The sequence below is a fragment of the Streptomyces sp. NPDC051907 genome (assembly GCF_040681075.1).
Lineage (GTDB): Bacteria > Actinomycetota > Actinomycetes > Streptomycetales > Streptomycetaceae > Streptomyces.
On sequence record NZ_JBFAYB010000073.1, the window covers coordinates 1 to 46,709 of the forward strand.

At 71.6% G+C, this 46,709-nt stretch carries 35 protein-coding genes, 1 tRNA gene and 3 pseudogenes; 17 read left to right on the forward strand and 22 right to left on the reverse strand.

Annotation, left to right across the window (positions count from 1 at the left end; all coding sequences use genetic code 11):
- Positions 1-93 (forward strand): annotated as a pseudogene (locus AB0M39_RS29820) (hypothetical protein); the annotation flags it as partial.
- 347 nt (positions 94-440) lie between these two features.
- Here the strand turns inward: AB0M39_RS29820 and AB0M39_RS29825 are convergent.
- The 3 genes and pseudogenes from AB0M39_RS29825 to AB0M39_RS29835 all read right to left on the reverse strand — a co-directional run bounded on the left by AB0M39_RS29825 (position 441) and on the right by AB0M39_RS29835 (position 4,417).
- Positions 441-1,898: a carboxylesterase family protein gene (locus tag AB0M39_RS29825; RefSeq protein WP_365369065.1), complete on the reverse strand. Its 1,458-nt coding sequence runs from the start codon at positions 1,896-1,898 to the stop codon at positions 441-443.
- 92 nt (positions 1,899-1,990) lie between these two features.
- On the reverse strand, positions 1,991-2,980 hold the full coding sequence (locus AB0M39_RS29830; RefSeq protein ID WP_365369066.1) for a slipin family protein: 990 nt from the start codon (positions 2,978-2,980) through the stop codon (positions 1,991-1,993).
- Between the two features lie 520 nt (positions 2,981-3,500).
- Positions 3,501-4,417 (reverse strand): annotated as a pseudogene (locus AB0M39_RS29835) (acyltransferase domain-containing protein).
- A gap of 116 nt (positions 4,418-4,533) precedes the next feature.
- Between AB0M39_RS29835 and AB0M39_RS29840 the strand changes: the two are divergent.
- The gene (locus AB0M39_RS29840) at positions 4,534-4,881 is read left to right on the forward strand and encodes a DUF6343 family protein (protein ID WP_365369067.1); all 348 of its coding nucleotides are present in this window, start codon (positions 4,534-4,536) and stop codon (positions 4,879-4,881) included.
- An 18-nt stretch (positions 4,882-4,899) separates the two neighbouring features.
- Here AB0M39_RS29840 and AB0M39_RS29845 read toward each other — a convergent pair whose 3' ends face one another.
- From AB0M39_RS29845 to rpsA, 4 genes are all read right to left on the reverse strand, one after another.
- The gene (locus tag AB0M39_RS29845) at positions 4,900-5,268 is read right to left on the reverse strand and encodes a tetratricopeptide repeat protein (RefSeq protein ID WP_365369068.1); all 369 of its coding nucleotides are present in this window, start codon (positions 5,266-5,268) and stop codon (positions 4,900-4,902) included.
- Positions 5,269-5,389: 121 nt separating this feature from the next.
- A complete protein-coding gene (gene coaE, locus AB0M39_RS29850) occupies positions 5,390-6,004 on the reverse strand; it encodes a dephospho-CoA kinase (RefSeq protein WP_365369069.1) in 615 nt (204 codons plus the stop codon).
- Positions 6,005-6,139: 135 nt separating this feature from the next.
- Positions 6,140-7,078 (reverse strand): PAC2 family protein, encoded by a 939-nt coding sequence (locus tag AB0M39_RS29855; protein ID WP_365369070.1) that lies wholly within the window; start codon positions 7,076-7,078, stop codon positions 6,140-6,142.
- Between the two features lie 209 nt (positions 7,079-7,287).
- Positions 7,288-8,796 carry a 30S ribosomal protein S1 gene (gene rpsA / locus AB0M39_RS29860; RefSeq protein ID WP_365369071.1) on the reverse strand — a complete coding sequence of 503 codons (1,509 nt, stop codon included), beginning with the start codon at positions 8,794-8,796 and terminating at the stop codon, positions 7,288-7,290.
- Positions 8,797-9,146: 350 nt separating this feature from the next.
- Here rpsA and AB0M39_RS29865 point away from each other — a divergent pair, with 350 nt between their 5' ends.
- The gene (locus AB0M39_RS29865; protein ID WP_365369072.1) at positions 9,147-9,959 is read left to right on the forward strand and encodes a class I SAM-dependent methyltransferase; all 813 of its coding nucleotides are present in this window, start codon (positions 9,147-9,149) and stop codon (positions 9,957-9,959) included.
- 4 nt (positions 9,960-9,963) lie between these two features.
- Positions 9,964-12,495: an ATP-dependent helicase HrpB gene (gene hrpB, locus AB0M39_RS29870; protein WP_365369073.1), complete on the forward strand. Its 2,532-nt coding sequence runs from the start codon at positions 9,964-9,966 to the stop codon at positions 12,493-12,495.
- Between the two features lie 282 nt (positions 12,496-12,777).
- Here hrpB and AB0M39_RS29875 read toward each other — a convergent pair whose 3' ends face one another.
- The 3 genes from AB0M39_RS29875 to AB0M39_RS29885 form a co-directional block, all read right to left on the reverse strand.
- Positions 12,778-13,767 (reverse strand): DUF3068 domain-containing protein, encoded by a 990-nt coding sequence (locus AB0M39_RS29875; RefSeq protein WP_365369074.1) that lies wholly within the window; start codon positions 13,765-13,767, stop codon positions 12,778-12,780.
- A gap of 30 nt (positions 13,768-13,797) precedes the next feature.
- A complete protein-coding gene (locus AB0M39_RS29880) occupies positions 13,798-13,935 on the reverse strand; it encodes an SPW_0924 family protein (RefSeq protein ID WP_365369075.1) in 138 nt (45 codons plus the stop codon).
- 297 nt (positions 13,936-14,232) lie between these two features.
- Positions 14,233-15,927, reverse strand: a complete 1,695-nt coding sequence (locus tag AB0M39_RS29885) for a lytic transglycosylase domain-containing protein (protein WP_365369076.1) — start codon at positions 15,925-15,927, stop codon at positions 14,233-14,235.
- 211 nt (positions 15,928-16,138) lie between these two features.
- Between AB0M39_RS29885 and AB0M39_RS29890 the strand changes: the two genes are divergently transcribed.
- Positions 16,139-17,131 (forward strand): DUF4184 family protein, encoded by a 993-nt coding sequence (locus tag AB0M39_RS29890; protein ID WP_365369077.1) that lies wholly within the window; start codon positions 16,139-16,141, stop codon positions 17,129-17,131.
- A 99-nt stretch (positions 17,132-17,230) separates the two neighbouring features.
- On the opposite strand, the gene polA is transcribed toward AB0M39_RS29890, so the two are convergent.
- Positions 17,231-19,942, reverse strand: a complete 2,712-nt coding sequence (gene polA, locus AB0M39_RS29895; protein WP_365369078.1) for a DNA polymerase I — start codon at positions 19,940-19,942, stop codon at positions 17,231-17,233.
- 87 nt (positions 19,943-20,029) lie between these two features.
- Between polA and AB0M39_RS29900 the strand changes: the two genes are divergently transcribed.
- From AB0M39_RS29900 to AB0M39_RS29915, 4 genes are all read left to right on the forward strand, one after another.
- Positions 20,030-22,309: an FdhF/YdeP family oxidoreductase gene (locus AB0M39_RS29900; RefSeq protein WP_365369079.1), complete on the forward strand. Its 2,280-nt coding sequence runs from the start codon at positions 20,030-20,032 to the stop codon at positions 22,307-22,309.
- Between the two features lie 50 nt (positions 22,310-22,359).
- Positions 22,360-22,833 carry a hotdog fold thioesterase gene (locus AB0M39_RS29905; RefSeq protein ID WP_365369080.1) on the forward strand — a complete coding sequence of 158 codons (474 nt, stop codon included), beginning with the start codon at positions 22,360-22,362 and terminating at the stop codon, positions 22,831-22,833.
- A 216-nt stretch (positions 22,834-23,049) separates the two neighbouring features.
- A complete protein-coding gene (locus AB0M39_RS29910) occupies positions 23,050-23,496 on the forward strand; it encodes a S26 family signal peptidase (protein WP_365369081.1) in 447 nt (148 codons plus the stop codon).
- Between the two features lie 59 nt (positions 23,497-23,555).
- Positions 23,556-25,406: a BTAD domain-containing putative transcriptional regulator gene (locus tag AB0M39_RS29915; RefSeq protein WP_365369082.1), complete on the forward strand. Its 1,851-nt coding sequence runs from the start codon at positions 23,556-23,558 to the stop codon at positions 25,404-25,406.
- On the opposite strand, the gene AB0M39_RS29920 is transcribed toward AB0M39_RS29915, so the two are convergent.
- Genes AB0M39_RS29920 through AB0M39_RS29935 form a run of 4 tightly spaced genes read right to left on the reverse strand, consistent with a single transcriptional unit; the run spans position 25,387 to position 28,681 of the window.
- Entirely contained in the window at positions 25,387-27,312 is a 1,926-nt protein-coding gene (locus AB0M39_RS29920) for an ABC transporter ATP-binding protein (RefSeq protein WP_365369083.1), read from the reverse strand. The two genes, AB0M39_RS29915 and AB0M39_RS29920, sit on opposite strands and share 20 nt — an antisense overlap.
- Positions 27,309-27,899: a hypothetical protein gene (locus AB0M39_RS29925; protein ID WP_365369084.1), complete on the reverse strand. Its 591-nt coding sequence runs from the start codon at positions 27,897-27,899 to the stop codon at positions 27,309-27,311. The genes AB0M39_RS29920 and AB0M39_RS29925 overlap by 4 nt, the downstream gene beginning before the upstream one ends.
- A 30-nt stretch (positions 27,900-27,929) precedes the next feature.
- On the reverse strand, positions 27,930-28,478 hold the full coding sequence (locus AB0M39_RS29930) for a MauE/DoxX family redox-associated membrane protein (protein WP_365369085.1): 549 nt from the start codon (positions 28,476-28,478) through the stop codon (positions 27,930-27,932).
- Positions 28,479-28,480: 2 nt separating this feature from the next.
- On the reverse strand, positions 28,481-28,681 hold the full coding sequence (locus AB0M39_RS29935) for a hypothetical protein (protein ID WP_365369086.1): 201 nt from the start codon (positions 28,679-28,681) through the stop codon (positions 28,481-28,483).
- Positions 28,682-28,843: 162 nt separating this feature from the next.
- Between AB0M39_RS29935 and AB0M39_RS29940 the strand changes: the two genes are divergently transcribed.
- The 6 genes from AB0M39_RS29940 to AB0M39_RS29965 all read left to right on the forward strand — a co-directional run bounded on the left by AB0M39_RS29940 (position 28,844) and on the right by AB0M39_RS29965 (position 35,563).
- A complete protein-coding gene (locus tag AB0M39_RS29940) occupies positions 28,844-29,230 on the forward strand; it encodes a hypothetical protein (protein WP_365369087.1) in 387 nt (128 codons plus the stop codon).
- Between the two features lie 433 nt (positions 29,231-29,663).
- On the forward strand, positions 29,664-30,890 hold the full coding sequence (locus tag AB0M39_RS29945) for a branched-chain amino acid ABC transporter substrate-binding protein (RefSeq protein WP_365369088.1): 1,227 nt from the start codon (positions 29,664-29,666) through the stop codon (positions 30,888-30,890).
- A 110-nt stretch (positions 30,891-31,000) separates the two neighbouring features.
- Positions 31,001-31,930, forward strand: a complete 930-nt coding sequence (locus tag AB0M39_RS29950) for a branched-chain amino acid ABC transporter permease (RefSeq protein WP_365369089.1) — start codon at positions 31,001-31,003, stop codon at positions 31,928-31,930.
- Positions 31,931-31,935: 5 nt separating this feature from the next.
- On the forward strand, positions 31,936-33,735 hold the full coding sequence (locus AB0M39_RS29955) for a branched-chain amino acid ABC transporter permease (RefSeq protein ID WP_365369090.1): 1,800 nt from the start codon (positions 31,936-31,938) through the stop codon (positions 33,733-33,735).
- 5 nt (positions 33,736-33,740) lie between these two features.
- Positions 33,741-34,850, forward strand: a complete 1,110-nt coding sequence (locus tag AB0M39_RS29960; RefSeq protein ID WP_365369091.1) for an ABC transporter ATP-binding protein — start codon at positions 33,741-33,743, stop codon at positions 34,848-34,850.
- Complete coding sequence (locus AB0M39_RS29965; RefSeq protein WP_365369092.1) at positions 34,847-35,563, forward strand: ABC transporter ATP-binding protein; 717 nt, start codon at positions 34,847-34,849, stop codon at positions 35,561-35,563. The genes AB0M39_RS29960 and AB0M39_RS29965 overlap by 4 nt, the downstream gene beginning before the upstream one ends.
- Before the next feature lie 157 nt (positions 35,564-35,720).
- Here AB0M39_RS29965 and AB0M39_RS29970 read toward each other — a convergent pair whose 3' ends face one another.
- On the reverse strand, positions 35,721-36,377 hold the full coding sequence (locus AB0M39_RS29970; RefSeq protein ID WP_365369093.1) for a response regulator: 657 nt from the start codon (positions 36,375-36,377) through the stop codon (positions 35,721-35,723).
- Positions 36,378-36,476: 99 nt separating this feature from the next.
- On the opposite strand from AB0M39_RS29970, the gene AB0M39_RS29975 reads away from it, so the two are divergent.
- Positions 36,477-36,549 (forward strand) — tRNA-Leu (locus AB0M39_RS29975).
- Positions 36,550-36,620: 71 nt separating this feature from the next.
- On the opposite strand, the gene pyk is transcribed toward AB0M39_RS29975, so the two are convergent.
- Together pyk and AB0M39_RS29985 are read right to left on the reverse strand one after the other, a co-directional pair.
- Positions 36,621-38,054 carry a pyruvate kinase gene (gene pyk / locus AB0M39_RS29980; protein WP_365369094.1) on the reverse strand — a complete coding sequence of 478 codons (1,434 nt, stop codon included), beginning with the start codon at positions 38,052-38,054 and terminating at the stop codon, positions 36,621-36,623.
- Between the two features lie 179 nt (positions 38,055-38,233).
- Entirely contained in the window at positions 38,234-38,950 is a 717-nt protein-coding gene (locus tag AB0M39_RS29985) for an SIMPL domain-containing protein (protein ID WP_365369095.1), read from the reverse strand.
- A 183-nt stretch (positions 38,951-39,133) separates the two neighbouring features.
- Here AB0M39_RS29985 and AB0M39_RS29990 point away from each other — a divergent pair, with 183 nt between their 5' ends.
- Positions 39,134-40,936, forward strand: a complete 1,803-nt coding sequence (locus AB0M39_RS29990; protein WP_365369096.1) for a 5'-nucleotidase C-terminal domain-containing protein — start codon at positions 39,134-39,136, stop codon at positions 40,934-40,936.
- A gap of 34 nt (positions 40,937-40,970) precedes the next feature.
- Here AB0M39_RS29990 and AB0M39_RS29995 read toward each other — a convergent pair whose 3' ends face one another.
- The 4 genes and pseudogenes from AB0M39_RS29995 to pepN form a co-directional block, all read right to left on the reverse strand.
- The gene (locus AB0M39_RS29995) at positions 40,971-42,389 is read right to left on the reverse strand and encodes a SidA/IucD/PvdA family monooxygenase (RefSeq protein WP_365369097.1); all 1,419 of its coding nucleotides are present in this window, start codon (positions 42,387-42,389) and stop codon (positions 40,971-40,973) included.
- Positions 42,386-43,771, reverse strand: a complete 1,386-nt coding sequence (locus AB0M39_RS30000; RefSeq protein WP_365369098.1) for an aminotransferase class V-fold PLP-dependent enzyme — start codon at positions 43,769-43,771, stop codon at positions 42,386-42,388. The genes AB0M39_RS29995 and AB0M39_RS30000 overlap by 4 nt, the downstream gene beginning before the upstream one ends.
- A 161-nt stretch (positions 43,772-43,932) precedes the next feature.
- Positions 43,933-44,118 (reverse strand): annotated as a pseudogene (locus AB0M39_RS30005) (hypothetical protein); the annotation flags it as partial.
- 25 nt (positions 44,119-44,143) lie between these two features.
- Complete coding sequence (gene pepN / locus AB0M39_RS30010) at positions 44,144-46,633, reverse strand: aminopeptidase N (protein ID WP_365369099.1); 2,490 nt, start codon at positions 46,631-46,633, stop codon at positions 44,144-44,146.
- Between the last annotated feature and the right edge of the window lie 76 nt (positions 46,634-46,709).

Genomic DNA, 46,709 nt, shown 5'->3' on the forward strand with positions numbered 1-46,709 from the left:
GGGGTCGACCCGCGCGATGTGTTCTTCGAGCTCGGCAGGCGGCAGGCCATCGCCGGCCAGGAGGACTTGATCGTCGACGTCGTGGCCGAGCTGAGAGCAGCGGCACGGCCTCGGCGACGGGCAGCAGCACGGCGGGCACGGTGCGGGCGCGGACGCCGTCGCCGTCGCCGTCGCCGTCGGGGCAGACCACTTCGAGCTGGCCGTCGGCGCCCTCGAGCCGGTCGCCGCCGTCGGGGTCCCAGAACGCGACCCGCCCCTGACGCGGCAGCTCCGCCGGAACGAAGACCGCGGCGCAGCTGTGCAGGGTCTCCCAGGTCACCGGGTCACCTCCGTCCCGTCGATCGCGTCCGATGTGCTGGATCTCCGACCTTACGGGTGGGGTCTGACAACGACCGCCGAGCGCCTGCGCCGCCTGCCCCAGCGCGCCTTCGGCACTGGTCTCAGCGCACCCCGTCCCAGAGCTCCCGCTCCCGCCCGCGCGGGTCCGGCGCCGCCCCGGACTCCTCGTCGAAGATCATCGTCGTGCGCGCTCCGGCCGGGTCGTACGCCTCCCATCCGGGGTCCCCCGTCGTCGCGAACGCCGCCCACGCCCCGTGCATCGCATCGGCCACGCCCTGCGGCGGCCGCTCGCCGATCACCGGGGCGTACGAAGGCTCGCTCAGGTTGTCGAAGACGAACGCGAGCTCGCAGGCGTGGCACGCGCCCAGCCGGCCGTCGAAGCGGGGCGAGCGCCAGGCGAACTCGTACATGTACGAACCGGGGACGGCCTCGGCGAGCCGGATCGCGGGTATCCGGTAGAACCAGTCCGTGGCCACCGCGTCGAAGATCTCCCCGGGCACGGCCCCCGGCCTGCTGTCGCGGTAGACCGGAAGCGCGACGTCCGGATCGAGGCCGTACGCCTGCGCGGTCGCCCGCAGCTTCCGCTCGGGCAGCACCTCCAGCCGCTCGGTGGGGACCAGGAACAGCCGGTACTCCTCGCGGTTGCTGCCCACCAGCAGCTGCACTCCGCACTCGGGGCCGGGCAGCGCGAGCCCTGGCGCGACCGGCTCGAACTGCATCATGTTGAGCGCCGCCTCGCCCCATCGGGCGGGGTCGGGCCGCGCGCCGATCTCCGCGCGGAGCTCCGCCTGGGCGGGGAGCAGCTTCTCCATCGGAACCCCGGCGAAGGCCTCGGACGTCGGCTCGGCGAGGCCCAGCTTCTCCGCGAGCCGTGCCGTGATCAGCCGCGCGGACGCGGGCCGCAGGAAGTGGTGCGCCGCGCCGCTCTGGAGGATCGCCCGCCCGAACAGCCCGCCCGCCCGCTCGGTGCTCAGCAGGACGCCGATGCTCATCGCGCCCGCCGACTCGCCGCACACGGTCACCCGGTCCGGATCGCCGCCGAACGCGGCGATGTTGTCCCGCACCCACTCCAGCGCCGCGATCTGGTCGAGCAGCCCGCGGTTGTCGGGCGCGCCGTCGAGATGGAGGAAGCCCTCCGCTCCCAGGCGGTAGTTGAGCGTCACGCAGACGACTCCGTCGCGCGCGAAGGCGCTGCCGTCGTACGCGGGGGCGGAGCCGGAGCCGTTCGCGAACGACCCGCCGTGCAGCCACACCAGCACCGGCAGCCGCGCGCCGGGGCCGGGCGACGGCGTCCATACGTTGAGGTTGAGGAAGCCGTCGCCGGGGATCGAGTCCTCCGGTATCAGCGCGTCGAAGGGCGGTGCGTACGGGGCTTTCGGCGCGGTCGGCCCGTACGCGGTCGCATCGCGTACGCCGGTCCACGGCTCGGGCGGGCCCGGCGGCGCGAACCGGTGCGCTCTCGCGTACTCGATGCCCAGGAAGGCAGCCGCCCCCGACGGGGTGAGACGGCCGCGGACCGCGCCTTGGCGGGTGGTGCACACGGGTTCGCTCTGCGTCATGGCTCCCAGCCTGCCCCGGACGGGTGCTCCTCGCACAGAGCGCGTCGGGCGGCGGGCCGCCGCGTCCGGGCGGCGCGGGGGCCTGCGCGGTCTCATGCGGCGGGCGGCATGGCCTGGGGCGGCGACGGCGGCTGGATCTGCGGCGGAGCCTCGGCCGGGGGCGCGGCCTCGATCCCGGGGGCCTCGGGCGCGTCCGCGGGGCGTTCCTCCAGGGCCTCCGGCTGCGGCTGCGACTGCCCGAGCTGCGACGGGCCCGGCTGCGGCTCGCCCGCCTGCTGCTGGCCCGCCTGCTGCTGGCCCGGCTCCGGCTGTCCGGGCTGCTGCGGGGCGGCGCGCTCGAGGAAGCGCAGGAGCTCGACCGGGAAGGGCAGGACCAGCGTCGAGTTCTTCTCGGCGGCGACGGCGACCACGGTCTGCAGGAGCCTCAGCTGGAGGGCCGCCGGCTGCTCGGACATCACGCCCGCCGCCTCGGCCAGCTTCTTCGACGCCTGGAGCTCCGCGTCGGCGTTGATGACACGCGCCCGCCGCTCGCGGTCCGCCTCCGCCTGACGCGCCATAGAGCGCTTCATGGCCTCGGGCAGCGACACGTCCTTGATCTCCACCCGGTCGATCTGGACGCCCCATCCCATGGCCGGGCTGTCGATCATCAACTCCAGGCCCTGGTTCAGCTTCTCGCGGTTCGACAGCAGATCGTCCAGGTCGCTCTTGCCGATGATCGACCGCAGCGAGGTCTGCGCCATCTGGGACACCGCGAAGCGGTAGTCCTCCACCTGCACGACCGCGTCCGCCGCGTCGATGACCTTGAAGTAGATCACCGCGTCCACGCGGACCGTCACGTTGTCCCGCGTGATCCCGTCCTGGGCCGGCACCGGCATGGTCACGATCTGCATGTTGACCTTACGGAGCCGGTCGAACCCGGGGACGATCATGGTGAAGCCCGGTCCTCGGATCTCGTGGCGCAGCCGGCCGAGACGGAAGACCACGCCCCGTTCGTACTGCTTGACCACTTTGGCCGCGGCCAGCACGTACACCACACAGCCTGCGGCGGCCGCTACTCCCGCAGCCACCAGCTCCTCGACCATCAGGGCACCCCCAACCGTGCGAGCTGCTGTCGAGCCGGATGCTCTCTACCACGGTATGCCCGAGTTGCCCGAAGGGTCGAGTCTCACGGGGGCCCTGTGGGGGCGGCGGAGCGGAGTGTGCGGGTCGCCCCCGCTGGAGGCTTCGTCCTCAAGCGCCGGACGGGCTGGATGTGCGGGTCGCCCCGGCCCAAGGCCTCGTCCTCAAACGCCGGACCGGCTGAAGGTGCGGGTCGCCCCGGCCGAGGGCTTCGTCCTCAAACGCCGGACGGGCTGGATTGGTCGCCCCGGCCGAGGGCTCGTCCTCAAGCGGCGGACGGGCTGGGTGTGCGGGTCGCCCCCGCCGAGGTCTCGTCCTCAAGCGCCGGACGGGCTGGATTGGTCGCCCTGGCCGAGGGCTCGTCCTCAAACGCCGGACGGGCTGAAAGTGCGGGACACCCCCAGCCAAGGCTTCGTCCTCGAGCGCCGGACGGGCTGGGTGTGCGTGGGGCGGCGGGCTGGATGTGCCCCGGGCCCTGGCCGCTCACAACTCGAACCAGCCGTGGCCGCCGTACCAGTGGCGGCCCGATCGTAGGTGGTCGCCGATTGCGCGTTGGAGCGAGGTGTGGCGTGGCAGGGCGGCGGGTGGGAGGTCGGGGTCGCCGAAGACGAAGCCGACCGGGGCGTCGTCCTCCGGCTCCTTCGTCTCGTACGCCGTCCGAAAGCGCTGCTGGAAGCGGACGATGTTGGAGTCCGGCGGCAGATACTCGGCGAGCTGGCGGTCGAGCAGCCAGGAGTGGCAGACGGCGGCCCGGTAGGGCTCCTCCGGGAAGCACCGTGCGAAGAACTCCTCGCCCGGGCGATCGAGCGGTCGCAGGCGGCCGGCGTGATCGGCCCCAGACAGTCGGGGATGTGCACGCTCAGACACGGGTCCTCGGGCCCGAGGGGCAGGCCGGCCGCGCGCACCGCCTCCCCGGTGCGTCCGCCGAGCCGCGCCCGCTCGAACTGCAGCCGCCCCAACTGGTAGATCTCGCCCCGGAAGTGGAGTCCGATCCATCCCGGGATCAGGAGCCCGCCCGTGCCGCGCCGGCGCCTATGGACGGCCATCTGGCGGCCGAGGTCGGCGAGCGTGCGGCGCGACACCTCGTCCGGCACGGAGCGCTCGCGGTGGTACGCCCGTACGGCGGGCAGCGCGGCGACGAACACGAACACCGGGAAGTACCGCCCGACCGGCCCCGGCTCGCCCTGCAGCCAGGTGAGCCTGCCGCCTCGGTCGACCTCTCCGATGTCCTGGACCAGCGCCCCCACGTCCGACTCCAGCAGCCGGCGCAGCCCCGGGTCGGACGTCATCCGCTCGCGCAGCGCGAGGAGTTCGTTGACGTCCTCGTGCGGCACGGCCAGGTCCAGCAGCGCCTCGGCGAGCTCCTCCTCCTGCGGCAGTTCGATCGCTGCACGGGTCACGTGGGCTCCTCGCCTGCGGGGTCGGGGCGTCCTGTCGAGGGCGTCGGATCGCGGCCCGCCGAGCGCGCCGCGGCGGTGCCCGGCGGGTGCATCCTGGACTGGAGGACGCGATTGCCATGCGCACTGGGAGTGAGCCGACGACCGCACGCAGTCCTCTGCGACTGCGGCTGTGGCTGAGTATCTGGGGCCTGATCTGGGCCGCCGCGGGCACGGCGGCCTTCGCGCTGGTCGGCCGCCCCGGCTGGGCGGCGGCCTGCGGGGTGCTGTTCGTGATCGTCGCGGTCGATCTGGTCATGGTGGCGCGCCATATCCGCCAGGGCCCGCACTACCAGCCGGGCCGGGACATCCCGCCGTACGAGCCGGATCACGGCGGCACAGGACAACGGCCGGCCACAGGACAACGGCGCGACGCCGGCCGTGGCGGTCTAGGTCGTGGCGGTCCGCAGCCGGGGCACGGGAGGTAGCTCCAGGCTGGCCGACCGTCAGGCCTGCGAGTCGAAGCGCGCGGCCTTCAGATACTCCGGATTCGGATCGAGCGCCGCGGCCAGCCGGAAGTGGCGCTGGGCCTGCTCGGCCCGGCCGGACCGCTCGAAGGTGCGGGCCAGCGCGAAGTGGGCGAAGGCGTTGTCGGGCTCGCGCTCCAGGACCAGCTCGAACTCAAGCTCGGCCGGGCGCAGTTGGGCGGCGGCGAAGAAGGCGCGGGCGCGCAGCAGCCGGGCCGCCGTGTTCTCGGGGTGGGCCGCGATCACCGAGTCCAGTAGCTTCACGGCGCCACGTGGATCCCTCGCGGCGAGCAACTGCTCGGCCGCGCGGAAGTCGATGACGTGCGTCTGCGGGTTCCTCTTGGGCACGGTGGCATCCTTCCCCTCGCTGAACGGTTCCAACACGGGCCCTGTCAGGGGTATTCCGATGAGCTGCCCGGAGGCGTGATGGCACTCCCGGGTCGGCTCGCCCACGCACGCGCAGATCGGCTCAGGAGCCGGCGCCCGCCTCCGCCGCCCTGCGGTTCAGCTCCTCCCAGACCTTCCGCACCTGCGGCTCCAGGCTCTCCAGCGGGCCGTCGTTGTCGACGACGAGGTCGGCGACCGCGCGGCGCTGCTCCCGGGTGGCCTGCGCCGCCATCCGCGCCCGGGCCTCGGACTCGGCCATCTTGCGCAGCCGTACCAGCCGGTCGAGCTGCGTCTCGGTCGACGCGTCCACCACGACCACCACGTCGTACAGTCCGGCCAGGCCGTTCTCCGTCAGCAGCGGCACATCGTGGACGACGACCGCGTCGGGCCCGGCCGCGGCCTCGAGCTCCTTGGAGCGCGCGCCGACCAGCGGATGGACGATCTGGTTGAGCACGGCCAGCCGCTCGGGGTCGGCGAAGACGATCGAGCCGAGCTTGGGGCGGTCCAGGGCGCCGTCGGCGGTGAGGATCTCGGGGCCGAAGGCGTCGACGACGGCCGCGAGCCCGGGCGTTCCGGGCTCGACGACCTCGCGGGCGATCTTGTCGGCGTCGACCAGGACGGCGCCGTACGAGGCGAGAAGACGGGAGACTTCGCTCTTGCCGGCGCCGATTCCACCGGTCAGGCCCACGGTCAGCATGAGCCGCAGCCTACGCGAGCGCTATAGCCGTCCCCAGACCCCCTCCGCTCCCCTGGACCCGCACATCCCCTATAGCGGCCGCGCCCCCGCGCGCCCTATAGCGGCCGCCCCACAACGCCCCGCCGGATCCGGATCTCAGCCCTCGCCCTCGCGCTCCGCGAGGAAGCGCTCGAACTCCCGGCCGAGCTCGTCGGCGGAGGGCAGGTCCACCGGCTCCGCGACCAGGCTGCCTCGCGTCTCCGCGCCGGCCATCGCGTCGTACTGGTGCTCAAGTCCCTGCACCAGCGCGACCAGTTCCTCGTCGCCCTCGCCGATCTGGCGCTCGATCTCGGTCTGGGTGCGGTGCGCCTCGGTGCGCAGCGAGTGCGCGACCGTCGGCAGCACCAGCCCGGTCGCTGCCGTGATCGCCTCCAGGGCGGTCAGCGCGGCGTCCGGGTAGGAGGAGCGGGCGACGTAGTGCGGCACATGCGCGGCCACGCCGAGGACGTCGTGCCCGGACTCCATCAGGCGGTACTCGACCAGCGACTCCGCGCTGCCGGGGACCTGCGCCTCGTCGAAGGGGCTGCGGTGGCCCGGCATCAGGTCCGTGCGGTTGCCGTGCGGGGTGAGTCCCACCGGGCGGGTGTGCGGGACGCCCATGGGGATGCCGTGGAAGTTGACCGCGAGCCGCACTCCGAGCCGCTCGATGATCTGCCGCACGGCGGCGGCGAAGCGCTCCCACTCCACGTCCGGCTCGGGTCCGGACAGCAGCAGGAACGGCGCGCCCGTCGCGTCCTGCACCAAGCGGACCTCGATCGCCGGGGTCTCGTACCCGGCCCAGCGGTCGCGGCGGAAGGTGAGCAGCGGGCGGCGGGCGCGGTAGTCCACGAGTCTGTCGTGGTCGAAGCGGGCCACTACTTGGTGGGGAAGGGTCTCCAGCAGGTTGTCGACGATCTGCTCACCCGTCTCGCCCGCGTCGATGTATCCGTCGAAGTGGTACAGCATGACCAGGCCGGCCGATTCCTGCGCGAGCGCCATGTCGACGACCGCGAGGCCCTTCGGCTCCCATTCGTACAATCCCTGCGGATCAAGCACGATTACCGCTCCTCCTCGTGTCCACACAGGAGAACGTGCGCTGGGGCAACGGCATTCCCGCGAGGGCGCGATCTCGAGGAGTTCGATCAAGGATTTCGATCAAGAAACGGGGAGCGCGCACCCGCAGGCGCGCGGAACGCGAGTAGGGCCCGCTCCCCAGGGGGAGCGGGCCCTACTCTCAGCTAGTCGCAGGCTGACGTGTCAGAGCTTCAGCTCTGGCCGCCCGCCAGCTTCTCGCGCAGGGCGGCCAGCGCCTCGTCCGACGCCAGGGCGCCGGAGTTGTCGTCCGACTCCGAGGAGTACGAACCACCCGAGACGCCCGCACCGGCGTTGCCACCGGCGGCCGGGGCGGCAGCGCCCTCGGCGGCAGCGGCCTCGTCGGCCTCGCGGGACTTGATGACCTGGGCCTGGTGCTGCTCGAAGCGCTGCTGCGCCTCGGCGTACTGGCCCTCCCAAGCCTCGCGCTGGGTCTCGAAGCCCTCGAGCCAGTCGTTGGTCTCGGGGTCGAAGCCCTCGGGGTAGATGTAGTTGCCCTGGTCGTCGTACGACGCGGCCATGCCGTACAGGGTCGGGTCGAACTCGACCGAGGCCGGGTCGGCGCCGAAGGACTCGTTGGCCTGCTTCAGCGACAGCGAGATCCGGCGACGCTCGAGGTCGATGTCGATGACCTTGACGAAGATCTCGTCGTTGACCTGGACGACCTGCTCCGGGATCTCCACGTGGCGCTCGGCCAGCTCGGAGATGTGGACCAGACCCTCGATGCCCTCGTCCACGCGGACGAACGCACCGAACGGAACCAGCTTGGTGACCTTGCCCGGGACGACCTGGCCGATCTGGTGGGTCCGGGCGAACTGCTGCCACGGGTCTTCCTGCGTCGCCTTGAGCGACAGGGAGACGCGCTCGCGGTCCATGTCGACGTCGAGAACCTCGACGGTGACTTCCTGGCCGACCTCGACAACCTCGGAGGGGTGGTCGATGTGCTTCCAGGAGAGCTCGGAGACGTGGACGAGGCCGTCGACGCCGCCGAGGTCCACGAAGGCGCCGAAGTTGACGATCGAGGAGACGACGCCGGAGCGGACCTGACCCTTCTGCAGGGTGGTGAGGAACGTCTGGCGAACCTCGGACTGGGTCTGCTCGAGCCAGGCGCGGCGGGACAGGACCACGTTGTTGCGGTTCTTGTCCAGCTCGATGATCTTCGCCTCGAGCTCCTTGCCCACGTAGGGCTGGAGGTCGCGGACACGGCGCATCTCGACGAGAGATGCCGGCAGGAAGCCACGGAGGCCGATGTCGAGGATGAGACCACCCTTGACGACCTCGATGACGGTGCCGGTGACGATGCCGTCCTCTTCCTTGATCTTCTCGATGGTGCCCCAGGCACGCTCGTACTGAGCGCGCTTCTTCGAGAGGATCAGGCGGCCTTCCTTGTCCTCCTTCTGGAGAACCAGGGCCTCGATCTCGTCGCCGACCTTGACGACCTCGTTCGGGTCGACGTCGTGCTTGATCGAGAGCTCGCGGCTCGGGATGACACCTTCGGTCTTGTAACCGATGTCGAGCAGGACCTCGTCCCGGTCGACCTTCACGATGACGCCGTCGACGATGTCGCCGTCGTTGAAGTACTTGATCGTCTCGTCGATCGCGGCGAGGAAGGCTTCCTCGTTACCGATGTCGTTGACCGCTACCTGCGGGGTGGTGGCGGTGGTCTCGGTGCTGCTCGTCATGTGGGAAAGGGCTCCGGTACGGACAGTGAGTCGTAGGTACTGCTACGCCGAGAGCCCGTATCGCAGCTGTAGAAGCCGGACAGCTTTGGAAGCGCCTCCCCAGCCAGCGGGGGACGCCTCGTGAACCGAGGGGACATACATACAGATGCGAGCGCGGCCTGCTCTGTCTGAAGCGCGCAGGCCCGCAGCGCAACTTGTAGCATACGGGGGCAGCCGGAGGCGGTCAATGCGCGAAGGCGCACACCCGGGGCGGAACGCCCTATACCCGGCACAACTAATGTTTGCCGAGGCCACCATGGGCCCTCCGGTCGCCATCGGCGCGCTGGACGCAAACTACAACGACGGTGACGATGATCCAAGATTTCGAGCCGGAGGCGACTCGCCGTGACACCGGCGACGCGGAGAGCAGCCACGCCAGTCGCGGCTGGTGGGACCGGAACGCCGACGAGTACCAGAGCGAGCACGGCGCGTTCCTGGGGGACGACCGCTTCGTCTGGGGACCCGAGGGCCTCGACGAGGCCGAGGCGCGTCTCCTGGGCCCCGCCGGGTCGCTGAAGGGCCTGGACGTGCTGGAGATCGGCGCGGGCGCGGCGCAGTGCTCGCGCTGGCTGGCCGCGCAGGGCGCGCGCCCGGTCGCCCTGGACCTCTCGCACCGCCAGCTCCAGCACGCGCTGCGGATCGGCGGCGACGCCGGCCGCGTACCGCTGGTGGAGGCGGACGCGGGGGCGCTGCCCTTCGCGGACGGCGCCTTCGACCTGGTGTGCTCGGCGTACGGCGCGGTGCCCTTCGTGGCCGACCCGGCGGCGGTGTTCCGCGAGGTCAGACGGGTCCTGCGGCCGGGCGGGCGGTGGGTCTTCTCCGTCACGCACCCGATCCGGTGGGCCTTCCCCGACGAGCCCGGGCCCGAGGGGCTCACCGTGGCCGCCTCCTACTTCGACCGCACCCCGTACGTCGAGCAGGACGAGCAGGGGCGCGCCGTCTATGTGGAGCACCACCGCACGATCGGCGACCGGGTGCGGGACGTGGTGGCCGGAGGCTTCCGGCTGGCGGACCTGGTCGAGCCGGAGTGGCCGGCCTGGAACAGCCAGGAGTGGGGCGGCTGGTCCCCGCTGCGCGGAAACCTGATCCCGGGGACGGCGATCTTCGTCTGCGTACGAGACTGAGCGTGTGATCCGCGAAGACGCCCTGGCCCAGCTGCCCGTACGCACCGCCCTGCCCGCCCTGCGCCACGCGCTGGAGGAGCACGGGTGCGCCGTGCTGTGCGCGCCGCCGGGAACCGGCAAGACCACGCTGGTTCCGCTGGCTCTGGCCGAGCGCGGCGCGCGGGTCGTGGTCGCCGAGCCCCGGCGGATCGCGGCGCGGGCGGCGGCCCGCCGGATGGCGTGGCTGCTCGGGGAGGAGGTCGGCCGGCGCGTCGGCTTCACCGTGCGCGGGGAGCGCGCGGTGGGGCGCGAGACGGTGGTCGAGGTGGTGACCACCGGCGTGCTGCTTCAGCGGCTCCAGCGGGACCAGGAGCTCGCGGGCGTCGACGTGGTGATGATCGACGAGTGCCATGAGCGGCATCTGGACGCCGACACGACGGCCGCGTTCCTGCTGGACGTGCGGGCCGCGCTCCGGCCCGAGCTGCGGCTGGTGGCCGCCTCGGCGACCACGGACGCGCAGGGCTGGGCGCGGCTGCTCGGGGACGCGCCGGTCGTCGAGGCGCAGGGCGTGTCCCATCCGGTTCAGACGGTGTGGGCGCCGCCGGCGAGGCCGGTCAGACCGCCGCACGGGATGCGGGTGGATCCGGCGCTGCTGACGCATGTGGCGTCCGTGGTGCGGCGGGCGCTGGCCGAGCGCACCGGGGACGTGCTGTGTTTTCTGCCCGGGGTCGGGGAGATCGGGCGGGTCGCGGGAATGCTGGGCGGCGTGGACGCCGAGGTGCTCCAGGTCCATGGGCGGGCGCCGGCGGCCGTGCAGGACGCGGTGCTGGCGCCGGGGCGGGGGCGCCGGGTGGTGCTGGCGACCTCGGTGGCGGAGTCCTCGCTGACCGTGCCCGGCGTGCGGGTCGTGGTCGACTCGGGGCTCGCCCGCGAGCCGCGCACCGATCACGCCCGCGGGCTGAGCGCGCTGACGACGGTCCGGGCGTCGCAGGCGGCGTCCCGGCAGCGAGCGGGGCGTGCGGGGCGCGAGGCGCCGGGCGCGGTGTACCGGTGCTGGACCGAGGCGGAGGACGGGCGCCTCGCCCGCTTCCCCTCGCCCGAGATCAAGGTCGCTGACCTCGCGGCGTTCGCGCTGCAGGCCGCGTGCTGGGGCGATCCGTCGGCCTCGGGTCTGGCGCTGCTCGACGCTCCCCCGGCGGGCGCGCTGGCCGCGGCGCGTGCGGTGCTGACCGCCGTCGGCGCGGTGGACGCGAGCGGGCGGGCGACCGAGCGGGGCGCCCGGATGTCGCGGCTGGGCGTCCATCCCCGTCTCGCGCGTGCGCTCCTCGACGGCGCCGCGGAGGTGGGCGCGCGGCGGGCGGCCGAGGTGGTGGCGCTGCTGAGCGAGGAGCCGCCGAGGGAGTACGGGGACGATCTGGCGGCCGCCTGGCGCCGGGCCCGCCGCGGCGGCGACGCGTATTCCGCGCGCTGGCGGACGGAGGCGGGGCGGCTGGCGTCCGCGCTGTCGGACGTCCGGCGGTCGGCCGCCGGGCCGGGCGGGGCGGATTCCTCCCGTGCGGCGGACTCCTCCCGCGCGGCGGCCGACGACGCGGTCGCCGGGCTGGTCGTCGCGCTCGCCTTCCCCGAGCGTGTGGCGCGCGCCCGGGGCGCGGGGGCGTATCTCATGGCCTCGGGGACCGGGGGCGAGCTCGGCGACGGGTCGGCGCTGCGCAGTGCGCCGTGGCTGGCGGTCGCCGTCGCGGACCGGCCCGCGCACTCCGCCTCCGCCCGCATCCGCCTCGCCGCGGTCGTCGACGAGGAGACCGCGCGCAAGGCCGCCGCGCATCTGCTGGAGAGCGGCGAGGAGGTGCGCTGGGAGGGCGGGGACGTCGTGGCCAGGGAGGCCGAGCGGCTGGGGGCCGTCGAGCTCTCCGCACGCGCCCTGAAGAGCCCCGACTCCTCTCTTGTGCGCGCGGCGCTGCTGGACGGGCTGCGGCGCGAGGGGCTCGGGCTGCTGCGCTGGACGCGGGAGGCGGAGGGGCTGCGCGAGCGGCTCGCCTTCGTGCACCGGGTCAAGGGCGCGCCCTGGCCGGACGTCGGCGACGCGGCGCTGCTCGACCGGGCGGAAGAATGGCTGGAACCAGAGCTCTCCCGGGCCCGCCGGCGGGCCGATCTCGGGCGGATCCAGGCCGGGCAGGCGCTGCAGCGGCTGCTGCCGTGGGCGTCCGGCGAGGCGGCGCGGCTCGACGAGCTGGCGCCGGAGCGGATCGAGGTGCCGAGCGGCTCGCGGATCCGGGTGGAGTACGGCGGCCCGCAGCCCGTCCTCGCGGTCAAGCTCCAGGAGCTGTTCGGCCTGGCCGAGACGCCCACGGTGGCGGGGACGCCCGTGCTGGTGCATCTGCTCTCCCCGGCCGGGCGGCCGGCGGCGGTCACGGCGGATCTGGCGTCGTTCTGGAAGGACGGCTACCAGTCCGTGCGGGCGGAGCTGCGCGGCCGCTATCCCAAGCACCCCTGGCCGCAGGACCCGTCGACGGCGGAGGCCACCCGGCACACGAAGGCGCGTCTCGACCGGGGGTGAGGCGGCGCGGGCACGGGCGGCAGGCTCGTGCGTGCGAGCGACGGGCTGGTGTGCGCGGTCCGACAGGCGCATGCGCCCCGGGCGACGGGCGGGGCGGGCTCGTGCGCGCGAGCGACGAGCGGGGCAGGCTCATGCGCCTGGGCGAGCGGCGGGACAGGCTCGTACGCCCGGGCGGCAGACGGCATGCTCGTGCGCGCGGTCGGCAGGCTTGTGCCCGCGGGCGGCAGGCTCGTGCGACCAGGCGACAGGCGGGCGGGGGTCATGTGCGGGCGGCGGGTCCGCTCAGGCGTCGACCGGCTCCGGCTCGCGCTCGGCGGCGGGCTTCTGGGGCCGGCGGCCGCGGGCCTCCAGGACCAGCGAGAGCGTCAACAGTCCGCCGCCGAGCAGCAGGAAGCTCCAGGGCAGGTACGAGGTCATCAGCAGCACCAGCGTGCGCTGGGAGGAGACCAGGTCGACCGTGTAGTCCACGTAGTCCGGGCGCATCTTCACATGTCCGGCGAAGGCGGTGACCTTGTCCCGGCCGCCCAGCAGGGTGCCGCCGCGCAGCTCCTCCCGGTGGATCTCCTCGCCGTTGACCGGCGCCCCGGTGACCGGGTCGACCCAGAACATGCGCTTGGTGGTGTACCAGCGGGTGGTCCCCGTCTGCTTCTCCAGCGTGGCGGCGTCCACGCCCGGGATGGGCATCTCCTTGGGGTACGGGACCTTCGTCCACGGGATGGTCTGCTCGAAGTAGTAGACCGTGAGCCCGCGGAACTTCTGGGTGCCCTTGTAGTGGATGGGCGCGGACGTACGGGTCTGGGCGTCGAAGTACTCGTACGACCGCTTCTCGGTCAGGAACGGCCACTTGAACTCGATGCCCTCGCGCCGGACCGCCTCGCCGTCGACGCTCTCGCCGGTCGCGTGGACCGGGGCCTGGCTGTGCGCGTCGAAGATGTAGCGCTCGGGGAGCTTGGAGACCATCTTGCCGTCGGGGCCCTGGACGTAGGCGAGCGAGTCCCATACGACGACGTCGCGGCCGGCGCTGCGCTCGATCTTCTCGGACTCCTCCACATTGCCCTTGAGGGTCTGCACGATGGTGACCTTCTCGACCTGCTTGGCGGTGAGGGTGCCGTAGTCGAGGAGGGTCGCGGGCTTCGCCTCCAGCACCGTCTCCTGGTACTGGCCGGGCGGGATCTTCGCGAGCCGCGGGAAGGCGTACCAGCGCAGCAGCGGGGCGAGCGCGGCGAAGAAGACGGCGAAGGCGAGGAGTACGAGGCTCGCTCTGCGGCGCATGGTCTGGCCCTCCTGCTTCTCTGGGGCCGGCTACTTCTTGGGGCCGGGGACGGTGGTCAGCAGCGGCTTGGGCGAGGTCTCGCCGGCGGGCGCGCCGATCGCCGTGACGGTGAGGACGAGGGCCAGGGCGGCGGCCAGTCCGACGGCTGCGGCGACGAGGGCGCGCATGCGGGCCTCCCGGGGAGCGAGATCTGATACAGCGTCAGGTCGTCAGGGCTGGGGCACCGTAGCAATCGAGCCGCGAGATGAGAACAGATCGCGCCGACAACCGTCGTCGCACCGGCGGCACGACGGGCGCGGGGCGCGACGGACGCGGGGTGCGACGGGCGCGGGGGGCGCAACGCACTCGGGGGCGCGACAGGCCCAGAGGCGCGCCAGACCCAGGGGCGCCGCGGAACAGCGCACCGCCCCGCTGCCGGAGTCCGGCGGCGGGGCGGTGCGTCGCTGTGCGCTGTGTGCTGCCGGTCAGGCGGCGGGCGGCGCCTCGACCTTGAGCTCGACGGTCACGCTCACGCCGCCCTCGGCGGTGAGGCGGAGCAGGAACGTGCCCGTGGCCGTGTCCGCGTAGATCTTCGGGAGCTTCAGCAGGCCGTCGGCGTCGGTCTTCAGCTCGGCGAGCGTGCGGACCGGCTTGCCCTCGGCGTCCTTGAAGTAGGGGCCCTTGTCGTTGACGGCCGGGTCGTCGGCGGAGGTGATCATGGTGGCGGTCACCGCGACGCCGGACGCGACAGCGCCCTTGTACGTGGCCTTGACCTCGACGTCGTCCGCGAACTCCGCGCCGGGCGCGGCCGTCAGGGGCTTGTCGCCGGTCCTGGCGACGGCGTCGGCCGCGCGGGCCGTGACGGTCGCGGCGAAGTCGACCGCGGGCAGGCTGCGGCCCACGACGGTGGCCCGGACGGTGAACGCGCCGGCCTTCTCGCCCGCCGAGAGGGCGGGAGTCGTGGTGGTGCCGTCGGCGCGCGTGGCGAGGACGACGCTCTTCTTGGCGCCGGCGAACCGGGCCTCGGTGTCGCCGACGATCTCGAAGCGCACGGACTGTCCGGAGACCGTCTTGCCCGCGGCGTTCTTCACCCGGACCGTGGCACGCTCCGCGAACTCGCCTCCCGCCATGGCCGTCAGCTCGACCGCGCCCGCCTTCTCGATGCGGGTCACGGGAGACGGGGTCGGCTTGGGGTCGGGAGTCGGCTTCGGCGTGGGCTTCGGGTCGGGCGTGCCGGGCGTCGGCTTGGGGCCGGGCGCGTCAGGCGTGGGCTTCGGGTCCGGCGCGTCAGGCCTGGGCTTGGGCTGGGGCCGCGAGGGGCTGGGCGTGGGGTTGGGGGTCGGCGTGGGGCCCGAGCTGTCGGGGCCGTCGTCGACCGGCAGGACGCCGTCGCCGTCCGGGACCTCGTGGGTGCCGCGCTTGTAGTAGTCGAACCAGGACAGCACCGTGCGCAGGTATTCGCGCGAGTGGTTGTAGCCGAGGATCGCCCGGTCGAGCTGGTCCTTGACCGCCAGATCCCGGCCGTCGGCGCAGAGGTAGAGCCCTGCGGCGAGCGAGGCGTCGTAGATGTTGTTGGGGTCCTTGCGGCCGTCGTCGTTGGCGTCCTGGCCCCAGCGGGCCCAGGTCGACGGGATGAACTGCATCGGGCCGACCGCGCGGTCGTGCCGCGCGTCGCCGTCGTACTCGCCCTTGTCGGTGTCCTTGATATCGGCGAATCCGACGCCGTTGAGGACGGGGCCGAGGATCGGGGAGAGCGTGGTGCCGTTCGCGTCCACCCGGCCGCCGCGCGCCTGGCCGGACTCCACCTTGCCGATCGCGGCGAGCAGTTGCCAGGGCACATGGCAGCCCGGGTCCGTGCCGGCGATCTTCTGCTGGGCCTGCTTGTACGCCGCGAGGACGGTGGCCGGTATGCCCGACTCCGCCGCGCCCGTCGCGGGCAGATCTATGGAAGTGCCCGGTTTGTCGGGCGTCTTCAGCGGCGGAAGATCCGTGTAGTACGGGGAGTTGCCGGTGACGGGGACACCGGGCGGCGGGGTGGCGTCGACTGCCTCCTGGGAGCCGCCCGAGTGGGCGGACGAGACTCCTGGGGCCTGGGAGGCGGAGAGTGCGGCCACGGCGGCCGCGGCCACGGTGGCGGTGGTCGCCCCCCTGCGAAGTCGGCGGCCGAATTGCGCTGCCATACGTCTGTTTCCTCCCCGTCGACGGCCGTTCGCGCTCCCCTGCGCGGACCCACGTGACCCTACGGCAACATCGAGCCCCGGAACACAGCCCCCTGACCGGTTTTCACCGCTTCGACACTCCCCCGCCGCCCAGAGTCCGAAGACCGTTCCCCCCTCGGAGGGTCACGCATACTGGGGTCAAACGATCAACGCTGTCACAGGGGGCACGTCCATGCCGTTCACGCTGAGCCACGTGGCAGCGGTGCTGCCGGGCATCCGGTCAGACGGCTCCGGGCGGGGGCCGTTGCTCGCCTCGGCGCTGGTGATGGGCTCCCTCGCGCCCGATATGACGTACTTCGCGGCCACCGCCGTGCCGGGGGCCATGGAGTTCGGCGCCTTCACCCACGCTCTGCCGGGGCTCCTCACGGTAGACGCGGCGATCACGGCGGCGATGGTGGCCCTGTGGCTGATCCTGCGCGATCCGCTGGCGGCCCTGCTGCCGGTGCGGATGCAGGGCCGAGTCCTGGCTTGCGTTCAGGGGCGCGGCCGGGGAGCGGACGGGCCGGCGGCGTTCGCGCTGCGCTTCTATCTCTCGGCGGTCGTCGGCTCGGCCACCCATCTGGTCTGGGACGCCTTCACCCATCACGACCGCTGGGGCACCCGGCTGCTGCCGGTGCTCAACGAGTGGGTGGGCGGCCTGCCGGTGTATTCGTACGCCCAGTACGGCAGTTCGGCGCTGGCTATGGCGGTCCTCGGATGGTTCCTGGTCTCCGCGCTGCGGCGCCAGCCCGAGGTCGCGCCGCCCGCCTCGGTGCCCCTTCTCGACCGGCGCCGTCGCCGGCTCGCGTGGGCGCTGCTGGGGGTGTGCGTCCTGCTCGGCGTCGCCCACCGGTGCGCGCGCTTCTACGCGGTCTTCGGGAAGGCGGAGTCGCCGCTCGACCTCGTCCCGACCGCGTGCTTCGGCGCGGGCGCGGGGCTCGCGGTGGGGTTGGTGGTGTACGCGGTGTGGATGCGGCTCAGGGGGCGTACGGGTACGGACGCTGGCGCGCCTGCGGACGCGGGTCCGGGCGACAGCACGGGCCCAGGTGCGCGTACGGGTGCTGCCGGGGGCGCCGGTGCGGACAGGGGCACGGCCGCGGGTCCGGGCATCGGCACGGCCGCGGGTGCGCGCGGCGGTCAGGAGCGGGCCGCCGGGTCGGAGCCCGTCCGGCAGGACTCCCGCTGACCACTGGGCCGCCGCCCTAGGCCACTGCTCCCTATCTGTTCCTCTACGTGCCGAGTCCCCGCGCCGTTCGCTCGGCGCGGGGACTCGGTCGCGAGCGGGTCAGTGGGCCGCGGACTCCCAGTCCGGGCCCACGCCCACCGAGACGTCCAGCGGCGCCCGCAGCGACACCGCCGAGGCCATCTCTCGACGTACCAGCTCCTCCAGCTTCTTGCGCTCGCCCGGCGACACCTCCACCACGATTTCGTCGTGGACCTGGAGGAGCAGCCGCGAGGAGAGCCCGGCCTCCCGCAGCGCCCGGTCGACGTTCACCATGGCGACCTTGACGATGTCCGCCGCGGTGCCCTGGATCGGGGCGTTGAGCGCCATCCGCTCGGCGGCCTCGCGGCGCTGGCGGTTGTCGCTGTTGAGGTCGGGCAGATAGCGGCGCCGGCCGAGCATCGTCTCGGTGTAGCCCGTCGCGCGGGCCTCCACGACGACGCGCTGCAGATAGTCGCGCACCCCGCCGAACCGCTCGAAGTAGGTGTCCATCAGGCCCCGCGCCTCGGCGGGCTCGATGTTCAGCTGCTGGGAGAGGCCGAACGCCGAGAGCCCGTACGCCAGGCCGTACGACATCGCCTTGATCTTGCGGCGCATCTCGGCGTCGACGGCGGACTTGTCGACGGAGAACACCTGGGAGGCGACGGTGGTGTGCAGGTCCTCGCCGGAGGCGAACGCCTCCAGCAGGCCCTCGTCCTCCGACAGATGGGCCATCACCCGCAGCTCGATCTGGCTGTAGTCGGCGGTCATCAGCGACTCGAAGCCCTCGCCGACGACGAAGCCGCGGCGGATCGCCCGGCCCTCGTCGGTGCGGACCGGCACATTCTGCAGGTTGGGGTCCGTCGAGGAGAGACGGCCGGTCGCCGCCACGATCTGGCTGAAGCTGGTGTGGACGCGCTCGTCCGGGGCGATCGTCTTGACCAGGCCCTCGACGGTGACCCGCAGCTTCGCCTGCTCGCGGTGGCGCAGCATGATGACCGGCAGCTCGTGCTCGGTCTGGGCGGCGAGCCAGGCCAACGCGTCCGCGTCCGTGGTGTAACCGGTCTTGGTCTTCTTGGTCTTGGGGAGGTTCAGCTCGCCGAAGAGGACTTCCTGGAGCTGCTTGGGCGAGCCGAGGTTGAACTCGTGGCCGACGGCGGCGTGCGCCTCCTTGACGGCCTGCTGCACCGCGCCCGCGAACTGCTGCTCCATGGCCTCCAGATGCGGCCGGTCGGCCGCGATGCCGTGCCGCTCCATGCGGGCGAGCAGGGCGGAGGTGGGCAGCTCCACGTCATGGAGCAGATCGGCCGCGCCGACCTCGATCAGCCGGGCGGTGAAGGCCTCTCCGAGGTCGAGGACCGCGCGGGCCTGCGCCATCAGGGCGTCGGCCTCGGCCTGCTCGTCCTCCGCGCCGAAGGCGAGCTGGCCGTCGGCGGCGGCCGGGGCGAGCTCGCGGTGGAGGTACTCGATGGCGAGCGCGTCCAGGGCGAAGGAGCGGCGGCCCGGCTTGACCAGATAGGCGGCGAGCGCGGTGTCCATGGCGACGCCGTCGACGCTCCAGCCGTGCTCGGGGAAGACCCGCATCACGTTCTTCGCGTTGTGCAGGATCTTGTGGCGGTCGGCGTCGGAGATCCAGGCGGCGAAGGCCCGCTCGTCCTCCTCGGTCAGCTGGGTGGTGTCGAACCAGGCCGCGGCGCCGTCGGGGCCCGCGAGCGCGATCTCGGCGACGCTGCCGGCGCCGAGCGCCCAGCTGTCGACGGTGGCCACGCCGAGCGGCTGCCCCGCGTGCCGCTCCAGCCACGGCGCGAGCTCGCCGGCGCCGAGGACGTCGCCGTCCAGCTCGACGCCGGCGGCGGGCGCCGGGGCCTCTTCCTCGGCCGCGCCGGGGTCGACGGCGAGGAGGCGCTCGCGCAGGCTCGGGTTGCGGATCTCCAGGACGTCCAGCACGCCCTTGACCGCCGCGCGGTCGTACGGAGCGCGCTCCAGGTCCGCTACGGCCTTGGTCAGCTCGACGTCGCGCACCAGCTCGGTGAGGTGGCGGTTGAGCTTCACGGCGTCCAGGTGGTCGCGCAGGGCCTGGCCGACCTTGCCCTTGACCTCGTCGGCGCGCTCCACGAGCTCGGCGAACGAGCCGAACTGGTTGATCCACTTGGTGGCGGTCTTCTCGCCGACGCCGGGGATGCCCGGCAGATTGTCCGACGGGTCGCCGCGCAGGGCCGCGAAGTCGGGGTACTGCTGCGGGGTCAGGCCGTACTTCTCGGCCACTTTCTCCGGGGTGAAGCGGGTCAGCTCGGAGACGCCCTTGGTGGGGTAGAGCACGGTGGTGTGCTCGCTGACCAGCTGGAAGGAGTCGCGGTCGCCGGTGACGATCAGCACCTCGAAGCCGGCCGCCTCGGCCTGGGTGGCCAGCGTGGCGATCACGTCGTCGGCCTCGAAGCCGTCGACGGCGAAGCGCACCGCGTGCATGGCGTCGAGCAGCTCGCCGATCAGCTCGACCTGGCCCTTGAACTCGTCCGGGGTCTTGGAGCGGTTCGCCTTGTACTCGGTGAACTCCTCGGAGCGCCAGGTCTTGCGGGAGACGTCGAACGCCACCGCGAAATGCGTGGGCGACTCGTCGCGCAGCGTGTTCGCCAGCATCGACGCGAAGCCGTAGACGGCGTTGGTCGGCTGACCGGTCGCGGTCGTGAAATTCTCCGCGGGCAGCGCGAAGAACGCCCGGTACGCCAGGGAGTGCCCGTCCATGAGGAGCAGGCGCGGTCGGTTGTCTGGGGTCTTCTTCGACGCTGTCTCAGCCACGTCCCCGATCCTGCCACGTACCACTGACAATGCCGACCGTGACAGGATCTGCGGCGTACCGCAGACGCCGGCTCGAGGGAGAGCGCGATGGCCACCAAGCCGCCCACAGGCGATCCAGTCCAGGACGCGCCGCAGGTCGCGCCCCCGCTGAACGCCGCAGCGGGCATCGCCGCCGTCGGACACACCCTGCGGATCGCCCAGCAGCAGATGGGCGTCCGCCGCACCGCGCAGACGCTCCTCAAGGTCAACCAGAAGGACGGCTTCGACTGTCCGGGCTGCGCCTGGCCCGAGGGCGACAAGCGGCACAAGGCGGAGTTCTGCGAGAACGGCGCGAAGGCCGTCGCCGAGGAGGCGACGCTGCGCCGCGTCACGCCCGAGTTCTTCGCCGCGTACTCGGTGGCGGACCTCGCCGCGCGCAGCGGCTACTGGCTGGGGCAGCAGGGGCGGATCACCGAGCCCGTGTATCTGCCCGAGGGCGCCGACCGGTACGAGCCGGTGACCTGGGACCGGGCCTTCGCGATCATCGCGGAGGAGCTGACCGCGCTGGGCTCCCCCGACGAGGCGCTCTTCTACACCTCGGGCCGCACCAGCAACGAGGCGGCGTTCCTGCTGCAGCTGTTCGCCCGCGAATTCGGCACCAACAATCTTCCGGACTGCTCCAATATGTGCCATGAGTCCTCCGGCTCGGCGCTGACGGAGACGATCGGCATCGGCAAGGGCAGCGTCTCCCTGGAGGACCTGCACCAGGCGGACCTGATCATCGTGGCCGGGCAGAACCCGGGCACGAACCACCCTCGGATGCTCTCCGCCCTGGAGAAGGCCAAGGCCTCGGGCGCGCGGATCATCTCGGTGAATCCGCTGCCGGAGGCCGGCCTGGAGCGGTTCAAGAACCCGCAGACCCCGCTCGGCATGCTCAAGGGCGTCGCCCTCAACGATCTCTTCCTGCAGATCCGCATCGGCGGCGACCAGGCTCTGTTCCGGCTGCTGAACAAGCTGATCCTGGACGCGGAGGGGGCCGTGGACGAGACGTTCGTACGCGAGCACACCCATGGGTACGAGGAGTTCGCCGCGGCCGCCCGCGCCGCCGACTGGGACGAGACGCTCGCCGCGACCGGTCTCGAGCGCGCGGAGATCGAGCGGGCGCTGGCCATGGTGCTCGCGTCGAAGCGGACGATCGTGTGCTGGGCGATGGGCCTGACGCAGCACAAGCACTCCGTGCCGACCATCCGCGAGGTGGTCAACTTCCTGCTGCTGCGCGGGAACATCGGCCGCCCCGGCGCGGGCGTCTGCCCGGTGCGCGGGCACTCCAATGTGCAGGGCGACCGCACCATGGGCATCTTCGAGCGGCCCTCGCCTGCCTTTCTGGACGCCCTGGAGAAGGAGTTCGGCTTCGCTCCGCCGCGGCATCACGGGTTCGACGTCGTGCGGTCCATCCAGGCGCTGCGCGACGGGGAGGCGAAGGTCTTCTTCGCCATGGGGGGCAACTTCGTGGGAGCGACCCCGGACACCGAGGTCACCGAGGCGGCGATGCGCCGGGCCCGGCTGACCGTCCATGTGTCGACGAAGCTGAACCGCTCGCACGCCGTCACCGGCACGCGCGCGTTGATCCTCCCCACGCTCGGGCGCACCGACAGGGACGTGCAGGCGGGCGGCCGGCAGGTCGTCACGGTGGAGGACTCCATGGGGATGGTCCACGCCTCGCGCGGCAACCTCCCCCCGGCCGGCCCTCGTCTGCTGTCCGAGCCGGCCATCGTGGCGCGCATGGCGCGCGCCGTGCTCGGGACGGGCTCGGCGACGCCCTGGGAGGACTTCGAGAAGGACTATGGAGCGATCCGCGACCGCATCGCGCGCGTGGTGCCCGGCTTCGAGGACTTCAACGCGAAGATCGCCCGGCCGGGCGGGTTCGCGCTCCCGCACGCGCCGCGCGACGAGCGCCGCTTCCCCACGGCCACCGGGAAGGCCAACTTCACGGCGGCGCCCGTGGAGTACCCGAGGGTCCCCGCGGGCCGGCTGCTGCTGCAGACGATGCGCTCGCACGATCAGTACAACACCACGATCTATGGGCTCGACGACCGCTACCGGGGCATCAAGGGCGGCCGCCGGGTCGTGATGGTGCACCCCGGGGACGCGCGGGAGCTGGGCCTGGCGGACGGCTCGTACGTCGATCTGGTCAGCGAGTGGAAGGACGGCGTGGAGCGGCGCGCGCCCGGGTTCCGGGTCGTGCACTACCCCACCGCCCGGGGGTGCGCCGCGGCGTACTACCCGGAGACGAACGTGCTGGTGCCGCTGGACTCGACCGCCGACACCAGCAACACCCCCGCGAGCAAGTCGGTGATCGTGCGTCTGGAACAATCACAGCCCGCCTAAGCGTTCGCTCAGGCAGCTGACGACGTACGACGAGAACGGAGCCAGGCCCCATGGGCGAGCAGACCACCGTGAAGTTCCCGCAAGAGGTCCTCGACGAGTACGCCGCGCTCGGGATCGACCTGCCCGCGCTCTTCTCCGCCGGGCACCTGGGCAACCGCATGGGCGTGCAGATCCTCGAGGCGTCGGCGGAGCGCGTCGTCGGCACGATGCCCGTCGAGGGCAACACCCAGCCGTACGGACTGCTGCACGGCGGCGCGTCCGCGGTGCTCGCCGAGACGCTGGGCTCGATCGGCACGATGCTGCACGGCGGCATCACCAAGATCGCCGTGGGCGTGGACCTCAACTGCACGCACCACCGGGGCGTCCGCTCGGGTGTGGTCACGGGCGTGGCGACGCCCGTGCACCGCGGCCGGTCCACGGCCACGTACGAGATCGTCATCACCGACGAGCAGGACAAGCGGGTCTGCACGGCCCGGCTGACCTGTCTGCTGCGCGACGCCCCGTCGTCCGCGCCCGCCGGCTGAGCCGTCCCGGCCCCGACCTGACACCCGAAATGCCTGTGCATTTCGGGTGTTCTGCTTTCACGGTCGAAAAATCACCACAACGCCCCCTTCATTCGGGATGAGCCGGACAACCCTTCCCCTATTCGCACCTGTGTCCGAGGCAAAGCATTGACAGGCGTCGGCGCCCTTGTGCACGATCATCCGAACCGGGGGGAATCATGGAGGGTGTTTGCGCCTGTGAAGTGGATTCTTGGCGTCTTAGTCATCGGGGGAATCGGGGCCTTCCTGGTCGTACGCCACCTGCGCGGACGATTCGTCGTGGTCACGGTCGAAGGCGCCAGCATGAGCCCGACGCTGACGCCCGGCGATCAAGTCGTCGTGGAGCGCCGCAAAATCACGGCCGTTCGCTCCGGCGATGTGATAGTGCTCCGGCCGCCGAAGAAATCGGAACGCTACGATCCGGTAGACGCCGAGGCCTGGAACATCAAGCGGGCCGCCGCACTGCCCGGCGATCCGGTGCCCGAGGGAATTCCCGGAGGCGAAGGTCTCGCACAGGTGCCGCAGAAGTCCCTGGTGGTATTCGGCGACAATCCTGACAGTATCGACTCCAGGCATCGCGGATTCTTTCCCGCGGACCAGATCCTGGGCGTAGCGATTCGCGTACTCGGCGGTCGCGCCTTGTGAACGAAACCGGGGGAAGGCATTCAGCACCAATGGGAATCGAGTTTCGGGTGCTCGGCCCGATGGAGATTTCGACGGGGACCGGGGCGATCCATGTGGCTGCGGGCAAGCAGCGCACCATCCTCGCCATGCTGCTGACGCACACGGGACACGTCGTCCCGGTGCACAAGCTCGTCGAGGAGGTGTGGGGGGACGATCCGCCGCATTCGGCGGTGCCCAATCTCCGTACGTACGTGATGCAGTTGCGGCGGCTGCTCAGTCCGCTCGACGACGCGGCGGGGGCCCGTCTGACGACCTCCCGGTCCGGCTACGCGCTGCGGCTGGCCGACGGCGAGTTCGACCTCGTGCGCTTCGAGACGCTCGCCGCCCGCGGGCGAGAGGCGGCGGCCCGTCAGGAATTCACCGAGGCGGCCGACGCGTTCAGTCGGGCTCTTGCCCTGTGGCGCGGAAGTCCCCTGGAGGACATCACGCTCGGACCGGCCCTGCGCGGCGCGACCGCGAGCCTCACCGAGCAGTATCTGAGCACGGTGGAGAATTACGCGGACGTCGAACTCTCCCTCGGCATGGGGACGGTCCTGGTCGAGCGTTTAAGACAGCTGGCGCGAAGATATCCGCTGCGCGAGCGCATTCACAGCCAGCTGATGATCTCCCTGTACCGAAGCGGCGACACGGCGGCCGCGCTCGCCGCTTTCACCGACGCCCGCACGGCCCTGCGCGACGAGCTCGGCCTGGACCCGGGACCCGAGCTCTCCCAGACGCACGCGGCGATACTGCGCAGAGCCCCCCATCTGATGCCGTCCGGCCATGTGGGAGAGGTCGGCGCCGCCCGTTCACGCACTTTCAGCGATCCGCCCCGACAGCTCCCGAGGGAGTCGACGGTATTCGTCGGCCGGGACCTCGAGATTACAAGTGCACACTCCGCGTTGCGCTCGACCGGGCGTCATACGGAAGGCGCTCCGGTGGTCGTTTTCCACGGCTCCAGCGGACTGGGAAAGTCCGCTTTGGCTCTCCGCACCGCACATTCCGTGGCCGACCGCTACCCCGACGGCCAGCTCTACGTGGACCTCCAGGGCTCCCGCCCCCGGCTGGAGCCGCCCCGCCCGGTGGACGTGCTCGGCCGCTTCCTGCGCGCGCTGGGCATGCCGCGCGACAGCGTGCCCGGCACGCTCGCCGAGGCCGCCGCGGGCTATCAGTCGATGCTGGCGGGGCGGCGCATCCTGATCGTCGCCGACAACGCCTCGCACGCCGGGCAGGTGATGCCGCTGCTCCCGGCGAGCAGCGAGTGCGCCGTGCTGATCACCAGCCGGAGCATTCTGCCCACGCTGGACGCGGTGCGGATCGCGGCGCGGCCGCTGAACGACGCCGACTCCCTGCGCATGCTGGCCCAGTCGACCGGTCAGCGCAGGGTGGTCGCCGACCCGGCGGGGGCGGCGGAGATCGTCCGCTGGTGCGAGGGCAATCCGCTGGCGCTGAGCATCGTGGGGGCCCGGTTCGCCGGACGGCCGGACTGGTCGCTCAGCGGCTTCGCGCAGCGGCTGCGCGATCCCGCACGGCGGCTGGACGAGCTGCAGATCGCCGAGCTGTCGCTGCGCTGCTGTCTCGAGGTCAGCTATCACGATCTGCTGCGCGGCGAGGAGGGGGCGCGGCACGTCGCGCGGATCTTCCGCCGGCTGAGCGCGGTGGAGTCGCCGTTCACGGCGGCCCGGGCCGCGGAGCTGACGGGCTGCGGTCCTTCGTCGGCCGAGCGCGCCCTGGACGAGCTGGTGGCCGTCGGCCTCTTGGAGCCGGCCGCCCAGGGCACGTACCGCATGCGCTCTCTGGTACGCCTCTACGCCGCCGAGCTGGCGGCGGCGGAGGGGCCGCCGCCGTGCGGCATCCCGGCCGGGATGGTCCTCACCCGGCCGGGGAGCTGACCGGCTGGGCGTCGGGCTCGTCGCGGTAGCCCTCGGCCTGGATGGCGAACAGCCGCGCGTACTGCCCGCCGTCGGCCATCAGCGACTCGTGCGTGCCCCGCTCGACGATCCGGCCGCCGTCGAGCACCACGATCGCATCGGCCTCGCGGACCGCGCCGAGCCGGTGCGAGACCAGCAGGCTGGTGCGGCCGGCGCGGTGCTCGCGCAGCCTGCGGTGGATCTCGTGCTCGGCCTGGGCGTCCAGGCCCGCGCTCGGCTCGTCGAGGATCAGCAGGTCGCGTCCGTCGCGCAGCAGCGTCCGGGCCAGCGCGAGCCGCTGCCACTGGCCGCCCGAGAGCACGACGCCCGCCTGCGGGTCGTCCTCGTCGGTCAGGTCGGTGAAGATCCGGCTGAGCAGGGTGTCGTAGCCGCGGGGCAGCCCCTCGACCACGGTGTCGACGTCCGCGGCCCGCGCGGCCCGGCGCAGCCGGCTCCGGTCGCAGAGCGCGTCGATCTCGCCGACCCCGATGTTCTCCGCGGCCGTCAGGTCGTAGCACATGTAGTCCTGGAACAGCACGCCCATCCGGCGGCGCAGCTCGGCGGGCGGCACGTCGCGGATGTCGACGCCGTCCCAGAGGATCGCCCCGCGGGTGGGGTCGTAGAACCGGCACAGCAGCTTGATGAGCGTGCTCTTGCCCGCTCCGTTGAGGCCGACCAGCGCCAGCGCGGCGCCGTGGTCGATGGTGAGGTCGAGGCCGCGGAGCACCCAGGGATGACTGTCGTCGTAGCGGAACCAGACGTTCCGAAGCTCTATGGCGCCACGCAGCGCGGGCAGCTCGGACTTCTCGGCCCTCCCGGCGCGCGGGGGAAGGTCGTCGGGGAGCGTCACCACCTTGTCGTGGTAGCCGAAGACGAGCAGCGCCTGGTGCGCGAGGGCCACGTTGTCCACCAGGCTCGTCAGCGCGCCCTGCGTGCCGGCCACCGCGGCGACGAAGGCCGTCACATCGCCGGCGCTCAGCTCCCCGGAGGTCGCCGCCCGCACCGCCCAGACGAGCCCCGCGCCCGCGACGAGAGTGGAGAGCAGCGCCAGCAGCGACTGGGTACGCGTCTCCTGGCCGTCGAGGCGCCGCTCCCCCGCCTGCTGGGTGGCGAGCTCGCCGAGCATGCGGCCCCGCAGGAAGTCCCCGAGGCCGAACAGCCGGGTCTCCTTCGCCGAGCGCACATCGGTGATCAGCAGCGAGTAGAAGATCTGCCGCCGGGTCGCCGGGGAGACGCCGGCCATCATCGTCACCCGGCGCCGCGACAGCGCCAGCCGGGCCAGCAGCGCGGGCAGCGCGGCGACGGTCACCAGCGCGGCCATGGCGGGGCTGAGCAGGGAGAGGGTGCCCAGCAGGCTCACCAGGGTGATGACGTTGCGCGCGGTGTCGAACAGCCCGGTGGTGACCGGGCCCATCGCGCCGCCCGACGCCTGCATGGCCATGCTCAGGTCGTTGCGGAACTCCGGGTTCTCGAAGCGCGAGAGGCCCTGGAAGCCGTTGATCGTCGTGTAGAGCCGGTCCTGCATCAGCCGGTCGAGGCGGCGGGCGAGCTCGCTCTGGAAGTAGTTGGCCAGATGCGGCAGCACGCCGGCCGCCAGCCCCACGCCGGCGAGGCAGAGCGCCCAGCGCAGCACCCCGTCCGACCGCCCGGCGGCCAGGCCGTCGACGATGAACTTGGTGAACCAGGCGGTCGCCGTCGGCAGCAGCCCCGAGACGACCGTGATCGCCAGATAGCCGGCCGCCAGGAGCGGCCCCGCCCGCCAGCACAGCAGCCATGCCGTGCCGACGTGGCGGAGCCGTGGCCGCGGCCGCCCCCCGTTCGGCCGCGGCTCCTCCTGGTCGCCCTGGTCGCCCGGCCCGTCCACCGGAGCCGGTCGCTCTGCGGTCACGCGGTCGGGGCGGGCTCGGCCAGGGCGGCGAGCGCGGCGGAGGCCGGGGCCGCGCCCGGGGCCGGCAGCTCCTGCGGGTCGGTCACGGCGCGGACGACCGCGCCCTCGCCGTCCGCCTCGACGAAGGTCGGGAAGGCCTCGATCGCCACGGCCTCCACCAGCTCGCGCGCCTGCTCGCCGCGCAGGACGAACGCCACGCCCTCCACATGGCGCACAAGCGCGTCGACGTCGCTCCCTCGGCCGGAGATCACCGCGACGGCGTTCCGTCCCCGCACCCGCGCGGCGAACTCCGGCGCGTGGTCGTGGCAGGTCTCGCACTGGGCGTCGAAGAAGGCCACCACCCGGGCGCCGCCTTCGCCCGCCTCCGTCAGCGCCTGCGGCAGGGTCGTGCCGACCAGCACGCTCGGGTCGTACGGAACGAACGGCCGCTGGCCGGGCGCCCCGGGCAGGCCGTGCCCGGCCGCCCCGCCGACGGCCGCGAGCTTCTCGGAGTGCTCGCGCAGCCGGCGCAGCACCGCGAACGTGAGCAGCAGGTCGAACAGGCACAGCGCGCCCACGAGGACAACGGCCGCAATCAGAATCGTCATCGCAATCCCTTACTCATGCGTGCTCATGGCTCATGACTCATGGCTCATGGCGGGCGAGGTGGTGAAGAGGGCCGTCAGGTCGTCGAGGCGCACCACGAGCAGCACGCCGATCACGCCGGCGGTCAGCGCGAGCGCGCCCGCGCCGGCGTTCGGCGGCCAGTGGGCCCCCTCGGCGAGCGAGAGCACGAGCCCGGCGGCGGCGGCGAGCGCCAGGAACAGGTTGCGTACGACGTGGACCGGGCCCAGCGGAGCGGCCGAGGCGCCGAAGCACCGGCAGGGCTCGCGGCGGCCGCGGCGCAGCGCGAGCGCGATTCCCGCCGTGAAGACGATCAGGAGAGCGGCCGCCAGCGCGAATCCGGCGGGGACGGCCGCCGGCCAGGCGAGCAGGACGACCACGGCGGCCTCCGTCGCGGCGACGGCGGCCGCCGCGGGGGCGGCGAGCCTGCGCGGCAGCAGCCGCATGGCTCGGATCGACGCGGCGAACTCGTCGAACGCCGCCCGCCCCCGCAGCTTCCCGGCAACCGCGACCAGGAAGACGCCGACCAGGAGAACCCGGCAGGCGAACAAGAGATAGATCATGCTCAGAAGCAGTTGACGATGCGCTCGATGTTGCAGGGGGTACAGCCGCTCGTGCCGCCCACCACGTGGCAGGTGCGGAAACGGGCACGACGCTCGCTGATGCAGTAGCAGCGCTCCGTCCAGCTGGTGTCCGCCTGGGCGGTTGCCTTGGGCACCAACCGCTCGAGCACGCGGTCTCCGAGCTTTCCTATGGAACCGATCATGTTTCACTCCCGTTTCTACTGAACCGAGGGAGCGGCCCGCGCCGCCGGAGCGGGTGGGAGCCGCCGAGCAGGCCGCACGCTACCCACGCCCCATAGATCCGGGCATACAAGAGATCTACATCCGTCATTGAGTAACCGATCGTGACGAACTAGCGTTCCCCCATGAGGACTCCGCCGCGCTCCTCCCTCCGCCTCGCCGCATCCGCGCTCCTCGCCGCAGCCCTCGCCGTCGGCTGCTCCACCTCACGTCCGCCTTCCGGACACACCGCCTCCATATCCGGGTCACCGGCCGACGAACCGGTGCGCGTCTGCACGGAACTCGTGGCGTTCTGGGCCAAGACGCTGATCAGAGGCGGGCCAGGGGCTGGTCTCGACTGGGAGCAGAAGGGAATGTCGATCGACCAACACGCCATCCACGAGGACGTAGTTGCCGCCGCGCGGGTGGAGCAGAAACAGCAAGGAAGCGCGGCGGCAATGGAACTGATAGAGCGCCAGACGCGGGCTCGATGCACCGCCGAGAGGGGCGCGGAAGGCGGCGGAGAACACTGAAATGATCTTGGGCGATCATTACTCTCCGTAATGGTCGAGGGATAGTGAAACGAAAAGGGAACAGCCCTCCCTTTCCCTCGCCGCGAGATGTGAGGCCAGGCAATAGCCGACTTTTCGTCAAGATCGAGCCCAGCACCAAGATCGCTTCAAGCCCCTTACCGGAACTGCGCGTTCTCACTATGCGGTCACTTCGGTGGCGGGAATTTAGGCCCAATCTGTCCGCACTGCGCCCCTCGATTCTCTCCCCCGGCATAACAAGACAGTCACATCCTGACCTTCCCCCATCCCGCACCCGCTCACCTGCGCTTAGAGTCACGGCCAGTCACCGCGCCGCCGGGCGCTTCTGCTGCACGGACCTGTACCAACCCAGTACGGCCCGGCGAGACACACGGCGCCCTCACCAGAGGAAGCCGCGCCAGGGAGAGGATTCATCGTGCGACACCGTTCCTTGCTCATACTCACCTCCGTTCTGACCACGGGGGCGCTCACGCTCACCGCCTGCGGTTCGCGCGACGACGACAAGAAGAGCAGCGAAGGCGGCAACACCACCGTCGTCATCGGCGTTGACGCGCCCCTCACCGGTGCCAACTCCGCCATCGGACTCGGCATCCAGTACGGCGTGCAGATCGCCGTCGACGACGCCAACGAGAAGAAGCTCGTCCCGGGCGTCACCTTCAAGGTCAAGGCCTTCGACGACAAGGCGCTGCCGGCCTCCGGCCAGCAGAACGCCAGCAAGCTGGTCGCCGACAAGGACGTCCTCGGCGCCATCGGCCCGCTGAACTCGGGCGTCGCCGTCTCCATGCAGCAGGTCTTCGCCACCGCCAACATGGTGCAGATCTCCCCCGCGAACACCGCTCCCGAGCTGACGCAGGGCAAGGACTGGGCCACCGGCGACAAGAAGCGCGCCTACAAGACGTACTTCCGCACCGCCACCACGGACGCCCTCCAGGGCGGCTTCGCGGCTGAGTACGCGGCCAAGACCCTCAAGAAGAAGAAGGTCTACCTTGTCGACGACAAGCAGACCTACGGCGCCGGTCTGGCCCGTCTCTTCAAGCAGAACTTCACCAAGGCCGGCGGCGCCGTCGCGGGCGAGGACCACGTCAACACCGGCGACAAGGACTTCGGCACCCTGGTGACGAAGATCAAGGACTCCGGCGCCGATCTGCTTTACTACGGCGGTCAGTACGACGAGTCGCAGATCCTGACCAAGCAGCTGAAGGAAGCGGGCGTCAAGATCCCGCTGTTCGGCGGCGACGGAATGTTCACCGACACCTACATCAAGACCGCCGGTGCGGCCTCGGACGGCGACCTCGTCACCTCCGTCGGCGTCCCGGTCGACACCCTGCCGGCCGCCAAGGACTTCGTCGCCAAGTACAAGGCGAAGAAGTACCCGGGTGACTACGCCGCCTACGGTGGCTACTCCTACGACGCCGCCAACGCCATCATCAAGGCCGTCGGCAACATCGTGAAGGACGGCAAGGTCCCGTCCGACGCCCGCGCCAAGATCGTCGAGGAAGTCCAGAAGACGAACTTCGAGGGCATCGCCGGTCCCGTCTCCTTCGACGACTTCGGCGACACGAACAACAAGCAGCTGACCGTCTACCAGGTCAAGGACGGCAAGTGGGCCGCGGTGAAGAGCGGCACCTACAACGCCGGCTGATCCACCCCAGCGCACGCACAACCTAGGGCCGCGCGGCCACGACCACACGTCACCGCGCGGCCCGACTTCTACCCCCTTGCTCACTCTCCCCACCACATGGAGGCCATGCGGTGAACACCCTGCCGCAACAGCTGGCCAACGGGCTGATTCTCGGCTCGATGTACGGGCTGATCGCCATCGGCTACACGATGGTGTACGGCATCGTCCAGCTCATCAACTTCGCCCATGGCGAGATCTTCATGACCGGCGCCTTCGGCGGACTCACGGTCTTCCTCCTTATGCCCAGCGGCACTTCCATGTGGGTACTCCTCCCACTGATGCTGCTCGGCGGCGCCATCGTCGCCGTACTCATCGCCGTGGGAGCGGAACGTTTCGCATACCGGCCACTACGAGGGGCGCCACGGCTGGCGCCACTGATCACCGCGATCGGACTCTCGCTCGCGCTGCAGCAGGTCATCTTCAACCTCTACCCCGAGGCGAAGAACGACCGGGTGTTCCCGCAGATACCGGGCGGCCCCTTCGACATCGGCTCGATCAAGATCCAGACCGGTGACGTCTTCCTGCTGATCGCCGCGCCGCTCTGCATGGCCATGCTGGCCTTCTTCATCCGCACCTCGCGCACCGGCCGCGCCATGCAGGCCACCGCGCAGGACCCGGACACCGCTCAGCTCATGGGCATCGACACCAACCGGATCATCGTGATCGCGTTCGCGATCGGCGGCTTCTTCGCCGCGGTCGCCGGTGTCGCCTGGGGTCTGAAGTACGGCACGGTCAAGTTCGACATGGGCTTCATCACCGGCCTGAAGGCGTTCACCGCGGCCGTCCTCGGCGGCATCGGGAACATCTACGGCGCGATGCTCGGCGGAGTGGTCCTCGGCCTCTCCGAAGTCCTCGCCAGCGCCTACATCTCCGAGATCCCCGGCATGGAGCAGCTCGGCGGCGGATCCTGGGCCCCCGTCTGGGCCTTCGTCCTTCTCATCCTCGTTCTGCTGTTCCGACCACAAGGTCTACTCGGCGAACGCGTCGCGGACAGGGCGTGATCGGTATGTCCACCACCACCGACATCACGAAGAACGAAGCCGCTCCCGCCGTGGAGGCGGGCGGTCTGATAGCGCTGCCGCAGTCCGCGGCCCGCGCCCTGGTCGCGGGCGGCGCCGCCCTGACCATCGCCAGCACCTTCCTGTCCTGGACCTGGACGGCTGCCTTCCCCGGCAACCTGACGGTCTACGGCTACCCCGCCGGCCTGCAGATCCTCACGCTGGTCGCGGCCGCCGTGGCGCTGCTCTTCGGCCTGAACCTGTTCAACGTGCGCGGACTGGGCTGGGTCAACCCGGCCAAGGCCACCGCACCGGTCTTCCTCGCCTCGCTGGCGGCGTTCGCGGTCGTCTGGTTCACGATGATCGCCATCGCGGTCGAACTCGGCGGTCTGGCCAACCTCGAGCCCGGCGGCTTCGTCGCGGCCATCGCCGCGGCGCTGCCGATCGTCGGCGCGCTGGCGCTCCCCAGCCCGGGAGACACCTTCAAGGCGTACTTCCGCAAGCCCGAGCGCATCCCGGCCCCGACCACCGAGCTCGCCCCCTGGGCGCAGCGGCTGGTCATCACGCTGGCCGCGACGGTCGGCCTGATCGCCTTCACGTACGGCATCGGCGTGGACGACGAGGAGAGCCAGACCTTCATCGGCTTCCTGATCCTCGTGCTCTTCACCACCTGGGCGCTGTTCGCGGCGGGCCTCACCGAGCGCTACTCGCACCTCAACGCCCAGCACCGGGGCTTCGCCACCGCGATGATCTTCCTCGCCGCGGCGATCTTCCCCTTCACCCAGTCCGACGACGCCAACGCCAACCTCGGCGTGAGCATCCTGATCTTCGGCACGGTCGCCCTCGGCCTCAACATCGTCGTCGGCCTCACCGGTCTGCTCGACCTCGGCTACGTCGCCTTCCTCGGCGTCGGCGCGTACGCCGCGGCCCTGGTGTCCGGCTCGGAGTTCTCCCGGTTCTCCGGCGTCCAGTTCCCCTTCTGGGCGGCCGCGCTGACCGGTATGGCGGCCTCGCTGGTCTTCGGTGTGCTGATCGGCGCCCCGACCCTGCGACTGCGCGGCGACTACCTCGCCATCGTGACGCTCGGCTTCGGCGAGATCTTCCGTATCGCGATCAACAACATGGACGGCACCTCGGGTCCGGACCTCACCAACGGCCCCGACGGCATCGCCCAGATCCCCGACCTGGAGATCCTCGGCTTCAACTTCGGGGAGGTACACGAGGTCGCGGGCTTCACCCTCGGCCGGTTCGCGAACTACTTCTTCCTGATGCTGCTGATCACGGCGCTCGTGGTGCTGGTCTTCACCCGCGCCGCCGACTCCCGTATCGGCCGCTCCTGGATCGCGATCCGCGAGGACGAGACCGCCGCCACCGCCATGGGCATCAACGGCTTCCGCGTCAAGCTGATCGCGTTCGCGCTCGGCGCGGCGCTGGCCGGCCTCGCGGGAACGGTCAGCGCGCACGTCACCTACAGCGTGGTGCCCAACCCGTACCAGTTCGCCGGCGCGGCCCCGCCCAACTCGGCCTTCCTGCTGGCGGCCGTCGTCCTGGGCGGCATGGGCACCGTCGCGGGCCCGATCCTGGGCGCGACGCTGCTCTACCTGATCCCGGAGAAGCTCGGCTTCCTCAAGGAGTACGAGCTGCTGGCCTTCGGCATCGCTCTGGTGCTCCTGATGCGCTTCCGTCCGGAGGGCGTCATCGCCAACCGGCGCCAGCAGCTGGAGTTCCACGAGACCGGGCAGCTCGACGTACCGGATGAAAAAGGCCTGACGGAGAACACCGTCGGCGTCACCAAGTCAGGGGCGTGACCATCATGACTACGGCCACGGCCACCACTGTCCTGCAGGCATCGGGCGTCACGATGCGCTTCGGCGGCCTCACCGCCGTGCGCTCCGTCGACCTCACCGTCAACAGCGGCGAGATCGTCGGGCTCATCGGGCCGAACGGCGCCGGCAAGACCACCTTCTTCAACTGCCTCACCGGCCTGTACGTCCCCACCGAGGGCAAGGTCAGCTACAAGGGCACCGTCCTGCCGCCCAAGCCCCATCTGGTCACGCAGGCCGGCATCGCCCGTACCTTCCAGAACATCCGGCTCTTCGCCAATATGACCGTTCTGGAGAACGTCCTCGTCGGCCGCCACACCAGGACCAAGGAAGGCCTCTGGTCGGCGCTGCTGCGGGGGCCGGGCTTCAAGAAGGCGGAGCGGGTCTCCCGCGAACGCGCCATGGAGCTCCTGGAGTTCATCGGCCTGGAGCACAAGGCCGACCACCTCGCCCGCAACCTGCCCTACGGCGAGCAGCGCAAGCTGGAGATCGCCCGGGCGCTGGCGAGCGAGCCCGGCCTGCTGCTCCTCGACGAGCCGACGGCCGGCATGAACCCGCAGGAGACGCGGGCGACCGAGGAGCTCGTCTTCGCCATCCGCGACAAGGGCATCGCCGTGCTCGTCATCGAGCACGACATGCGCTTCATCTTCAACCTCTGCGACCGGGTCGCCTGTCTGGTCCAGGGCGAGAAGCTCGTCGAGGGCACGGCCGACGTCGTGCAGGGCGACGAGCGCGTGGTCGCCGCGTACCTCGGCGAGCCGTTCGAGGGCGCGCCGGGCGCGGAGGAGCTCGCCGAGGTAGAGGCGGCGGAGGCGGCGCAGCACGCGTCGGCCGACGAAGCCGAGGCCGAGGCGCCCAAGGCCGCCGAGGCGTCCAAGCTCTCCAAGGCGCCCGCCGAGGAGGCTGAGGCCGAGGCTGCTGCCCCGGCCGCTGCGGACTCGACCGAGACCGAGACCGAGGCTGCCGCCGAGGCCGAGGCCGAGGAGTCCGAGCAGTCCGAGGAGTCCAGCGGCTCCGACGCGTCGGAATCCGACGCGGCGCCGGCCGCCTCCGACTCCCGCACCACCCGCACCACCGCTCCGGAAGGGGACGCCTCATGACCGCCCTCCTCGAGGTCGAGGACCTGAAGGTCGCCTACGGCAAGATCAAGGCCGTCAAGGGCATCTCCTTCTCCGTCGAGGCCGGCCAGGTCGTCACCCTCATCGGCACCAACGGCGCCGGCAAGACGACCACGCTGCGCACGCTGTCCGGTCTGCTCAAGCCGTCCAGCGGCCGGATCATGTTCGACGGCAAGCCGCTCAGCGGAGTGCCCGCCCACAAGATCGTGTCGCTCGGACTGGCGCACTCGCCCGAGGGCCGGCACATCTTCCCGCGTCTGTCGATCCTCGAGAACCTCCAGCTCGGAGCGTTCCTGCGGAGCGACAAGGCGGGTATCGAGAAGGACATCCAGCGCGCCTACGACCTCTTCCCGATCCTGGGAGAGCGCAGGAAGCAGGCCGCCGGCACCCTCTCGGGCGGTGAGCAGCAGATGCTGGCCATGGGACGCGCGCTCATGTCCCAGCCGAAGCTGCTGATGCTGGACGAGCCGTCGATGGGCCTCTCCCCGATCATGATGCAGAAGATCATGGAGACCATCGTCGAGCTCAAGGCCCAGGGCACCACGATTCTGCTCGTCGAGCAGAACGCCCAGGCCGCCCTCTCCCTGGCGGACCAGGCGCACGTCATGGAGATCGGCAGCATCAAGCTGTCGGGCCCCGGCCAGGAACTGCTCCACGACGAGTCCGTCCGCAAGACGTACCTCGGCGAGGACTGAGCCGCACGACAAGGAAGAGGCCCGCACCCCGAGCAGGGGGTGCGGGCCTCTTCCTTGTCTACGCCGTACGGGCTCGTCTACGCGGGACCGGCCTGTCCACGCCGTACGGGCTCGACTGCGCGGTACGGGCGCGACGCCGGCCGGCGCGGCCGAGCTGCTACTGGCCGCCCTTCGCCGCCTTCTTCTCCTCGGCGTCCTCGATGACGGCCTCGGCGACCTGCTGCATCGACAGCCGCCGGTCCATCGACGTCTTCTGAATCCAGCGGAACGCGTTCGGCTCGGTCAAGCCGTACTGCGTCTGCAGGATGCTCTTCGCGCGGTCCACCAGCTTGCGGGTCTCCAGTCGCTGCGAGAGGTCGGCGACCTCCTTCTCCAGAGCCTTCAGCTCGGTGAAGCGGGAGACCGCCATCTCGATGGCGGGCACGACGTCGCTCTTGGAGAACGGCTTGACCAGATAGGCCATCGCGCCCGCGTCCCTGGCCCGCTCGACCAGGTCGCGCTGGGAGAACGCGGTCAGCATCAGCACCGGGGCGATGGACTCCTCGGCGATCTTCTCGGCCGCGGAGATGCCGTCCAGGACGGGCATCTTCACATCGAGGATGACCAGGTCGGGGCGGTGCTCCCGGGCCAGCTCGACGGCCCGCTGGCCGTCGCCGGCCTCGCCGACCACCGCGTATCCCTCTTCTTCGAGCATCTCTTTGAGGTCGAGCCGGATGAGGGCCTCGTCCTCGGCGATGACGACGCGGGTCGTCAGCGGAGGGACGTGCGACTGGTCGTCGTCGGCGACGGGCTGGGGCGACTCGGGGGCGGTCACGGGACTCCTCATTCCAAGGCAGGGTGCTCCCCATGAGCCTACCCAGCTCCTGTATGGTTGGGACACGAAGGGTCTTCGTGTTCCTTCGTTTCCAAGGGCGCCCCGGTAGCCCAGCGGTAGAGGCAATGGTCTCAAACACCATCCAGCGTGGGTTCGAATCCCACCCGGGGTACTTTCCCTGATATTCCAAGGTCACGACTTGAGGCCCCTCTGCGGAGGGGCCTCGTTCGCTTGCGGGGCCTGCTACTTGGGGCTGTCGTCCTCGCCGATGTGGTGGACCCGGACCAGATTGGTGGAACCGGCGACTCCGGGCGGCGAGCCCGCCGTGATCACCACGATGTCGCCCTTCGCGCAGCGGCCGATCTTCAGCAGCTCCTCGTCGACCTGGGCCACCATCGCGTCGGTGGACCCCACCTGCGGACCGAGGAAGGTCTCCACTCCCCAGGTGAGATTGAGCTGGGAGCGGGTCGCCGGGTCCGGGGTGAAGGCCAGCAGCGGGATCGGGGAGCGGTAGCGGGAGAGCCGTCTGACCGTGTCGCCGGACTGGGTGAAGGCGACGAGGAACTTCGCGCCGAGGAAGTCGCCCATCTCCGCCGCCGCCCGGGCCACCGCGCCGCCCTGGGTGCGGGGCTTGCTGCGCTCGGTCAGCGGGGGCAGCCCCTTGGCGAGGACGTCCTCCTCGGCCGCCGCGAGGACGCGGCTCATCGTCTGCACGGTCTCGACGGGGTACTTGCCGACGCTCGTCTCGCCCGACAGCATCACCGCGTCGGTGCCGTCCATGACGGCGTTGGCGACGTCGGAGACCTCGGCGCGGGTGGGGCGGGAGTTCTCGATCATCGAGTCGAGCATCTGGGTCGCGACGATGACCGGCTTGGCGTTGCGCTTGGCGAGCTTGATGGCGCGCTTCTGGACGATCGGCACCTGCTCCAGCGGCATCTCGACGCCCAGGTCTCCGCGGGCGACCATGATCCCGTCGAAGGCGGCCACGATGTCGTCGATGTTCTCGACGGCCTGCGGCTTCTCGATCTTGGCGATGACCGGGAGCCGGCGGCCCTCCTCGTCCATGATCCGCAGGACGTCCTCGATGTCGCGTCCGCTGCGCACGAAGGAGAGCGCGATGACGTCCGCGCCGGTCCGCAGGGCCCAGCGGAGGTCCTCGACGTCCTTCTCGGAGAGCGCGGGGACGGAGACGGCGACGCCGGGGAGGTTGAGCCCCTTGTGGTCGGAGACCACGCCGCCCTCGACGACGACGGTGTGCACACGGGGGCCCTCGACCCGGGTGACTTCGAGGGCGACCTTGCCGTCGTCGACCAGAATCCGCTCGCCGACGGTCACATCGGCGGCGAGGCCGCTATAGGTGGTGCCGCACAGATGGCGGTCGCCCTCCACCTCCTCGACGGTGACGGTGAACTCATCGCCGCGTTCAAGCAGTACAGGTCCTTCACGGAAGCGGCCCAGTCGAATCTTCGGACCTTGAAGGTCGGCAAGGACGCCGACGCTGCGGCCCGTTTCATCGGAGGCTTTGCGAACGCGCTGATAGCGCTCCTCGTGCTCGGCGTAGGTGCCGTGGCTGAGGTTGAGGCGGGCGACGTCCATTCCGGCCTCGACCAATGCCTTGATCTGGTCGTATGTGTCGGTGGCGGGCCCCAGAGTACAGACGATCTTTGCTCGGCGCATATGTCGAGCCTATGGCCTACCGACCGGTAGAGAATGGGCCGAGCATGACTGCTCAACAACCTTTACGTGAAGGTCTATTGACAACTGTTGAATTGTGCGCGGGGTCGCTCCGATGAGCATTCCCGGCAGGCCTCCGGGCGGCGCGGCCCGAGGGTGCGGGCCGTCGCCGTCCCCTCGCGCTACAGCTTCGGCGGAGTCATCGTGAAGCGGGCGTTCACCTGCGCGTACACCGTCTGGCGCTGCGGCTCCAGATCGAGGGCCGGGGCCATCTCGGCGGCGTCCGCTCCCCCGTAGCCGGCGCTGCGCGCCGCGCCGAAGGCGACCGGGACGGCGTAGTCCTGGGCGTTCTCCGCGCCCAGGTCGGCCAGCTCGACCAGCGCGGACAGCTGGGCGCCCAGCGCGTCGGCGTACTCACGGGCCCGCTGGACGGCTTCCTTCACCGCCTGACGGCGGGCCTCCCCGTGGGCCGGCGAGTCGGGGCGCAGCGACCACCAGGGGCCGTCCACCCGGGTCAGCTCCAGGTCGGCGAGCCGGGTGGTGAGCTCGCCGAGCGCGGTGAAGTCGCCGAGCTCCGCGGTGACGTGGACCCGGCCGTGGTAGGCGCGCACATGCTCGCCGCGACCGCGCCGGGTGAGCTCGGGGCTGATGGAGAACGCCCCGGTCTCCAGCTTCTCCACCGCCTCGCCATACGACTTGACGAGCTCGACGACCGCGGCGTTGCGCCGGGTCAGGTCCTCCAGCGCGCTGCGCCGGTCCGTGCCGCGCGCGCTGACCGCGACGCCGATCCTGGCGATCTCCGGATCGAACTCCAGGCGCGCCTCTCCGCGGACGGCCACCCGCGGGGTCTGCGGGGTGCCGTACGGCGCGGCGGCGGTCGATGCGTCGTCAGCGGTCACGGAAGAGCTCCCTCGTCGGTCCTGCGGCGATCGTCCTCGCCCCACTGTCGCATCCGGCGGCGGCAACCGGAGGACACCGGACAGAAACCCGCGGGGGGTGTTGCGCGGGCCGCTCCTGCGCCAGAATCTACGCGCGTTGTGCCAGTGAATCTGAGCGAGACAGAACAGAACGAGGGATACGAAATGCCGCTGAACCGTAGGACGTTCCTGGAGCGGTCGGCCGCCGCCGGCGCCGGTGTCGCCGTCGCCGGGGCCGCCGCCGCGCCCGCAGCCGCCGCCGAGGCGAAGACCCACGGACGTCCGCCCAAGCGGTACTCCTTCACCGTCATGGGCACCACGGACCTGCACGGCAACGTCTTCAACTGGGACTACTTCACGGACAAGGAGTTCGACGACAAGGCCCACAACGACGTGGGCCTGGCGAAGATCTCCACGCTCGTGAGCCGGATCCGCAAGGAGAAGGGCCGCCGCAACACCCTGCTCATCGACGCCGGCGACACCATCCAGGGCACCCAGCTGTCGTACTACTACGCCAAGGTCGACCCGATCACCGCCAAGCGCGGCCCGGTCCACCCCATGGCCCAGGCCATGAACGCCATCGGCTACGACGCCGCGGCCCTCGGCAACCACGAGTTCAACTACGGCATTCCGGTGCTGCGCAAGTTCGAGGAGCAGTGCCGCTTCCCGCTGCTCGGCGCCAACGCCCTGGACGCCAAGACGCTCCGCCCGGCCTTCGCCCCGTACAGCATGCACCGCCTGTGCACCCCGCACGGCCGGGACGTCAAGGTCGCCGTCCTCGGCCTCACCAACCCCGGCATCGCCATCTGGGACAAGGCCAACGTCAGCGGCAAGATGGTCTTCCCCGGGCTGGAGGAGCAGGCCGCCAAGTGGGTGCCCCGGCTCCGCTCCATGGGCGCGGACGTGGTGATCGTCTCCGCCCACTCGGGCTCCAGCGGCACCTCCTCGTACGGCGACCAGCTGCCGCACATCGAGAACGCGGCCGGTCTGGTCGCCGAGCAGGTGCCCGGCATCGACGCGATCCTCGTGGGCCACGCGCACACCGAGATCCCCGAGTACCGCGTCAAGAACAAGGAGACGGGACAGGACGTCGTGCTGTCCGAGCCGCTCAAGTGGGGCCAGCGGCTCACCCTCTTCGACTTCGACCTGGTCTGGAGCAAGGGCCGCTGGACGGTCGAGAAGGTCGGAGCGCAGGTCCTGAACTCCAACGCCGTCGAGGAGGACGCGAAGATCGTCCGGCTGCTCGGCGACGAGCACAAGAAGGTCGTCGACTACGTCAACCAGGTCATCGGCTCCTCGACCGCCGCGATGGCCTCGGCCGAGGGCGCGTACAAGGACGTCCCGATCATCGACCTGATCAACCACGTCCAGGCCGAGACGGTGAAGACGGCGCTGGCGGGCGGCGCGTACGCGGCGCTGCCCGTGGTCTCGCAGGCCTCCTGCTTCTCCCGGTCGGCGGCGATCCCGGCGGGCCCGGTGACCATCCGCGACGCGGCCGGGCTGTACGTCTTCGAGAACACCCTGGAAGCCCGGCTGATGACCGGCGCGCAGCTCAAGGACTACCTGGAGTACTCCGCGCGCTACTTCGTCCAGACGCCCGCCGGCGCCCCGGTGGACCCGGCGAAGCTCACCAACGCCGACGCCATCCCGGACTACAACTACGACGCGCTGTACGGCCTGACGTACGACATCGACATCGCCAAGCCCGCCGGGTCGCGCATCGTCGGGCTCTCCCACGGGGGCAAGCCGGTCGACCCCGCCGCGCAGTTCGTGCTCGCCGTCAACAACTACCGCGCCAGCGGCGGCGGGAACTTCCCGCATGTGCCGGGGGCCAAGCAGCTGTGGGCGGACTCCGACGAGATCCGCAACACGATCATCAGCTGGGTGAAGGCCAAGGGCACGGTCGACCCGGCGCAGTTCGCCTCCGTGGACTGGAGGCTGACCCGGGACGGCACGCCCGTCTTCTGATCGGGACCGGTCCCGCCTCAGGACCGGCCCCGCCTCAGGAGCGTTCCACCAGAGGGAGCAGGCTCGGCGGCGCGTGCGCCGGGCGGGCCTGCTCCCGGCTGAGGCCGAAGCTGGTGAAGGCGGTGCGGTGCGGCAGCGGGTACGGCTCCTTGCCGGTGAGCGAGTTGAGGATGCTCGCGCTGCGCCAGGCGGCCAGGCCCAGGTCGGGCGCGCCGACGCCGTGGGTGTGCCGCTCCGCGTTCTGCACGTACGCCGAGCCGGTCACCGAGCGGTCCAGGACCAGCCGGAACTGGTCGTCGATACGCGCGCGCCCGGCGGAGTCCTTGCGCAGATACGGGTCGAGCCCGGCGAGCATGCGGTGCAGCGGCCGCTCCTGGTAGCCGGTGGCGAGGACGACGGCGTCCGTGGTCAGCCGGGAGCGGGTGGCCTGCTCGGCGTGCTCCAGATGGAGCTCGACCTTGGTGGTGGCGACCCGTCCCGCGGTGCGGACGCTCACCCCGGGCGTGAGGACCGCGTCGGGCCAGCCGCCGTGCAGGGTCCGGCGGTAGAGCTCCTCGTGGATGGCGGCGATGGTGTCGGCGTCGATGCCCTTGTGCAGCTGCCACTGGCGCGACACCAGGGTGTCGCGGGTCTGCTCGGGCAGGGCGTGGAAGTAGCGGGTGTAGTCGGGCGTGAAGTGCTCCAGGCCGAGCTTGGAGTACTCCATGGGCGCGAACGCGTCGGTGCGGGCCAGCCAGTGGATCTTCTCGGCTCCCACGGGGCGGGCCCGCAGCAGGTCGAGGAAGACCTCCGCGCCCGACTGGCCGGAGCCGATGACCGTGATGTGCTCGGCGGCGAGGATCCGCTCGCGGTGGTCGAGGTAGTCCGCGGAGTGGAAGACGGGGACGGTCGGCGCCTCGGCGAGCGGGCGCAGCGGCTCGGGGACGTACGGCTCGGTGCCGACGCCGAGGACGATGTTCCGGCTGTAGGCGCGGCCCAGCGCCTCGACCTCGCCGTCCGCGTCCAGCTGGGTGAAGTCGACCTCGAACAGGGAGCGCTCGGGGTTCCAGCGGACGGCGTCGACCTGGTGGCCGAAGTACAGACCAGTGAGGCTGTCGCTGACCCAGCGGCAGTACGCGTCGTACTCCGCGCGCTGGATGTGGAAGCGCTCGGCGAAGTAGAAGGGGAAGAGCCGGTCCCGGGAGCGGAGGTAGTTGAGGAAGCTCCAGGGGCTGGCCGGGTCGACCAGGGTCACCAGGTCGGCCAGGAACGGGACTTGGAGGGTGGAGCCCTCGATCAGCAGGCCCGGATGCCAGCGGAAGACGGGCCGCTGCTCGAAGAAGGCGGTGGCGAGGCCGCCGTGGACGCCGTCGGCGAGCGCGGCGAGCGAGAGGTTGAACGGGCCGATGCCGATGCCGACGAGATCGTGGGGCTGGTCGAGTTCTTGTGCGCCGAGGGCGGGCGTGCCGGTCATCGGTGAGTGCTGCCTTCCACGAGTGCGATGAGGGTGTCGAGGTCGCGGGGGGTGACGTGGGGGTTGAGCAGGGTGGCCTTCAGCCAGAGGCGGCCGTCCGCGCGGGCGCGGCCGAGGACGGCGCGCCCCTCGGCCAGGAGGGTGCGGCGGATCTCGGCGGTCTGCTCGTCGGTGGCGGCGGCGGGACGGAACAGGACGGTGGAGATGACCGGCCGTTCGTACAGCACCAGGCCGGGGGTCTTCTCGATCAGGTCGGCGAGGTCGCGGGCCGCGTCGCAGACGGCTTCGACGAGCTCGGCGAGCCCGCTGCGGCCCAGCGCCTTGAGCGTGACGGCGATCTTCAGGACGTCCGGGCGGCGGGTGGTGCGCAGGGAGCGGCCGAGCAGATCGGGGAGGCCGGCGTCGGTGTCGTCGTCGGCGTTGAGGTAGTCGGCGGTGTGGCCGAGGGGGGCGAGCCGGGACCGGTCGGCCACGGCGAGCAGGCCGGCGGCGATCGGCTGCCAGCCGAGCTTGTGCAGGTCGAGGGTGACGGAGTCGGCGCGCTCCAGCCCCGCGAGCAGGCTCCGGTAGGCCGGGCTGAACAGCAGCGGCCCGCCGTAGGCGGCGTCGACGTGCAGCTGTGCGCCGTGGCGCTCGCACAGGTCCGCGATCTCGGGGAGCGGGTCGATGCGCCCGGTGTCGGTGGCGCCCGCGGTCGCGGCGACGAGCAGCGGTCCGTGCAGCGTGGTGAGGGCCTCGTCGAGGGCGGCAGGGTCCAGCGTGCCGGCGGGGGCGGGGACCAGGACCGGCTCGGGCAGGCCGAGCAGCCAGGCGGCGCGGGTCGTCGAGTGGTGGGCGTTCTGGCCGCACACGACCTGTAGGGCGCCGCGGGCGCCGTGCCGTTCGCGGGCGAGGAGGACGGCGAGCTGGTTGGACTCGGTGCCGCCGGTGGTGACCAGGGCGTCGGGGGCGGGGCGCCGCGGGAAGACCTCGGCGGCCAGCGCCCGGGTCGTCAGCGCCTCCAGCTCGGAGGCGGCGGGCGCCTGGTCCCAGGAGTCCATGGAGGGGTTGAGCGCGGCGGCGGCGAGGTCGGCGGCGACGGCGAGCGCGAGGGGCGGGGTGTGGAGGTGGGCGGCGCACAGGGGGTCGGCGGGGTCGGCGGCGCCGTGGGCGAGGGCCTCGACGAGGGTGCGCAGCGCGTCGGCGCCGTCCCGTTCGGGCGTCTGCGGGAGCACCTCCCCGACGGCGTCCCTGACCCGCCGGGCGACGGCCTCGGGCCCGCCGGCCGGGAGCGGGCCGCCGCGGGCGGCCGCGCCGTCGCGCAGCGCGTCGAGCACGACGTCGAGCAGCGGCCGCAGTCCATCGGGTCCTGCGGCGCCTCCGGCGAGGGGCGGCGTACTCATGCGGGGTCCTTCGGCGAGCGTTGAGCTGACACACCAGAATGCGTGCGTCGTACGGCGGGGAGCCGTAGAGCTCAACGATCTGAACCCGAAAGTGGTACTGCGTGACGGGGAGGGAGGGGCCGGGGCGGGGGGCCTGATATGGGCGCCCCCGCCCTCGCGGGGGCGCCGACGATCTCGTCGACGTCGCCGCCGGAGCAGAGCCCGCGCCCCTCGCCGGCCAGGACGGGGGCGCGGACCGCGTGCTCGCGGGAGCGCCCGGCGAGGAGGCCGCGCAGGTCGGCGCAGGCGCCGAGGGCGAGCGCGCCCCCGCCCTCACGGGGGCGCCGCCCCCGGCCCCGGTGCCTCAGTCCCCGCGCCTCAGGTCCCCGCGCCTCAGGCTTCGCGGATCGAGCAGGCCCGGCGGAGGTCGTCCAGCTGGTCCACGAGCTTGCGGCGCAGCGCCGGGATCATCTCCGCGTCGCGCAGGCACTCCTCGCCCAGCTGGAGCGACCGCGCGTCCACCGCGTGGCGGGGGAAGGCGTAGCGGCCAGCCGCCTCGGCGATGGCGGGTCCGCGGCGGGCGGCGAGGGCGACCGCGTCGGGGTAGTAGCGGGGCACGTACTCCCGTACCAGATCGGCCTGTTCGGGCTGCCAGAAGCCCTGGGCCGTGGCGGTGAAGAGGTAGTTGGACAGGGCGTCGGAGGCGAAGAGCAGCTCCCAGGCCGCCGCCTTCGCCTGCGGGGTGGGCAGCGCGGCGCGACAGCGCGCGGCGCCCTCCTGGCCGGTGGCGCTGGGGTCGCGCTCGAGCTCGGCGGCGACGGCCGCCTCGTCGGTCGCGCCGAGGACGGCGAGGCGGGTGAGGATGCGCCAGCGCAGCTCGGGGTCGAGCTCCGGGCCGCCGTGCACGCTGCCCTCGGCGAGCCACTCCTGGATCTTCTCGGGCTGCGAGGCGGCGTCGACGAAGTGCCGTACGGCGGTCAGCCGCAGGCTCGGGTCGCTGCCGTCCTCGGTCCGGCGCAGCAGGGCGCGGCACAGGTCGGTGACGGCGGCGAGGGCCGCGGGGCGCTGCTCGGCGGGGAGGTAGCAGTCGGCGATCTGGCCCGCGGCGAAGGCGAGCACGCCCTGGACGACGGCGAGGTCCGTCTCGCGCGGCAGATGGGCGCGGGCGGCGTCGAGGTACGCGGTGGGCGGCAGCTCGCCGTCGCGGACCATGTCGCGGGCGGCGTTCCAGACGACGGCGCGGGTCAGCGGGTCGGGGATGCCGGAGAGGGAGCGGACGGCGGTCTGCCAGGAGACCGGGTCCAGGCGGACCTTCGCGTAGGTGGTGTCCGCGTCGTTGAGGACGACGAGGGCGGGGCGGCGGCCGGGGCGGTCGCCGTCGACGCCGTGCGGCACGTCGATCTCGAAGCGGTCGCGGAGCACCAGCCGGCCCGGGTCGACCGGGTCGGCGTCGTACGCGCCCACGGCGAAGCGGTGGGGCCGGGAGCCGTCGCGCTCGACGGCGAGCGACCAGGCGCCGCCCGACTCGGCGACCGTGGGCGTGAGGGTGTCCACGCCCGAGGTGCGCAGCCAGGACTCGGCCCAGGCGTGCACATCGCGGTCGGTGGCGTGCGCGAGGGAGTCGATGAAGTCGGCGAGGGTGGCGTTGGCGAACTTGTGCCGGGCGAAGTGGGTGTTGATGCCGGCGAGGAAGTCCTTCTCGCCGAGCCAGGTCACCAGCTGGCGCAGGGCGGAGGCGCCCTTGGCGTAGGAGATGCCGTCGAAGTTGAGCATCGCGGACGCGGTGTCGGGGACGGCGGCCGGGTCGGGGGCGACGGGGTGGGTGGAGGGCCGCTGGTCGGCGTCGTAGCCCCAGGACTTGCGGGCGATGCCGAAGTCGACCCAGGTGTCGGTGAAGCGGGTGGCCTCCACGAGGGTCTGGTAGCCCATGTACTCGGCGAAGGACTCGTTGAGCCAGATGTCGTCCCACCACTTGAGGGTCACGAGGTCGCCGAACCACATGTGGGCCATCTCGTGGGCGATGACCATGGCGCGGGTCTGGCGCTGGGTGTCGGTGACGGCGGAGCGGTAGACGAACTCGTCGCGGAAGGTGACCAGTCCGGGGTTCTCCATCGCGCCGGCGTTGAACTCGGGGACGAAGGCCTGGTCGTACGAGTCGAAGGGGTACGGCTCCTCGAACTTCTCGTGGTACCGGTCGTAGCACTGGCGCGTGATCTCGAAGATCTCGTCGGCGTCGGCGTCGAGGTAGGGCGCGAGCGAGCGCCGGCAGTGGATGCCGAAGGGCAGTCCGGCGTGCTCGGTGCGCACGGAGTGCCAGGGGCCCGCGGCGACGGCGACGAAGTAGGTGGCGAGCGGCGGGGTGGGCGCGCAGGTCCAGCGGCCGTCGCCGGTGTGGGAGGCGATGCCGTTGCCGAGGACGGTCCAGCCCTGGGGGGCGGTGACGGAGACCTCGAAGACGGCCTTGAGGTCGGGCTGGTCGAAGGCGCCGAAGACGCGCTGGACGTCCTCCATGAACAGCTGGGTGTAGACGTACGTCTCGCCGTCGCTGGGGTCGGTGAAGCGGTGCATGCCCTCGCCGGTGCGGGAGTACGCCATGTCCGCCTCGATGCGCAGCTCGTGCTCGCCCTGGGCGAGCCCGGTGAGCGCGAGCCGGTTCTCCTCGAGCTTCTCGGGGTCGAGGGGCTGTCCGTCGAGGGTGACGGAGCGCAGCACGGCCGGCTTGATCTCGACGAAGGTGTCCCCGGCCGCACGGGCGGTGAAGTGGACGACGGTGCGGGAGTCGAAGGTCTCTTCGCCGCCGGTCAGATCGAGGTCGATCGTGTACCGGTGGACGTCGAGGAGCTGGGCTCGGGTCTGCGCTTCGTCGCGCGTCAGTACGGACATGGAGGCCATGCTGCCCGATGGGTCCCGCCCCGCACACGGGAAATCGATTGCGCTCTCAGCGCAGGGACGGGAGGCA

Excerpts from the sequence above, each read along its gene's own strand:
- AB0M39_RS29900 (WP_365369079.1), top strand. The coding sequence starts at position 20,030 with ATGGCCACCAAGCCGCCCACAGGCGATCCAGTCCAGGACGCGCCGCAG.
- AB0M39_RS29840 (WP_365369067.1), top strand. The coding sequence starts at position 4,534 with ATGCGCACTGGGAGTGAGCCGACGACCGCACGCAGTCCTCTGCGACTG.
- AB0M39_RS29865 (WP_365369072.1), top strand. The coding sequence starts at position 9,147 with ATGATCCAAGATTTCGAGCCGGAGGCGACTCGCCGTGACACCGGCGAC.
- AB0M39_RS29990 (WP_365369096.1), top strand. The coding sequence starts at position 39,134 with ATGCCGCTGAACCGTAGGACGTTCCTGGAGCGGTCGGCCGCCGCCGGC.
- AB0M39_RS29935 (WP_365369086.1), bottom strand. The coding sequence starts at position 28,681 with ATGATCGGTTCCATAGGAAAGCTCGGAGACCGCGTGCTCGAGCGGTTG.
- AB0M39_RS30000 (WP_365369098.1), bottom strand. The coding sequence starts at position 43,771 with ATGAGTACGCCGCCCCTCGCCGGAGGCGCCGCAGGACCCGATGGACTG.
- rpsA (WP_365369071.1), bottom strand. The coding sequence starts at position 8,796 with ATGACGAGCAGCACCGAGACCACCGCCACCACCCCGCAGGTAGCGGTC.
- pyk (WP_365369094.1), bottom strand. The coding sequence starts at position 38,054 with ATGCGCCGAGCAAAGATCGTCTGTACTCTGGGGCCCGCCACCGACACA.
- AB0M39_RS29960 (WP_365369091.1), top strand. The coding sequence starts at position 33,741 with ATGACTACGGCCACGGCCACCACTGTCCTGCAGGCATCGGGCGTCACG.
- AB0M39_RS29930 (WP_365369085.1), bottom strand. The coding sequence starts at position 28,478 with ATGATCTATCTCTTGTTCGCCTGCCGGGTTCTCCTGGTCGGCGTCTTC.
- AB0M39_RS29830 (WP_365369066.1), bottom strand. The coding sequence starts at position 2,980 with ATGGTCGAGGAGCTGGTGGCTGCGGGAGTAGCGGCCGCCGCAGGCTGT.
- AB0M39_RS29940 (WP_365369087.1), top strand. The coding sequence starts at position 28,844 with ATGAGGACTCCGCCGCGCTCCTCCCTCCGCCTCGCCGCATCCGCGCTC.
- AB0M39_RS29965 (WP_365369092.1), top strand. The coding sequence starts at position 34,847 with ATGACCGCCCTCCTCGAGGTCGAGGACCTGAAGGTCGCCTACGGCAAG.
- AB0M39_RS29915 (WP_365369082.1), top strand. The coding sequence starts at position 23,556 with ATGGAGATTTCGACGGGGACCGGGGCGATCCATGTGGCTGCGGGCAAG.
- AB0M39_RS29890 (WP_365369077.1), top strand. The coding sequence starts at position 16,139 with ATGCCGTTCACGCTGAGCCACGTGGCAGCGGTGCTGCCGGGCATCCGG.
- AB0M39_RS29825 (WP_365369065.1), bottom strand. The coding sequence starts at position 1,898 with ATGACGCAGAGCGAACCCGTGTGCACCACCCGCCAAGGCGCGGTCCGC.
- AB0M39_RS29905 (WP_365369080.1), top strand. The coding sequence starts at position 22,360 with ATGGGCGAGCAGACCACCGTGAAGTTCCCGCAAGAGGTCCTCGACGAG.
- AB0M39_RS29880 (WP_365369075.1), bottom strand. The coding sequence starts at position 13,935 with ATGCGCGCCCTCGTCGCCGCAGCCGTCGGACTGGCCGCCGCCCTGGCC.
- AB0M39_RS29925 (WP_365369084.1), bottom strand. The coding sequence starts at position 27,899 with ATGACGATTCTGATTGCGGCCGTTGTCCTCGTGGGCGCGCTGTGCCTG.
- pepN (WP_365369099.1), bottom strand. The coding sequence starts at position 46,633 with ATGTCCGTACTGACGCGCGACGAAGCGCAGACCCGAGCCCAGCTCCTC.
- AB0M39_RS29995 (WP_365369097.1), bottom strand. The coding sequence starts at position 42,389 with ATGACCGGCACGCCCGCCCTCGGCGCACAAGAACTCGACCAGCCCCAC.
- coaE (WP_365369069.1), bottom strand. The coding sequence starts at position 6,004 with ATGCTGACCGTGGGCCTGACCGGTGGAATCGGCGCCGGCAAGAGCGAA.
- AB0M39_RS29875 (WP_365369074.1), bottom strand. The coding sequence starts at position 13,767 with ATGCGCCGCAGAGCGAGCCTCGTACTCCTCGCCTTCGCCGTCTTCTTC.
- AB0M39_RS29955 (WP_365369090.1), top strand. The coding sequence starts at position 31,936 with ATGTCCACCACCACCGACATCACGAAGAACGAAGCCGCTCCCGCCGTG.
- AB0M39_RS29885 (WP_365369076.1), bottom strand. The coding sequence starts at position 15,927 with ATGGCAGCGCAATTCGGCCGCCGACTTCGCAGGGGGGCGACCACCGCC.